Source organism: Pseudomonas frederiksbergensis (genome assembly GCF_003732705.1).
Classification (GTDB): Bacteria; Pseudomonadota; Gammaproteobacteria; order Pseudomonadales; family Pseudomonadaceae; genus Aquipseudomonas; species Aquipseudomonas frederiksbergensis_F.
Genome location: NZ_MOBR01000020.1, coordinates 1 through 57,671, shown reverse-complemented (window position 1 = coordinate 57,671; position 57,671 = coordinate 1). Strand labels below are relative to the sequence as shown.

Here is a 57,671-nt window from a genome sequence, read left to right as displayed (position 1 = left end):
CTCCGCCCATTCGCGAAGCTGAGCCTGAATACCGGCCGGGGTTTCGACCCGCGCCTGCACGGTCAGCGGGAAGCGCTCGGCGCCCCCGACGAACTGCCGAAGGCCATGCAAACCCGCCGCTTTACCCAGCCGCGCGACCAACATCGGTTGCTGTGCCAGCAAGGCATCGAGCGCCCGTTGCACACGCTGCGGATCGAGAGCGCCGTTGATCCCGACCTCCAGGAAACGCAGCGCATCACCGCAGGCCGGGGCCTTGGGCAACTGTTCCAGCAACAATTGCTGTTCAGGCGTCAAGGCGTAACCCAAGTCCTGCTGGTCCATCGATACCTCGTTCATGCTCCGGTTTCCTCGGTGTTCATTACGCGTTCAAGGGCGCTGCGGTCGAACATGTCGCCCATGGCCACGACAATCTTGCGCGGGCCTTCGAACGGGTCACGGGCGTGGGCCACCAGCATGTTGTCGAGCAGGATGGCGTCGCCTTTTTGCCAGTCGAAACGCACCGCGCATGCTTCGTACAAGTCGCCGATGCGTTGCATCACTTCGTCTTCGATCGGTGTGCCGTCGCCGTAAAACACATGGCGCGGCATGCGCTCGAGGCCGAACATCGACAGCAGGTCCTCGCGCACATCCGGTTCCAGCCAGTAGATGTGATGCAGTTGCACCTGGTTGAAGAACGATTTGGCGCCGGTCACCGGGTGACGAATGATCGCCGGGGCCGGGGTGCGGGTTTGCAGTTCGTTGTTGTCGAGCCAGCGCCATTCGATGCCGCCGGCCCGGCAACGGGCCTCGACTTCGGCGCGGTCTTCAGTCTTGAAAAAGTGCTGCCAGGACACGTCGAGGTTGTCGGTGAAGGTGCGCACGTAGAGCAGGCCTTTTTCCTCGAACTTGTCGCGCAGGTCCGCCGGCAGTTTTTCGTACATCAAGCGGCAATCCACCACCGGCGTAGCGCCACCGATAAGCGCGGCTTGCTCGCAATAGAACATCTGCTTGCGCGGCCAGCGGTCCTGGTGGGAGCTCTCGTTGTGGAACAGGATCATCTTGCGTTCCGGGTACGGCGTGGAGCGGTAGGTGTTCTTGCCGCCCTCTTTCTTCGGCAGATCACCGTACTGGCCGTAAAGCCCCGGCTGGATCGCTTCGGCAAACGCCTCGAAACCCTGGATGCCATCGAGCTCGAAACCACGGAACAGAATCCCGGCGTGTTTGGCGAGTTTTTCTTCGATCAGCGGCCGGTTGTGGTTGATCCACTCGATCAAGTCCAGCTGCGGCTCGTTCGGTTCCAGCAGCAGCGGGAACGGCTGTGGCGCGGCCATCAGCGATTCTCGGATCGGTGCAGGCCGAGGCTTGGCCGCCGGGGCGGCACCGCGCTTGAGGAACTTGCCGAGTTTGTCGGCCTTGGGTCCGGGGACGGCAGGCTTGGCGGCCACCGCTAAATTGTCGACTGGCATGCTGATAGCTCCCAATTGAATGTCCTGATCAGCGACGATCTGTTCCAACAGGGCTATCCAGGCCTTCACCAGGTACTGAATGCGCTCGTGTCCGAACAAGGTTGTGGCGAATTGCCAATTACCCAGCAATTGCCCTTCTTCATCGTCAACGAACAACGCCATGTCGAATTTAGAATGGGTCTCCAGCGCCGGCAGCGATTCCACGCTCAAACCGCCCATGGCCTGGGTGCGTCCCGGCAGGTTATTCATCACGAACAACACCTGCACCAGCGGGTTCATGCCCTTGTGGCGCGGCACGTCCGAGGCGTCGACGATCATGTCGAACGGCAGGTCCTGATGCTCCATGGCGCTGAGCAGGTTTTCCTGGGTCTGGGCCAGGAACGTCGCGAACGGCGTGGCGGTTTCGAACTGCGAACGCAGGGGCAAGACGTTGACGAAGAAGCCGATCAGCCGCTCCAGTTCCGGCTGTTCACGCCCGGCCACGTCGGCGCCGACCAGCACATCCGCAGCGCCGCTGACCTGGTGCAACAACACCTGGAACGACGCCAGCAACGTGCTGTACAGCGTGACGCCCGCGTCCATGGACACCTTGCGCAACGCCGCGCTGAGTGACGGGGTGAGCTGGAACTGCACCGCGTCGCCCTCATAGGACGGTGTCAAACCACGAGGGTTGTCCGACGGCAATTTCAGCTGCCCGTTGTAGCCGGCCAGTCGCGTTTTCCAATAGTCGGCCTGACGCGCCAGCACACCATGCTGCTCTAGCTCCTGCTGCCAGATCGCGAAGTCGGAATACTGCACCTCCAGCGCCGGCAGCGGGTTCAGGTCACCGGCCTTGGTGCGCTCGTAAATCTGCACCAACTCGTTGACCAGCAGGCCCATCGACCAACCGTCGGAAATGATGTGATGCATCGCATACAGCATCACGTGCTCGGTCGGCCCCAGGTGCAGGATCCGCCCGCGCAACAGCGGCGCGTGCTCCATATCAATCGGCGTGCGCGCGTTTTCCAGTGCCGCTTGTGCCACCCATTCTTCCTGGGCGCTGCGGGATAGACCGGACAAGTCGATCACCGGGAAATCCAGTTCGACCTGCTCGGCAATCACCGCAATCGGGTCGCCTTCATCGTCCTGGGTGTACGCGGTGCGCAGCACTTCGTGACGACGCACCACCTCGGCGAAGCTGCCGATCAGCCGTTCCACCGACAACTCGCCGCGCAAGCGCAGGGCCATCGGCATGCCATAGGCCGCGGTGCCGCCGGACAATTGCTCGGCGATCCACAAGCGACGCTGCACCAGTGACAACGGTGCACTGTGCCGCGTGCCGTGGGCCTTGAGCAGCACACCGTGGGCGTTCGGCTCAGGCGTGCCCTGCTGCTGCGCGAGCCACGCCGCCAAGTCCTTGAGGCGCGGATGGCTGAACAGGTCACGCAGGCTCAACGTGCAATCCGTGAGTTTGCGCAGGCGCGAAACCACCTGAGTGGCAAGCAGGGAATGCCCGCCCAATTCGAAGAAGTGATCGTCGCGGCCGACCTGATCCAGTTCCAGCACGTCTCGCCAGACAGCGGCGATCTGCCGTTCGAGTTCGCCTTCTGGCGCGACAAAGTCCAACGCCAGCAGACTGGCATCGACGCCCGGTAAAGCCTTGCGATCGATCTTGCCATTCGGGCTCAGGGGCAGGCGTTCGAGGAACAGCACATGGGCCGGCACCATGTAATCCGGCAGGCTGGCCTTGAGCCGCGCCTTGATGTCATCGCGCAGCGCCGCCAGCGCGGACGCATCGCCACTGAGGTGCGTCGGATCGTCGAACACCACGTAAGCGACCAATTGCTGACCGATGGCGCCCGGTTGGGCGACCACCAGTGCCTGACGCACCGCAGGAACCTGCAGCAGATGGGTTTCGATTTCACCGAGTTCGATGCGGAAACCGCGAATCTTCACTTGATGATCCAGACGCCCGACGTACTCGATCACCCCGTCGGCGCGATAACGCGCCAGATCGCCGGTGCGGTACACCCGGCCACCGCCCAGTGGATCGAACGGATCGGGAATGAAGCGCTCGGCGGTCAATTCCGGGCGCTGGAAGTAGCCGCGCGCCAGCAACTCACCGCCAATCACCAACTCACCGACCACCCCGACCGGCGCCGGTTGGCCTTGGGTATCAAGCACATGAATCGCCCGACCGCCCAACGCCTGACCAATCGGCATGCTCACCGGCAACGGGCTGCGACCGGACACGTAGTCGCTGCAATCGAGCACCGTGGCGCTGACCGTGGTTTCGGTCGGGCCGTAGGTGTTGAGCAGGCGCACGTGAGCCAGACCAGCCTTGCCCCAAGCCGCAACGCCTTCCGGCGGCATGGCTTCGCCACCGACGATCACTTGGCGCAGCACGCCGTAATCGCGCTGACCGGCTGCTGCGAAGTCCTTGGCCAGCATGTTCCAGTAAGCGGTGGTCAGGTCGCTGACGCTGAACTGCTTGTCGAGCAATTCGCGGTACCAGGTTTCACTGTCCCAGATGTCCGGCCCGCGCAGCACCACCGAGGCGCCGCAAATCAGCGCCGGGTAAAGCTGCTCGACGAAGGCATCGAAGTTGAACGTGGCAAATTGCAGCGAACGGTCCTGCGGCGTGAGGCCGAGGAAGTCCAGCGCCACCTGGGCGTGACGGGTCAGCGCCGAGTGGGTGATGCCGACACCTTTCGGACGCCCGGTGGAGCCAGAAGTGAACATCACATACGCGAGGTTTTGCGGGGCGCTGCGCTCAGGCAGGTTGTCGGTCTGGGCCGGATAAACCAGTTGATCCAGGCTCAGGACGGTCACGCCCGGCGCTGTTGGCAACGTCGCCGCGAGGTGGCTTTGGGTCAATAGCACGCGCAGGCCACTGTCCTCGATCATCGCGCCGAGGCGCTCGGCCGGGTAATCCGGATCCAGCGGCACGTAGGCGCCCCCGGCCTTGAGCACCGCCAACAGGCTGATGATCATCTGGGTCGAACGCTCGACCGCGATGCCCACCAACACTTCCGGGCCGACACCGTGTTGCAGCAGCACCTGGGCCAATTGGTTGGCCTGGGCATTCAGCTGCATGTAGCTCAAGCGTTGCTCGTCGAAAATCAGCGCCAGTGCGTGCGGCGTGCGCTCGGCTTGCCGTTCAAACAAACGCTGAACACACACGTCATCGGTCGGCAGTGCCAACGGCTCGCGAACAACCGATACCAGGGCCAGATCGCCCACGGCACTGGCGGCAGGTGCCTCGACCATTTGCAACAACAGGCGCGCGAGGTGCGCGGCCAGTTGTTCAATCGACGCGTCATCGAACTGCTGGCGGTCGTAGCTCAATTGAAACGACAACTCGGCGCCGAGGTTGACCGCCAGGGTCAGCGGGTAATTGGTCTGTTCGAAGTTACCCACTTCACCGAAGCGCAGGTCTTGCGGCGCGCCTTGTTGCAGGGCTTCGGAGATCGGGTAGTTCTCGAACACCAGAATGTTGTCGAACAGGGCTTCGCCACCCTGCCCGGCCCAACGCTGGATGTCGAACAGCGCGGTATGTTCCTGCTCACGCAACGCCAGGTTCTGCGCTTGCACCTGTTGCAACCACTGCGCCAATGGCTGTTCGGCCCGTGGGCTGGCGATGACCGGCAAGGTGTTGATGAACAGACCGATCTGTTGCTCGACCCCGACCAGTTGCGCCGGACGCCCGGACACCGTGGCGCCGAAGCTGACCGTGTCGAGGCCGGTGTAGCGTTGCAACAGCAGCAGCCAGGCGGCTTGCACCATCGTGTTGAGAGTGACTTTCTGTTCCCGCGCAAATGCATTGAGCCCGGCGGTCTGCGCCAGGTCCAGGGTCAGGAAGTGTTCGCCTTGGGCGGTATTGCCCGCTTCGCTGCCGGTCCACACCAGCGCCTTGGCCAACCGGGTCGGTTCCTCGAACGCGGCCAATTGGCCTTTCCAGAACCCTTCAGTGACCTGGGCGTCTTGCCGGGTCAGCCATTCGATGTAGTCGCGATAACGCCCCGCCGTGTTCGCCGGGGCCTGGCCGCTGTAGCGTTGCAGCACTTCGCCCAACAGCTGCGAATTGCTCCAGCCGTCCATCAGGATGTGATGGCTGGTGTAGATCAGGTGATAGCGCTCGGTGTCGAGACGCACCACCGTCAGGCTCAGCAACGGTGCGTTCGCCAGGTCAAAACCCTGCTGACGCTGCACAGCCGCCAGTTCGGTGAGCGCCAGGGCCACATCGCTGTGGGCGCGCCAGTCATGGAAGGTGAACGGCACGGCCAATTGCTTGTGAATCACCTGCAACGGGCGCTTGAACTCACCGTCCCAGACAAAACTGCTGCGCAGCACATCGTGCGCATCCACCGCCGCTTGCCAGGCCTCGTGGAAACGCTCGACGTTCAGGCCTTCGACATCCACGCACATCTGATTGATGTAGTCGCCGGCCTGTTGTTCGTAGAGGGTGTGGAACAGCATGCCCTGCTGCATCGGCGACAGCGGATAGATATCGGCGATCTGCTGCGGCGCGACCGGCACGCTGTCGAGTTGTGCCTGAGTCAGGCCGGCCAACGGGAAGTCCGACGGCGTCAGGCCCTGGACGCCCGGGGTCACGCAATGGGCGATCAGCGCCGCCAGTTCCTCGGCGTAGTCCTCGGCCAGACGTTCAATGGTGGCCGTGTCGAAACGTTCGCGGCTGAAACTCCAGCCGACGCTCAGTTCGCCGCCATACACCTGGCCATTGAGGGTCAGCCAGTTACCCATCGGCGCCTCAAGGCTTTGATCCAGCCCGGCGTTGTCTTGCGCCGGGGTGAACAGCGCCGCGTCATCGCCCTCGAAACTGCCGTCGAACTGGCCGAGGTAGTTGAAGGTGATCCGTGGGCTCGGCAGTGCACGCAGGGATTGCTGCGCCTGCTCGTCACCGAGGTGACGCAGGGCGCCGAAACCGATGCCCTTGTTCGGGATCGAGCGCAGTTGCTCCTTGATCTGCTTGATCGCTGCGCCGGGCTCACTGGCCGGGGTCAGGCGCACCGGGAACAGGCTGGTGAACCAACCGACGGTGCGGGTCAGATCAACCCCATCGAACAGCTCTTCGCGACCATGGCCTTCGAGCTGGATCAGCGTCGATGCCTGCCCGGTCCAGCGCCCGATCACCCGCGCCAACGCGGTCAGCAACAGGTCGTTGACCTGAGTGCGATACGCCGCCGGGGCTTCCTGCAGCAATTGCCGGGTCAGGCTCTGGTTGAGACGGGTCTGCACGTTGATCCGCAGATGATTCTGCTGGCCGGCATCGGCGCGCAGGCACGGCAAATCAGTGTTCACATCACTCAGGCAGGCTTGCCAGTAACTCAGTTCCTGTTGCAGCGCCGGGCTGTTGGCGTAGCGCTGCAACTGCTCGCTCCAGTCCTTGAAGGCACTGGTCTTGGCCGGCAGCTTCGGGGCCTGGCCGTCGAGCACTTGCTGGTAACCGTTTTGCAGGTCTTCCAGCAGGATCCGCCACGACACGCCATCCACCGCCAGGTGATGGATCACCAGCAACAGACGCTGACTGCCATCGGCCAACGTCGCCAACACGGCGCGCAGCAGTTGACCTTGTTGCAGGTCGAGACTGCGCTGGGCGCGGTTGCCCAAGGCTTCGAGCGCAGCCGCATCGGCGACCGATTCCTGCCACAGCAACGGCTGCTGCTGTTCAATCGACTGATGTTCCGCCACCCAACCATCGTTGTGCTGAGTGAAGCTCAGGCGCAAGGCATCGTGATGGGCCACCAATGCCTGCAATACCTGCTCGACTATCTCCGCATCCAGCGCCATCCGGGGCTTGAGCAGCACCGACTGGTTCCAGTGATGACGCTCGGGGATTTCATCGTCGAAGAACTGCTGCTGGATCGGCAACAGCAACGCCGCGCCGCTCACCGCGTTTTGATCGATGCCGGACTCGCTGTCACCAACCTGGGCCACCAGCGCCAGACGTTGCACGGTCTGGTGCTGGAACAGGTCTTTGGGGCTCAGGCGAATCCCCAGTTGACGGGCACGGCTGACCACTTGGATCGAGATGATCGAATCGCCACCGAGTTCGAAGAAGTTGTCGTTGAGCCCCACTTGCGGCAGCTTCAAAACGTCCTGCCAAATCGCTGCAATGCGTTGTTCCAGCACGCTTTGCGGGGCCTGATAAGTCTGCTGCGCCTGGCTCGCGTCCGGGGATGGCAAGGCGTTGCGGTTGAGTTTGCCGTTGCCGGTCAGCGGCAATTGCGCCAGCAGCAACAGGTGCGCCGGGATCATGTGATCCGGCAGGTTTTCCTTGAGCGTGGCCCGCACGCTGTCGCGCCACTGGCCTTGTTCGGTAGGGTCGGCGTCGAGCAACCCAGCGTCGGCCGGCACCAGCCAGGCGACCAATTGCTGACCACTGAGGCCCGGTTGCGCCAGCACCACCGCTTGGCGGATGGCGCCTTGTTCCAGCAGTTGCGCTTCGATTTCGCCGAGTTCAATGCGGAAACCGCGAATCTTCACTTGATGGTCGATGCGTCCGACGTACTCGATCACGCCGTCAGCGCGATACCGCGCCAGGTCGCCGGTGCGGTACAAGCGGCCGCCGTCAGCGGCGAACGGGTCCGGGATAAAGCGCAGGCAGGTCAGGTCGGTGCGGTTCAGATAACCCCGGGCCAGACCGGCGCGACCGACGTACAACTCGCCGATGCAACCTTTGGCCACCGGGTTCAGATCACCGTCGAGCAAGTACCAGGACAAGTCCGGGATCGGCTCGCCAATCGGGCTGCTCGCGTCACGTTGCAGGTCGGCCATAGTCAACGGACGGTAGGTCACGTGGACCGTGGTTTCGGTGATGCCATACATGTTGATCAGTTGCGGAGCCTGATCGCCAAAACGCTCGAACCAGGGGCGCAGGCTCTTGACCTCCAGCGCCTCGCCACCGAACACCACGTAACGCAGGGACGGTTGCAGCGCGGCGTGTTCCGGTGCGCACGCCACTTGCATCAACTGCTTGAACGCCGACGGCGTCTGGTTGAGTACGCTGACGCCTTCGCGGCAGAGCAAGGCGTAGAAGTCGTCCGGTGAACGGCTGACTTCATAAGGAACCACCACCAGTTTGCCGCCGTACAGCAGCGCGCCGAAAATTTCCCAGACCGAGAAATCGAAAGCGTAGGAGTGGAACAAACTCCACACATCTTGTGGGCCGAAACTGAACCAGTCCTGGGTCGCTTCGAACAGGCGCAACACGTTGTGATGGGCGAGCAAGGTGCCCTTCGGCTGACCGGTGGAACCGGAGGTGTAGATCACGTAAGCCAGGTTATCCGGGCTCATGACCACCTGCGGATTGGCATCGCTGTAGCCTTCGAGGCCGTCGCGATCCTGATCCAGCATCAGGCTGCGCACCGAATCCGGCACCGGCAAACGACCGAGCAGATGGCTTTGGGTCAACAGCAGGCCAATGCCGCTGTCGCTGATCATGTAGGCCAGGCGTTCTTCGGGATAGGTCGGGTCCAGCGGTACATAGGCGCCGCCGGCCTTGAGGATCGCCAGCAGACCGACCAGCATGTCCAGGCTGCGCTCGACCGCGAGGCCGACGCGCACGTCCGGCCCGACACCGTTTTCAATCAGTTTGTGCGCCAGTGGGTTGGCTCGGGCATTGAGTTCGGCATAGCTCAAACTTTGCTCGCCACAGGTCACGGCAATCGCTTCGGGGGCGCGCAGGGCCTGGGCTTCGATCAGCTCGTGCAGGCAATGCTGGCTCGGGAAATCAGCCACGGCCGGGTTCCACTGCAATAGCGTGGCCGCGCGTTCGGCGCTGTCTTGCAACGGCAACTCGGCGACGCGCTGACCGCAATCGGCGACGATGGCGTTCAGCAGATTCGTCCAATGTTGCGCCATCCGCGCCATGGTCGCGGCGTCGAACAGGTCGGTGGCATAGGTCAGCTCGGCCCAGACATTGTCGACGGATTCAAAAGTGTCGAGGGTCAGGTCGAACTTGGCCGTGTGCGAAGCCCAGGTCAGCCCTTCGATCTCGATCTGCGGCAGACGCGCCGCGCCCCGCGCTTCACGGGCCTGGCTCTGGTGGTTGTGCATCACCTGGAACAACGGACTGTGGCTGAGGCTGCGTTCCGGTTGCAGGGCATCCACCAGTTGCTCGAACGGCAGGTCCTGATGGGCCTGGGCACCGAGCACGGTGTTTTTGACCTGTTGCAGCAAACCACGGAAAGTCTGCTGGCTGTCGATCTCGGCCTTCAGCACTTGAGTGTTAACGAAGAAGCCGATCAAGCCTTCGGTTTCGAGGCGGTTGCGGTTGGCCACCGGCACGCCGACGCGGATGTCGGCCTGACCGCTGTAGCGATGCAGCAAGGTCTGGAACGACGCCAGCAACAGCGCAAACAGGGTGACGTTTTCCCGTTGTGCCACGTGCTTCAGGGCAGCGGCCAGTTCCGCATTCAGCGGGATGTCCTGGCGCGCGCCGCGATAGCTTTGCTCGGCCGGACGTGGACGGTCCGCCGGCAATTCCAGCAACGGTTGATCACCGCCCAGTTGCGCGGTCCAGTAACCCAGTTGCCGCTCCCGTTCACCGGCCTCCATCCACTGCCGTTGCCACACCGCGTAGTCAGCGTATTGCACCGCCAGGGCCGGCAGTTGACGCGGCTGCCCGGCGCTGTAACCGGCGTAGAGTTCGATCAGTTCATCGACCATGACCTGCATCGACCAACCATCGGAAACGATGTGGTGCAGGGTCAGCACCAGGACGTGATCGTCGGCGGCCAGTTTCAGTAACTTGACCCGCAGCAACGGACCTTGTTGCAGGTCGAACAGCGCCAGGGTTTCCTCGGCCACCAGTGCCTTGAGACGATCATCATCAATCTCGCCATCCAGTTCTTGCACCGTAAGGGCCAGGGGCGATGGCGCGTCGATCTGCTGCCAGATTTGTTCGTGCTGCTGAATGAAGCGCGTGCGCAGGGATTCGTGGCGGGTGATCAGCGTATCGAAGCTGTTCTGCAACGCCTTCAGGTCCAGGCTGCCGCGCAGGCGCAATGCCGCTGGCACGTGATAGGCGCTGCTGGTCGGTTCCAATTGCCAGAGGAACCACTGGCGTTCCTGGGCGTAGGACAGCGCCATCGGTTGCTGACGTGGCAGCGCAACCATGGCAGGCTCGGCGTGGGCCGGCTCGACGCCAAGCGCCGCGACGAAGTCCTGCAAGGTGCTGTGCTCGAACAACGTGCGCAACGGCACCTGGACATTCAAGGCCTGGCGCACGCGGGAAATCACTTGGGTGACCAGCAATGAGTGGCCGCCGAGTTCGAAGAAATTGTCGCTCAGACCGACTTGCTCAAGCTTGAGCACCGCTTGCCAGATCTCGGCCACTTTGTGCTGGGTGGCGGTCTGCGGCGCGAGGTAAGTCGATTGCAGCAGACTGGCATCCGGCGATGGCAACGCCTTGCGGTCCACCTTGCCGTTGGGGGTCAGGGGCAGTTGCGCGAGGAATAACAGGTGCGCGGGCACCATGTATTCCGGTAATTCGGCCTTGAGAGTGGCCTTGAGTTCGGCGCGCAACATGGCTTCGTCTTCGTAAGCCGTCGCCGCCACCACGTAGCCCACCAGTTGCGGACCGGTCGGGCCGTCCTGCGCCACCACCACGGTTTCACGCACGCTATCGAGGGCCAGCAAACGGGCTTCGATCTCACCGAGTTCGATGCGAAAGCCACGGATTTTCACTTGATGGTCGATCCGGCCGATGTACTCGATCACGCCCTCGGCGCGATAACGGGTCAGGTCGCCGGTGCGGTACAAACGCTCGCCGCTGAACGAAAACGGGTCCGGCACAAAGCGTTCGGCAGTCAACGACGGACGCTGGAAATAACCGCGAGCCAGGCCATCGCCGCCGATCAGCAATTCACCCGGTGCGCCAATCGGGTTGAGTTCCAGATCACTGCCAAGGATGTACAGCGCGGTGTTGTCGATCGGCTTGCCGAGGTACGGCTGAGTGTTCTCGCGGGTCAGCGGATGCAGCGCCGACCAGATCGTGGTCTCGGTCGGGCCGTAGAGGTTCCAGACTTTTGGCGATAGCGCGAGCATGCGCTGAGCCAGTTCTTGCGGAAGTGCTTCACCGCCACACAGGAACGTGCGGCCCGCCAGGATCGACGCCTGTTCGTTGTCGAGCAGCATGCGCCAGGTCGATGGCGTGGCTTGCAACACGGTCACGCCGTGGCGTTCGATCAGTTCGAGCACCGCTTGCGGGTCTTGATGCACGTCCTTGCCGGTTAGCACCACACGCGCACCGGCCAACAATGGACCGTAGATTTCCAGGCCGAAAATATCGAACGAGAAGGTGGTCAGCGACAGCATGCGGTCCTGGGCATTCAGACCCGGCTGATGGACCATGCTTTCAACGAAATTGCACAGGGCAGCGTGGCGCACCATCACGCCTTTCGGTTTTCCGGTGGAGCCCGACGTGTAAATCACGTAGGCCAGATGTTCGCCATTCAGCGCTACCGTCGGACAGGTCTGCGGATACGCTGCCAGCCACTCTTGCGGCTGATCGAGCAGCAAGGTGTTGAGCCCGGCCGGAATCGGCAACTGCGCTTGCAGATGGGATTGGGTCAGCAGCAACTTAAGGCCGCTGTCCTCAATCATGTAGGCCAGGCGATCCTCGGGATACGCCGGGTCCAGCGGCACATAAGCACCACCAGCCTTGAGAATCGCCAACAGGCCAACGATCATTTCCACGCTGCGCTCGACGGCAATGCCCACCAGTCGATCCGGGCCGACGCCGGCTTCGATCAGTTTGTGCGCGAGCCGGTTGGCGCGGGCGTCCAGTTGCGCATAGGTCAAACAATCGCCGCCGACAATCAACGCCACCGCATCCGGCGTCTGTTCCGCCTGAGCAGCAATGCGCTGCTGCACGCACGGTGCTTGCGCGGCGTGCTCGACCACACGGTGCCAATCCTGCAACAGCACGGTTTGCTCGCCGTCGTCGAGCAACGGCAATTCGCCGATGCGCTGCGAACAATCGTCGACAATGCCTTGCAGCAAATTTTGCCAATGCCGCGCCAGACGTTCGATGGTCGCCGGTTTGAACAAATCCGTGGCGTAGGTCAGCTCAGCCGACACGCCGTCGCTGGATTCGTAGGTCCCCAGGGTCAGGTCGAATTGCGCGGTGCGCCCTTCCCAAACGATGCTTTCGACGCTCAGTTGCGGCAGTTGCACCCGGCTCTGTTGCTGGGTCTGGTCATTCAGCGCCTGGTGGTTGTACATCACCTGGAACACCGGGCTGTGGCTCAGGCTGCGTTCCGGTTGCAGCGCTTCGATCAGTTGTTCGAACGGCAAGTCCTGATGCGCCTGGGCCGCCATCGCCGATTGCTTGACCTGGGCCAGCAATTGATTGAACGGCAACTGCCCGTGCACCTGGGCATTGAGTACCTGGGTGTTGACGAAGAAGCCGATCAGGCCTTCGGTTTCCACCCGGTTGCGGTTGGCCACGGGCACGCCGACGCGGATGTCAGCCTGGCCGCTGTAGCGATGCAACAAAGCCTGGAACGAGGCCAGCAACACCATGAACAGGCTGGCGCCTTCGCGCTGGGCCAGTTGCTTGAGCGAGGTGGCCAGGGCGGTGGGCAGGTTCAGGTCCAGGCGCGCACCGCGAAAGCTTTGCAGGGCCGGGCGCGGATGATCGACGGGCAGCTCCAGCACGGTTTGCTCACCGCCCAGGGTGGCGGTCCAGTAAGCCAGTTGCCGCTCACGTTCCCCGGCTTCGAGCCAATGCCGCTGCCAGATCGCGTAGTCGGCGTATTGCACGGTCAGCTCAGGCAAGGTCAAGGGCTGGCCGGACGTCTGGGCGACATAGTGCTGAATCAATTCCTTGACCATCACTTGCATCGACCAGCCATCGGAGATGATGTGGTGCTGAATCAATGCCAGGACGTGATCGTCATCAGCGACCTTGAGCAGCGACACCCGCAGCAGCGGCCCGTGCTGTAAATCGAAGGGCCGGTGAGTTTCCTGCTCGACAAACCCCTTGATGCGCTCGTCCAGCAGCGCCGGGGCCAGGTCGCCGTCGAGGGCTTGAACGTCGATGCTGATCGGCATCTGTCCGTGGATCACCTGGACGGTTTTTTCGTCCTGCTCAATGAACGTCGTGCGCAGGCTGTCATGGCGCTGCACCAGCGCATTGAAGCTGCGCTCCAGCGCCGGCACATCCAGTGCACCCTTGAGGCGCAAGGCGTTGGGGATGTGATAGGCGGTGCTGTGGGGGTCCATCTGCCAGAGGAACCACTGGCGTTCCTGGGCGTAGGACAACGGGATCGATTCAAACCCGGACTTGACCTCCGGAATCGGCAAGTTCGCCGGGGAGACGCCCTCTTCGAGCATCTTCTCCAGGTACAACTTACGCTTGTCCAGCGGCAGAGTGATAAAGCGCTTGGCAATCCTCAAAGCAACACTCTTGTCCATTAGACTTCCTCCATTTCGTCAAGCAGGCTTTCCAGCTTGTTCAGTTTCTGTTCGTTGATAGCCCCGCCGTCGGTGTCGAGTTGCGCGACGAAATCCCTGAGGACGGGGTACTGGAATAGCAATTGCGGGGTCAGGGTCAGGCCCAGTTCGAGGGCGACCCGCGAGACCACGTTGACGGCCAGCAGCGAGTGGCCGCCGAGCTCGAAGAAGTGGTCGTTCAAACCGATGCGCTCAACGGTCAACACGTGCTGCCAAATGGCGGCGACTTGCTGCTCAAGCTCGCTGCCCGGCGCGACATAACTGGCCTGCAACTGGCTCGCGTCCACCGTCGGCAACGCCTTGCGGTCGAGCTTGCCGTTAGGGGTCAGTGGCAGCTGTTCGATGAACAGCAGATGCGCCGGGACCATGTAGTCCGGCAGGCTGGCCTTGAGCCCGGCCTTGAGTTCATCGCGCAATTGACGCTGAGCGTCAGCCGCATTCAGGTCCAGTGACGACGCGACCACATAAGCCACCAGTTGTTGACCACCCTGGGCTTCCTGGGCCAGTACCGCCACCTCACGCACCTGGGGTTGTTGCAGCAAGCGCGCTTCGATTTCACTCAGCTCGATGCGGAAACCACGGATCTTCACTTGATGGTCGATACGGCCGCGGTATTCGAGCACGCCGTCGGCCTGATAGCGGCACAAGTCGCCGGTGCGGTACAGGCGTTCGCCCGTGCTGGAGAACGGGTTCGGCACGTACTTCTCGGCGGTCATGCCGGGACGCGCCAGGTAACCGCGAGTGATGCCGGCGCCGGCCAGGTACAGCTCGGCCGACACACCGACCGGCACCGGTTGCAGATCGGCATCCAGCACGTAACTGGCGGTGTGTTTCAGCGCTCGGCCGATGTTCGCTTTGCCGCCCGCCTCGCGCCGGGTCCAGGTGGAATAGGTGGTGTCTTCCGACGGGCCGTACAGGTCGAAAACATGCTCGACCGTCGCTAGCCCGTAGAGCGCCTCCACCAATGCTTGCTTGAGGGGTTCACCGGCGAGGTTGATGATGCGCACGCTCGGCGGAATCTGATCGGCGCCCAGCAGTGCATTGATCGCCGACGGCACCGTGTTGATCAAGCGCACCTGATCCCGGGCCGGCAATTGCGCCAGCTCCAAGGCGTTACGAGCGATGATCAGCGAGCCGCCATTGGCCAGGGTGACAAACAGCTCCCACACCGACAGGTCGAAACACACCGATGTCGAGGCCAGCACCCCTTGGATGTCGTCGCGGCTGTAGACCGACTGCGACCAGTCGATCAGCGCCAGCACGTTGCGATGGGCAATGGACACGCCTTTGGGTTTGCCGGTGGAACCGGAGGTGTAGATCACGTAGGCCAGGTTGTCCGGCGTGACGCGGGTGACCGGCGCCGTGTGCGGATAAGCCGCCAGTTGCGCTTCGACCTGATCCATCCACAGCACTGGGGTGCCGGCATTCACCGACAGCGTGGCGGCAATGGCTTGTTCGGTCAGCAGCACGAGGGCACGACTGTCTTCAAGCATGTAGGCCACGCGCTCGGCCGGGTAATCCGGGTCCAGCGGCACGTAGGCGCCACCGGCCTTGAGCACCGCCAGCAATGCGACCAACAGACTGTCGGAGCGCTGCATCGCCACGCCGACCCGCACTTCCGGGCCGACGCCCAATTCGATCAGCTTGTGAGCCAGGCGATTGGCTCGGACGTCGAGTTCGGTGTAGGTCAGTTGCTGGTTGGCGAAGGTCACCGCCAATGCGTGGGGTTGCGCCGCCACGTGTTGATCGATCAACTGGTGAATGCACAGGTCCTGGGCGAACGCTTCGTCAACCGGGTTCCAGTCCACCAGCACTTGCTGTTGTTCAGTTTCGTCCAGCAACACCAGATCACCGAGGCAACGTTCTGGCGCGGTCATCTGGCTCAGCAGATGTTGCAAATGCGCCGCCAATTGCTCGATGGTCGCCTGGGCAAAACTGCCGCGCTGATAGCTCATGTGCACCGACAATTGACGGTCCAGGCTCACCAGCAGCGTCAACGGGTAGTTGGTCTGTTCGTGGTTGGCCACCGCGCCAAAGCGCAGTCCCTGCGGTGCGCCCTGTTCCAATGCCTGGGAAATCGGGTAGTTCTCGAACACCATGATGCTGTCGAACAGGGCTTCGCCGCCCTGCCCAGCCCAACGCTGGATATCGAACAACGCGGTGTGTTCAAACTCGCGCAGCGCCAGGTTCTGCGCCTGCACCGCTTGCAACCAACTGCCAAGGGATTGCTGCGCCTGTGGGCTGGCGATCACCGGCAAGGTGTTGATGAACAGACCGATCTGTTGCTCGACACCCGGCAGATCGGCAGGACGCCCGGCCACAGTCGCGCCAAACGCCACGGTGGCTTTGCCGGTATAGCGTTGCAGCAACAGCAGCCACGCCGCTTGCACCAGGGTGTTAACCGTGACTTTCGAGGCCCGGGCAAACTCGCTCAGACGCGAGGTCTGTTCGGCGTCCAGCACCTGGAAGTGATCGGCATAACCCTGCGCGTCGGCGTCCGCTGGCCGGGCCATGGCTTGGGCCAGGCGAGTCGGCTCGTCGAGGTTGCGCAGCGCCGGCAGCCAGAAGGCTTCGCTGGCGGCGGCGTCCTGGCGTTGCAGCCAGTCGATGTAATCGCGATAACGCCCGCCGTGTGTGGCCTGGAATTGACCGCTGTAGCGTTGCAGCACTTCGCCGAGCAACTGCGAGTTGCTCCAGCCGTCCATCAGGATGTGATGGTTGGTGTAGATCAGGTGATGACGGTTATCGTCGACCCGCGCAATCACCAGGCGCAACAAGGTCGATGCGCTCAGGTCCAGGCGCTGGCGCTCGATATCGGCGAGGGCCTGCAATGCGTGTTCAAGCTGCGGCTCGGCGCGCAGGTCATGCAGGCTGTAAGGCATCTGCACGTGCTTGCTGACCACTTGCACCGGCGCGTCCAGTTCACCCTGCCAGACGAAACGGGTGCGCAGAATGTCATGGGCCTCCACCGCCGCTTGCCAGGCCTGATGGAAACGCTCGGGGTCCAGCCCTTCAACGTCCAGGCGCATCTGGTTGATGTAATCGCCGGTGGCTGCTTCGTACACCGCGTGGAACAGCATGCCCTGCTGCATCGGCGACAACGGATAAAGGTCTTCGATCAACTGCGGCGCCAATGGCAAAGCGTCCAGTTGCGCCTGGCTCAAGCGCGCCAGCGGGAAGTCCGACGGCGTGACGCCGTGTTGCCCGGCCTCGCAGCAATGGGCGATCAGCGCTTGCAGTTCCAGCGCGTAATCGTCAGCCAGTTGTTGGATGGTGGCCTCGTTGAACATCTCGCGGCTGAAGGTCCAGCCCAGGTTCAGTTCACCGCCGTAGACCTGACCGTTGAGGGCCAAGTGGTTGGCCAGTGGCGCCCCGGCGTCCAGTTCATCGCCGGCCGCTTCACTGGACGGCACGAACAGCGCGCCGTCGGCTTCGGTGAAGCTGCCGTCGAACTGCCCCAGGTAGTTGAACGTCAGGCGCGGGGCCGGCAATTGGCCCAGCGCAGCACGTGCGGCGTCGTCGCCCAAATGCGCCAACGCACCAAAACCGATGCCTTTGTTCGGGATGCCGCGCAGTTGTTCCTTGATCTGTTTCAGCGAGCCACCGAGGTCGGCAGTCGGCGTCAGTTTGGCCGGATACAGGCTGGTGAACCAGCCCACGGTGCGGGTCAGGTCAACGCCGTCGAACAGCTCTTCGCGGCCATGGCCTTCGAGTTGGATCAACGTGCTGTCGGCCCCGGTCCAGCGCACCATGACGCGGGCCAGTGCGGTCAGCAGCAGGTCGTTGACCTGAGTGCGGTAGGCCGCCGGGGCGTCTTGCAGCAGTTGACGGGTCAGCGCCTTGTTCAGTTGCGTGCGCACGGTCAGCGCATGGCGGTTTTGCTGCCCGCCTTCAGGGTTATCCCACGGCAACGCCACGTCGGCGCCTTGCAACTGGTGTTGCCAATACGCCAGTTCCTGTTGCAACGCAGCACTGCGGGCATAGGTTTGCAAGTGTTCGGCCCAAGCCTTGGCGGCACTGGTCTTGGCCGGCAATTGCAGCGGTTCGCCCGCCGACAATTGGCGATACGCGGTTTGCAGATCGTCAAACAGAATCCGCCACGACACCCCGTCCACCACCAGGTGATGGATCGCCAGCAACAAGCGCTGGCTGCCGTCGTCGAGGTTGGCCAGCACCGCGCGCACCAGCGGCCCGTCTTGCAGGTTCAGGCTGCGTTGCGCTTTGTTGGCCACGGCTTCCAGGCCTTTGGCGTCGGCGACATCCACGGCCCAGACAATCCCTTCGGCCTGTTCATTGATGGCGCGGTACTGCGCCTGCCAGCCATCGGCTTGCTCAATAAAACTCAAGCGCAAGCCATCGTGATGAGCAATCAACGCGCCCAACGCCTGCTCAAGCACAGCGGCGTCGAGGGCTTGCGTTGGTTTGAGCATCACCGCCTGATTCCAGTGCTGACGCTCAGGGATGGCCTGGGCGAAGAACACTTGCTGCACCGGCAACAACGCCAGTTTGCCGGTGACCGGGCCCTGATCGATGAGTTGGATCTGCTCACCCAAGCGCGCCACCGAGGCCAAGGCCTGGATGGTCTGGTGTTGGAACAAGTCTTTGGGCGTGAAGCGAATCCCGGCCTGACGAGCGCGGCTGACCACCTGGATCGAGATGATCGAATCACCGCCCAGCTCGAAGAAGTTATCGCTGAGGCCAACCTGATCGAGCTTGAGCACGTCCTGCCAGATCGTCGCCAGTTGCTGCTCCAGCGCGCTTTGCGGCGCCACGTAGGCTTGCTGCAATTGACTGACATCGGGCTTGGGCAGGTTCTTGCGATCGAGTTTGCCGTTCGGCGTCAGTGGCAGACGCTCAAGCAGCAACAGATAAGCTGGCACCATGTGCGCCGGCAAGGCGACTTTCAGTTGCTCGCGCAAGCTCTCGGCAAAATCAACCCGCGCCGCATTCAGTGCATCGGCCACCACGTAGGCCACCAGACGCTTGCCGCTGCCGGCGGTGCCTTCCTGGGCGACCACCACGGCTTCGCGCACGCCCTCGAGGGCTTGCAGGCGGGCTTCGATTTCGCCGAGTTCGATACGGAAACCGCGGATCTTCACCTGGTTATCGATGCGATCCAGGTAATCGAACGTGCCGTCGGCGCGCTGGCGCACCAGGTCGCCGGTGCGGTACAGCAAGCCACCGATATTGCTGAACAGATCCGCGACAAAGCGCTCGGCGGTCAGGCCCGGACGGTTCAGGTAACCCCGGGCCAGACCGGTGCCACCCAGGTACAACTCACCGGCCATGCCTTGGGGCAGCAGGTTCAGGTCGGCGTCGAGCACGTAGGCGCTGCGGTCACCGATGCGGCTGCCGATGGGCGCGTAGGCAGCGCCGCACGGCACTTCGCGCCCGGCCTTCCAGATCAGCGGCGTGACCACGGTTTCGGTGGGGCCGTAGCCGTTGATGATGTAGTCCGGATCGAGGGCGCGCTTGACCCGTTCGAAACTCGCGGCCGGCACCGCATCGCCACCAAAGCAGTAGATGCGCACCTTCGGCGGATGACCTTCGCGCTCGGCGTGTTCGGCCAGTTGTTGCAGGTACACCGGCGGGAACGCGACGACGGAGACGCCGTGGTCGCGCATGGCGTTGTAGGTCTGTTCCGGGGTCCACAGGCTGTCATCGCGGATCAGCAGCGACGCGCCGTGGGTTAGGCTGGTCAGCCAGCGCTCATGGGCACCGTCGAAGGCAAACGACATGAAGTGGAATTCGCAGTCGCTGTCGCGCATTTCATAGCGCTCGCCAATCGCCTGGCAATGCATCGCCAACGGGCCGTGGGCCACGCTCACCCCTTTGGGGTTACCGGTGGAGCCGGAGGTGTAGATCACGTACGCGAGGTTCTGCGGATCGAGTTGCACCTGCGGCGCATCGAGTGGCTGGCCACTGAGGTCGAGGCGGTCGAGTTCCAGCACCTGAGTCGCTTCGTCGAGGGGCAATTGTGCCGAGACACGAGAGTCGGTCAGCAACAACGCCAGCCCGGAATCCTGGATCAGATACGCCAGGCGTTCCCGTGGATAGCTGGTGTCCAGCGGCACATAGGTGCCACCGGCCTTGAGCACCGCCAGCAGAGCGACGATCACCCCTTCACTGCGCGGCAACGCCACGCCGACCCGGGTTTCCGGGCCGACACCGCGAGCGATCAGTGCATGGGCCAGTTGATTGGCGCGGCGGTCGATGTCGCCATAGCTGAAACGCTGGCCGGCAAAAATCACCGCCGTGCGCTCCGGGCCCTGGGCCGCCCATTGAGCGATGCGCCGATGCACGGCGACATCCACCGGGTACGGTTGCGGCTGGTTGTTGGCCAGTTGCAGCGCCAGTTCCTGCGGACTGGCCAGGGCGATTTCGCCGAGGTTGCGTTCGGCGGACTCGGCAAACTGCTCGAGCAATTGCAGCAACTGCGTACTGATGCGTTCGATCACATCGGCGGCGAAATGCGCGCGCTCGAAGCTGTAATGCAACGCCAGCGTCTCGCCGAGGGTCACGGCAACGCTCAACGCATAGTGGGTTTGTTCAAGGCTGGTGACTTCACCGAACACCACGCCTTGTTCCGCGCCTTGTTGCAGCGCCTGGGCAATCGGGTAGTTCTCGAACACCAGAATGTTGTCGAACAACGCCTCGCCGCCCTGCCCGGCCCAACGCTGAATATCCGCCAGTGGCGTGTGTTCGAATTCCCGCAGGCTGAGGTTTTGCGCCTGCACGGTTTGCAGCCAGGCACCGACGCTCTGGTCCGGGCGCGGTGTGCCGATGACGGGCAAGGTATTGATGAACAGGCCGACTTGTTGCTCGATGCCCGGCAAGTCCGCCGGACGCCCGGCGACCGTGGCGCCGAAGGCCACCGTTTCGTGACCGGTATAGCGCTGCAGCAACAGCAGCCACGCCGCTTGCACCAGGGTGTTGAGCGTCACTTTCTGCTGACGGGCAAACGCCTCCAGCCCTTGAGTGCGAGTGGCTTGCACGGTCTGGAAATGATCGCCGTGTCCGCTCTGGGCTTCATTGCCCGACACCACACGCGCCAACCGGGTCGGCTCTTGCAGAGACGCCAATTGCTCGCCCCAGAAGTCCTCGCTCAGTTGCCCGTCCTGACGTTGCAGCCAGCCGATGTAATCGCGATAACGCCCGGCAGCCGCCAGCGGCGCCCGACCACGATAACGCTGCAAGACTTCGCCCAGCAGCTGCGAGTTGCTCCAGCCATCCATCAGAATGTGGTGATGGGTGTAAATCAGGTGCCATTGATCGGCGGCGGTGTGCACCAGCACCAGACGCAGCAACGGCGCCTGGGTCAAGTCGAAACCTTGTTGGCGCTCGGCGTCGGCCAGGCCGTCGAGGGCGGCGGCGTCATCGCCACGGGCGCGCCAGTCCAGCACGCTGAACGGCAACTGCACCTGTTTGTGGACGATTTGCAGCGGCTGCTCAAGCTCACCCTGCCAGACAAAACCGCTGCGCAGAATGTCCTGGGCATCGACGGTGGCTTGCCACGCGGCGCGGAAACGCTCGGGATCAATGCCCCGGACGTCGACCCGCAACTGATTGATGTACTCGCCGGCCGCTTGCTCGTAGAGGGTGTGGAACAACAAGCCCTGCTGCATCGGCGACAGTGGATACAGGTCGTCGAGTAGCCCGACGGCCACGGGCAATGCATCCAGTTGCGCCTGGGTGATGTGTGCCAGCGGGAAGTCTGACGGCGTGGCCTGTGGTGTTTCCAGTGCAGCGCAATGCTCGATCAGCGTTCGGAGTTCGGCGCCGTAGCTGTCGACCAATTGCTGGATGGTCGCCGCGTCAAACATCTCGTGGCTGAAGCCCCAGCTCATGGACAACTCGCCGCCGTAGACCTGCCCTTCGACGGTCAGCCAGTTGGCCAACGGTGCCGAAGGATCCTGAGCCACGCCACTGCGTTCGGTGGACGGTACAAACAGCGCCGATTCGTCGAACTGACGATCGAACTGCCCCAGGTAGTTAAAGGTGATCCGTGGCGGCGCCAGGGCCGCGAGCTGCTCGCGCTGCGCCGGTTCGCCGAGGTAGCGCAACACGCCATAACCCAGGCCCTTGCCCGGGACCGCGCGCAGTTGTTCCTTGACCGTTTTGATCGAGTCCGCCAGCGTTGCCGCCGGTTGCAGGCTGACCGGGAACAGGCTGGTGAACCAACCCACGGTGCGGGTCAGGTCGAGTTCATCGAACAGGTCTTCGCGACCGTGGCCTTCGAGCTGAATCAACGCCGCTGGCTGGCCGCTCCAACGGCAGATGACCCGCGCCAGAGCAGTGAGCAGCAAATCGTTGACCTGGGTGCGGTAAGCCGCCGGAGCGCGTTGCAGCAACTGGCGGGTCAATTCGCTGTCGAGACGCCATTCGATTTTTTGCCCGAAGCGATTGTCCAGGCGACCGTCGGGACGATCACACGGCAATGCCTGTGCGCTGGTTTGCTGCTGCCAGTAAGCCAGTTCTTCGCTCAGCACTGGCGCATGTTGCTGAAGACCCTCGGCCCAGGCTTGATAAGCGCTGGTCTTGCTCGGCAGGACAATCGCACCGCCGCTTTCCAGTTGCGTGTAAGCCTGCTGCAAATCCTCCAGCAACACCCGCCACGACACGCCATCCACTGCCAGGTGATGGATCACCAGCAACAGACGCTGGGTGCCATCGGCCAAGGTCACCAACATCGCCCGCAACAGCGGACCGTCCTGCAAATCAAGGCTGCGCTGGGCCTCATCGCACAGGGTGGCCAGGGCTTCAGCGCTGTCGGCCTGGCGTTGCCACAACCCGGACTCGCTGACTTCGCCGGCATAACGTTGCTGCCAGCCTTGCGCACCGTCGACAAAGCGCAAACGCAAGGCATCGTGATGATTAATCAACCGCACCAGCGCACTTTCAAGCCATTGGGCTTGCAGTGTCTCCCGGGGCGCCAGCAGCAATGACTGGTTCCAGTGCCCGCGCTCGGCCATCGGTTGTTCGAAGAAATAATGCTGCACCGGCGTCAGCAGCACGGCACCGCTGGCCGGGCCTTGATCGACGCGGGTCAGGTGATCGACCGTCGCCACCAGCGCCAGGCTGCGCACGGTTTGATACTGGAACAGATCTCGCGGACTGAGGCGGATCCCGGCCTGTCGGGCACGACTGACCACCTGGATCGAAATGATCGAATCACCGCCCAGTTCGAAGAAGTTGTCTTCCAGGCCAATGCGCTCGACACCGAGCACGTCCTGCCAGATCGCCGCGAGGGCTTTTTGCAATTTGTCCTGGGGTTCGACGAAGGCTTGCTGCACGGCAGCTTCCGGCTCGGGCAAGGCTTTGCGGTCGAGTTTGCCGTTGGCGGTCACCGGCAATTTGGCCAGTGGCATCAGGTACGTCGGCACCATGTATTCCGGCAAACTGCCGAGCAACCAGGCCTTGAGGGTTTGTTGCCATTGCGCGTCAGGCTCGGCGCTTTCCAGTACCAGATAGCCAACCAGATGTTTGCCGCCCGGCACCAGCACCACCGCTTCACGCACCAGCGGGTGTTGCATCAGACGGGTTTCGATCTCGCCCAACTCGATGCGCAAGCCGCGCAGTTTGACTTGATGATCGAGACGTCCCAGGTATTCGATGACCCCGTCCGCACGCTGGCGAACCCGGTCACCGGTGCGGTACAGGCGCGCGCCGTCATGGAACGGGCACGGCACGAAACGCTCGGCGGTCAGCCCCGGACGACGGTGGTAGCTGCGCGCCAGACCGGCGCCACCGAGGTACAACTCACCCGCGACGCCCGCCGGCACCGGCAGCAATTGTGCGTCGAGCACATGGGTGCGCAGGTTGGCAATCGGCTGGCCAATCGGCACGCTGTCGGCGCCTTCATCGACACAGGTCCAGTGGGTGACGTCGATGGCAGCTTCGGTCGGGCCGTACAAGTTGTACAAACCGGCCTTCGGCAATTTGCTGAACACTTGCAACTGCCCATCCAGCGGCAGCGCTTCACCACTGCAGACAATGCGCTTGAGGCTGGTGCAGACCTCGACGCCCGGCTCATGAATGAACGCCTGGAGCATCGACGGTACAAAATGCAACGTGCTGATCTGATGACGGCCGATGGTCTCGATCAAGCGCGCCGGCTCGCGGTGCTCACCCGGTGCGGCCACCACCAGACGGGCGCCGGTCATCAGCGGCCAGAAAAATTCCCAGACCGACACGTCAAAGCTGAACGGGGTTTTCTGCAACACCCCGTCGCTGCCATCGAGGCCGTACGCCCGCTGCATCCAGCACAAACGGTTGACCAGCGCGGCATGGCTGTTGCCGGCACCTTTGGGTTTACCGGTGGAACCGGAGGTGTAGATCACGTAGGCCAGGTTCAGGCTGTGCATCACCACGGGCACGCGGGCAGCGCTGTAGCTATCCAGCCAATCGGTCGGCTGGTCGAGGGTGATCACGGTCACACCCTCGGTCGGCAGGCGCTGCACCAGGGCGCTTTGGGTCAACAACAGCGCAATCGCGCTGTCTTCGATCATGTAGGCCAGGCGTTCCTGCGGGTATTCCGGGTCCAGCGGCACATAGGCGCCACCGGCCTTGAGAATCGCCAGCAGCCCGACGACCATTTCAATCGACCGCTCAACAGCGATCCCCACCAGCACATCCGGGCCAACGCCGTGTTCGCGCAGCAGTTGAGCCAGTTGATTGGCCCGGGCGTCCAGCTGCCCGTAGCTCAGCGTCACATCGCCGAACACCAGCGCGACGTTGTCTGGCGTGCGCGAAGCCTGGGCTTCGATCAACTGATGGATGCACTGTTCGGTCGGATAGGTTTGCGCGGTGCGGTTCCAGTCGTGCACCAGCGTCTGGTGTTCGCTGGCGTCCAGCAGCGGCAGCTCACCGATACGCTGGGTGACATCGCCGACCATGGCTTGCAACAGACGCGTCCAGTGTCGGGCCATGCGTTCGATGGTCGCGGCGTCGAACAGGTCGCTGGCGTAGGTCAACGCGGCGTGCAGCTTGCCGGCTTTTTCATAGGTATCCAGGGTCAGGTCGAATTGGGTGGTGCGCCCTTCCCAGTCGATCATGCCCAGTTCCAGGCCCGAGGCCGTGGTCACCGTGGTGATATCAGCGACGTGGGGCTGGTGGTTGTACATCACCTGGAACAACGGCGTGTGGCTGAGGCTGCGTTCCAGCTTCAAGGCTTCCACCAAGCGCTCGAACGGCAGGTCCTGATGGGCCTGGGCACCGAGGGCGGTTTCCTTGATGCCGGCGAGCAGATCGACCACCCGGGTCTGGCCATCGAGCTGGGTGCGCAGCACTTGGGTGTTGACGAAGAAACCGATCAGGCCTTCGATTTCGCCACGGTTGCGGTTGGCGATCGGCACACCGACGCGGATGTCGGTCTGCCCGGTATAGCGATGCAGCAACGCGTTGAAGGCTCCCAGCAGCAACATGAATAACGTGATGTTGTGCTTCTGCGCCGTCGCGCGCAGTTGCTCGGCCAATTGCCCGTCCACCGCGAATTCATGGCGCGTGCCACGATAGCTCGGCATCGCCGGGCGAGGGTGATCGATGGGCAGCTCCAGCACCGGATGCTCGTCGCCCAACTGCGCTTGCCAGTATTCCAGCTGACGCGCCTGCTCCCCCGCTTCCAGCCAGCGGCGCTGCCACAAGGCGTAGTCGCTGTACTGGATCGGCAACGGCGCGAGTTGCGGTTGAGCGCCCGCATCATGGGCGTCATAGCAACGGATGAACTCGTCGATCAACACGTTCATCGACCAGCCATCGGAGACGATGTGGTGCAGGGTCAGCAGCAACACGTGTTCCTGCTCCGCAAGCTTGAGCAACTTGACCCGCAGCAGCGGACCGACCGCCAGGTCGAACGGCAGCAACGATTGTTGCTCGGCAGCCTGGGCGACCGCGTGCTCACGCTCGGCCACCGACAACGCGCTGAAGTCGACCTGCTCGATCACCAGCGGCGCACTGGCCGGCACTTGTTGCAGGCGGTCGTCCGGCTGACGCTGGAACACCGTGCGCAGGGTTTCATGACGCGCCACCAGACTGGCAAACGCCTGATCCAGCGCCGCCAGGTTCAACTGGCCGGTCAGGCGCACCGCACCGGGCAAGTTGTAGGCGCCGCTGTGCGGGTCCAGTTGCCACAGGAACCACATGCGTTGCTGGGCGTAGGACAGTGCTTGCCGGTCTTGGGCCTCAACCCCTTGCGGGATCGGGAAACGGGCGAAATCCACGCCCTCCTTGTGCAAGGCCGCGAGGAACATCTGGCGCTTTTCCAGGGGCAACCCGATAAACCGGCGAGCAAGTTTCAAGGAGTCTTCAGCATTCATTTCTTAGCATCCGGATCAGTAGGCAGGAAGCACAAAGGCACGTCGTCCCTATAAAACGAATGCAGACCGGAAAAATTAGCGATTGAGAACAAGTATCAGAAAGGAGGTATTGCGGGGGCTTGAGACGGTCACCAGTCAATGTGGGAGCGAGCCTGCTCGCGAATGCGGTGTGTCATTAGCGTTGATGTTGAATGACACACCGCTTTCGCGAGCAGGCTCGCTCCCACAATGGGAATCGAGGCGAATGGTCAGGCGCTGACAGCCATCGCATGCCGCCGATGATGCACGTCCAGTTGATCCTTGATCACCCTCAGCACCTTGGCTTCGTGCTCATGGATGAAGAAGTGCCCGCCCGCCAGCATGTCCACCGAGAAACTGCCGTGGGTTTCCTTGCTCCAGCCGATCAATTGCTCGGTGGTGGCCTTATCGGTCGTGCCGCCGAGCACGTGCACCGGGCATTTGAGCAAAGGGCGCTGCACCGGCTGGAACCGCCCGCACAACAGAAAATCGGCGCGCAAAATCGGCAGGGTCAGGCTCATCAGTTCTTCATTGGCCAGCACTTCTTCGCTGGTGCCATTGAGGGTGCGCAACTGGTCGATCAGCTCGGCATCGGTCTTGGGCTCGGCGAAACCGCGGTCGTAGTCGGCGCGCATGGTCGGCGCCGCTGTTCCTGAGGCGAACAGTGCAACCGGTTCAGGGCAGCCGAGCGCGCGAAAAGCGTGGGCCAACTCACAGGCCATCAAGGCGCCCAGGCTGTGGCCGAACAAGGCATACGGCGCCTTGAGCGTCGGACGCAGTTCCTTGGCCAATTGCATGGCCAGTGCGCGCATATCGGTGTGCAGAGGCTCGTCAAAACGGGCGCCACGGCCCGGCAATTCCACCGGTTGCAGGTGCAGCCACTGCGGCAACTTGCGCCGCCAGCGGCTGTAGACCATGGCGCTGGCGCCGGAATACGGCAGGCACAGCAGAGTCAACTTGGTCACCGCAGGTTCCTCAAAAAGATGTCTGTACTAAGGAACGGCCCGGCGCCCGCGCAAATTAGTCACGGCGGGTTAAATTTCACGCGCATGTGCTCGTTCCCTCTTCAGACCAAAACCAACAAGACCAACAAGAGTGAACGTCGTGGACCTGCAGACCATCCTGGGCAAACTGTTCGCCAATGCCGGCGCCGTCGGCATCGAAGGGGTTTTTCAATTCGTCTTCGGCCCGCACCAGGCGTACTGGTCCGAGGTCAAGGCCAGCAGCCGCACCGAAGCCGGGCGACACGCCAGCCCCGACGTGACCATTGAAGTCGCGGAACAAGATTTTCTCGGGATCATGGGTGGCGTGGCCAACGTCGAGGAACTGTTCGCCAGCGGCCGCTTGAAGATCGGCGGCAACATGGGCCTGGCGACGATGTTGCCGCAGATCATCGACCACGCCCGGCATGGCGCTGCGGTGGTGGAAAAGGTCGACATGAACAAGCGCTACCCGACCCCGCCGCGTTTCAGCGAACGCCTCACCGCCGGCCTGCCGACCCAGCGCACAGTAGAACGGCGGCCACGCAGCGACCTGTCCAAGCACGAGTTCGATACCTGCTATCTGCCCCACGGCATCCCGCTGATCATCAGCGACGCGTTGCAGGATTGGCCGTTGTTCAAGCTCAGTCGTGAAGAGTCGCTGGTGCATTTCGCCGAACTGCAGGGCATCACCCGCCATGGCGATTACGTGAAGAAAACCTTCTCCACCGAGCGGGATTTCCGCTCCACCTCCATGGCCGATTTCATCGCCTCGCTGGACAGCCCGGCGGTCAAAGGCGCGAACGGCGAACCGCCGGCGTACATGGGCAATAACATCCTGCCGGCGCAGTTGATGCAGCAGATCAAGTACCCGCCGTACTTCGATCAGTCGCTGTTTATACCGCCACGGATCTGGATCGGCCCCAAAGGCACCCTGACGCCGCTGCACCGCGACGACACCGATAACCTGTTCGCTCAGGTCTGGGGCCAGAAAACCTTCACCCTCGCCGCGCCGCATCACCGTGAAGCGCTCGGCACCTGGTCCACCGCGCCCAAGGGTGGGCTGGACGGCTGCGACTTCAACCCGGATGCGCCGGATTATCAGCGCTTCCCGCTGGCACGGGACGTAACGTTTTTGCGCGTGACCCTGGAGTCTGGGGATCTGCTGTTTTTGCCGGAGGGATGGTTCCATCAGGTGGAATCGGTGTCGACCTCGTTGTCGGTGAATTTCTGGGTCAACTCAGGCCGGGGCTGGTGACCCAGAGATCCCCCTGTGGGAGCGAGCCTGCTCGCGAATGCGGTGTATCAGCCAATAAAAATGCTGACTGACACACCGCATTCGCGAGCAGGCTCGCTCCCACATTTGGATCTTCATCTTTATTTCAAATGGCGGAAGCTTTGGATGGCCGACCCCAACACCACAGCCCCCGCCGCAATCGCCACCCAAAACCCGCTGCGCGCGCCGAACGCGTCCACCAGCCACCCGGAACTCGCCGCGCCAATCGCCACGCCGATGCTCAACCCGGTGATCAGCCAGGTCAGGCCTTCGGTCAACTTGCCCGGGGTCACGATGCGCTCCACCAACGCCATCGCCACAATCAGCGTGGGTGCGAAGAACAACCCCGCGACAAACATCGCCAGCGCCAAGCTGAAAATATTCGTCGCCAACAGCAACGGCAATGTAGTCACGGCGGTCATCACACCGCCATACAGGAACAGTCGTGGCAGCGGAGCTTTCGAGCGCAACGCGCCAAACGCCAATCCGGCCAGGCACGAGCCGATGGCGTACACCGACAACACAATACTCGCCGCCGCCGGTTGGCCCTGCTGCTGGGCGAACGCAACGCTGACCACGTCCACTACGCCGACAATCACGCCCATGGCGGTCATCAACAGCATCAGCAACTGGATTTCCCCGGAACGGATGATCGAGCCTTGATGGTGAATTTCATGGGGATGCACAGGGGGTTCGGTGGCGCGCTGTAACACGAATGCCGGAACCCCGATGGCCAGCGCCAGCAGCGCCACCAACGGCCCCGCCTCGGGAAACGCCACCACGCACAACCCTACCGACAATGGCGGCCCGACAATAAAGCAGACCTCATCCAGCACTGATTCCAGGGCATAGGCAGTTTGCAGTTGCGGCTGGCCGCGATAGAGCTCGGTCCAGCGCGCCCGGACCATCGCCGACATGCTCGGCATGCACCCGGCCAGGGCGGCGAACACGAACAGCGTCCAGTGCGGCGCCTGCAACCGGGTGCAGAGCAACAGCAGCAACAGCGCTCCACCGCCCAGCAGCGCCGACACCGGCAGGATCCGGCCCTGGCCGTAACGATCCACCAGCCGCGACACTTGCGGCGCGCAGAATGCCGTGGCCAGGGCGAAGGTCGCCGCCACCGCGCCGGCCAATCCGTAGCCGCCCTTTATCTGCGAGAGCATGGTGATCAGGCCGATGCCGGTCATGGAAATCGGCATGCGCGCAATCATCCCGGCCAGCACGAAGGCCCGCGCGCCAGGAGCTTTGAACAATTCGCGGTAGGGGTTTGCCATGGGTTGCAGGTCTCGATTCGGGTGTGCAAGTTGCCATAAAGGCTGGTTGAGGGGAAAGCGGGGAATTGTTGGTTGAGTGTGAAGGCCTCTTCGCGAGCAGGCTCGCTCCCACAGGGGACTTGCATCAGGCACAAACAGGTGAACACCTCCGATCAATTGTGGGAGCGAGCCTGCTCGCGAAGAGGCCCGCCCAGGCCCCCACAAATGAACTCTCTGCCCCGTAAGCAAGTCAGCTAATTAGGCCCTCCCTTCAAGGCGCTAACGTTCATGCAGATTTCCCTCGATCAACAAGTGGCGCTGGTCACCGGCGCCAGTTCCGGCATCGGTGCCGGTGCCGCCAAAGCCCTGGCCGCTGCCGGTGCAGCGGTGGTCATCAACTACAACTCCCAGCCCGAACCCGCCGAAGCCTTGGCCCGGCAGATCAACGACGACGGTGGTCGCGCGATCGCCATCGGTGCCGATGTCTCGAAAGAAGCCGATGTCGAACGCCTGTTCGCCCAGACCCTCGAAGCCTTCGGTTTCCTCGATATCCTGGTGGCCAATTCCGGGATGCAAAAAGACGCGAACGCCGTGGACATGAGCCTCGCCGACTGGAACCAGGTGATCGGCGTCAACCTCACCGGCCAGTTCCTCTGCGCCCGCGCCGCCCTGCGGATTTTCAATCAACAAGGCGTTCGCGAAGGCGTGTCCAAGGCTGCCGGCAAGATCATCCACATGAGCTCGGTGCACCAGCGCATTCCGTGGGCCGGTCATGTCAATTACGCCGCGTCCAAGGGCGGCGTCGATATGCTGATGCAGACTCTGGCCCAGGAAGTCAGTCAGCAGAAAATCCGCATCAACGGCATCGCGCCGGGGGCAATTCGCACGGCGATCAACCGCGCCGAAACCGAGGGCGATGCCGCGCAAGAACTGCTCAAACTCATCCCTTACGGCCGTATCGGTGATGTCGACGACATTGCCAGCGCCGTGGTGTTTCTCGCTTCCGATGCGTCGGACTACATCGTTGGCACTACCCTGTTTATCGACGGCGGCATGAGCCTCTATCCGGAGTTCCGTGGCAATGGCTGATCAACATCCCGAACGACAAAGCGCCATCGACGCCCACGGCATCATTGGCGACATGCGCAGCGCGGCGCTGGTTAACGACAAGGGCAGCGTGGATTTCTTCTGCTGGCCGGAGTTCGACAGCCCGTCGATCTTCTGCTCGCTGCTCGACACGCCCGAGGCCGGGATTTTCCAACTTTCCCCGGACTTGCCCGACGCCCGCCGCGAGCAAATCTACCTGCCTGACACCAACGTGCTGCAAACCCGTTGGCTGAGCGAGCGTGCCGTGGTCGAAGTCACCGACCTGCTGCCCATCGGCGACAGCGAAGATGACCTGCCGATGCTGATGCGCCGGGTGCGGGTGGTCAGCGGCACCGCGACGATGCGCATGCGTTGCGCGGTGCGGCATGACTACGCCCGCGCCAAGACCCGCGCGCGCATGAATGAAAAGGACGTGGCCTTCGAGGCGGCGGATCAACCGTCCCTGCGCCTGTCTTCGGATCAGGTGCTGAGCCTCGATGGCAATGCCGCCATCGCCGAATTCACCCTCAAACAAGGTGACAGCGCGGCGTTTCTGCTGGGTGCCATCGACGACCCACGCTTCAAGGAAGGCGCCGCCGAATTGTGCATGGAACGCACCCTGAAGTTCTGGCGCGACTGGATTGGCCAGTCCAACTATCGCGGGCGCTGGCGGGAAATGGTCAACCGCTCGGCGCTGGCCTTGAAGCTGCTGACTTCGCGTAAACACGGCGCCATTCTCGCCGCCGCGACCTTCGGCCTGCCGGAAACCCCGGGCGGCGAGCGCAACTGGGATTATCGCTACACCTGGATCCGCGACGCCTCGTTCACCGTGTATGCCTTCATGCGCCTGGGCTTCGTCGAAGAAGCCAACGCCTACATGAAGTGGATGCGCCATCGGGTCAGTGATTGCCATGGCCAGTCGATGAAAATCAACATCCTCTATGCCATCGACGGCCGCCAGGAACTGCCGGAAACCGAACTCACCCACCTGAGCGGCCACGGCGGCGCGCAACCGGTACGCATTGGCAACCAGGCTTACGATCAGATCCAGCTCGATATCTTTGGCGAGCTGATGGATGCGGTGTACCTGGTCAACAAGTACGGCGAAGCGATTTCCCATGAAGGCTGGAAGCACGTCGTGGAAGTGGTGGATCAGGTCTGCGAAACCTGGCAGAGCGAAGACGTCGGCATCTGGGAAATGCGCGGCGAGCAGCATCACTTCCTGCACTCGCGACTGATGTGCTGGGTCGCCGTGGATCGCGCCATTCGCCTGGCCTCGAAACGCTCGTTGCCCGCTCCGTTCGCCCGTTGGGACCAGACCCGTCAGGCGATCTACGCCGACATCTGGGAAAACTTCTGGAACGAAGAGCGCGGGCATTTCGTGCAACACATCGGCGGCACTGCCCTCGACGGCTCGATGCTGCTGATGCCGCTGGTGCGTTTCGTCAGCGCCAAGGACCCGCGCTGGCTCTCGACCCTGGAAGCCATCCAGAAAACCCTGGTGCGTGACGGCATGGTCTACCGCTACCGCAACGACGACAGCCAGATCGACGGTTTGTCCGGCACCGAAGGCGCCTTCGCCGCGTGCTCGTTCTGGTACGTCGAATGTTTGGCCAGGGCCGGTCAGGTTGAGAAGGCGCATTTGGAGTTTGAACAGTTGTTGCGGTATGCCAATCCGTTAGGGTTATACGCCGAAGAGTTCGACAGTCATGCGCGGCATTTGGGCAATACACCGCAAGCGCTGACGCATCTGGCGTTAATTAGTGCCGCCAGTTTCCTTGATCGAAAGTTGAGTGGGGAAAAGAATTACTGGCAGCCTTGAGCAAAGTCGCCGGCATGACCTTGCGCATTGTCGGCGACTCACAAGTTAAACTTACAAACAATACTGCCTAGCGCTAATCGCCCTATCTCCGTTGTATTTTATTGCCACACTTTCCAACTTTAATTTAAACCACCTGCTCGACTATAAAGTGGCCATACCCGGCACAACCCACCCGCCGGCCGCGCAACTAACTACTAGAATATTTATCATGAGCAATTCAGCCACACGCAACAACTACGCTAATTGGATGAGCACCACCCCGCACATTGACAGTCTGACGATCGGCCAATTTGTCTGGCCCGGCTGCCACAACGCGGGTATGGATTGGGACATCGGCCATCCGTTCCCGGAATCCACATCGGCCCATTGGTCACTTTGTCAAAATCACGACTTACTGTGGCAGATGAGAAACGGCGCCCGGTCGTTTGATCTGCGCATGATGACCCGTAACAATGAATTCATGACTTTTCACTCGCTGATCCGCGGTCGACGGCTCAAGGAAATCATCGCCTCAGTCAATACCTTCCTCGATGAAAATCCAGATGAGTTCATTATTCTGGACTTCAACAAACTGCTTGACGAAAAAAATAACCGTTTTGATCACCAGGCGTTCAAAGCCCAGATACTTGGTGGATTGGAAGAGCGTCTGATCCCACATCGCGACAGACACCTGGACTTCGCACAATTGAAAAAAATCAGCCCGAAACGACGGGTCATTCTTTCGATTGAATACTATGAGAAGTTTTACTCCGAACTGTTCTGGCCCGCCTTTGACAACCGCTGGCAGGGAGATACATTCATTACAGCTGCAGAGCTTGCAGAATACATCACGGAGGTGATGCAGAACCCACCTACTTCAATCTATCCGTGGCGGCTATCGATGACGCAATATACCTTTGCGCTTGGCCCCACTAAATTAACCAAGGAAATTAACGCCTGGTTTGATATGGACAGCTATTTCCTTTATCGCTCGAGCATTATCAGCGTCGACTTTTTTGAAGAAAGTAATCTCGTAGAATATTGCATCGGCGCCAACAGTCGCCTGGTCCGGGAGCCCGAGTTGAAACGACCTTACCGATGATGCGTTTAAATCGATATTGAGAGTCATACATAACCCACAGAGCTTGTCGGAAATGTCTCTTCTTCTGGTCAATTAAACCAACAAGATGCGGTTCATCTGACCGCCGGGCACCCCCTGTGGCGAGGGGGCTTGCCCCCGTTGAGGTGCGTAGCGCCCCCCAAACCTGCCAACTCATTTCTCCAAAAGCAGCGCATTTGCTGGTCTGCGACTGCTTTGCAGCCGAACGGGGGCAAGCCCCCTCGCCACAAAGTCGCGTAGGAAATGATCCTACAGCGACAAAACATACCAAGCGTTTCACCCTCTACGCATGTTTCCTACACCCGCAAATACCCTGTTGCCAGCTGTTTCATCCGCCCCTACCATCCACCGTCAACGGGCACAGCGGAGCTGTCCAATAAAACCCGAATTCAAGGAACAAGAATGACCCAGCGTATCCACCGCACCATCGACAACCCACTGCGCACCGGCCTCAACCGGGATGCACTGTGGGAAGACCACGACAAGGGCCTGATCAAATGCTGGGAAATCGGCCGCCAACGCGCCACGCGATTTCCCGACGTCGCCCAACAGTGCCTCGCCGGCGAACTGCCGGTGCTGGGCTGGAAAGGTGGCGTGAGCCGCAGCCTGAAAAAACTCGAAAAATACGGTTCGCTTAAGTACCTGGCGCAATGGCAGGGGTTGCGCGGGGAAGATCTGGATATTGATTTGGCGACGGAGCGGGCGTTGACCTGTTCCCGGACGAAAATGGTGGTGACGTTTACGCCGGATCGGACGAAGTACTTTAATCAGGTGGCGGAAGTGGAAGCCTGAGATGACACAATTCATCAGCTAATGTGCTCGGATGCCCATGCTCAGGAGTTCGGTCGTGACCCAGTCGCCAGTCATTCAGCACATTGAAACGCCTCAACTGAATATCGCCTACGAACACCACGGCCCCACCACCGGCGACCCGATCATCCTGCTCCACGGCTTCCCCTACTCGCCCAGGGGCTACGACGAAATCGCCCCGGCCCTCGCCGCGCTGGGCTATCGCGTCATCGTCCCGTACCTGCGCGGCTACGGCCCGACCCGTTTCAACAGCCCCGACACCCTGCGCTCCGGTCAACAAGCCGCGCTCGCCCAGGACTTGCTGGAGCTGATGGACGCCCTCGCCCTCCCCCAAGCCGCGCTCTGTGGCTATGACTGGGGCGGTCGGGCGGCGTGTATCGTGGCGGCGTTGTGGCCGGAGCGGGTTCGCTGCCTGGTCACCGGCGATGGCTACAACTTGCAGAATATTCCCGGCTCGATCCGGCCACGGGACCCGGTAACCGAACACCGCCTCTGGTATCAGTTCTACTTTCACACCCAGCGTGGTGTTGACGGCTTGACCGAAAATCGCCGGGCCTTTTGCGAATTGCTCTGGCGCCTGTGGTCGCCGACCTGGGCCAGGAACGACGAGCGTTATCCCTTGAGTGCGCCGGCGTTCGATAACCCGGATTTCGTCGAGGTGGTGATCCACTCTTACCGGCATCGCTTCATGTACGTTGCGGGCGACCCGGCGCTGGAATGGATGGAGGAAGCGCTGGCCAAGCAGCCACCGATCAACGTGCCAACGATTTCCCTGTGCGGGGCTGATGACGGTGTAGGACCGGCACCGGAGGCAGACGATGACATCGAGCATTTCACCGGCCCCTACGAGCGCCGCGTGTTGGCAGGCGTTGGGCACAACATTCCCGAAGAAGCGCCCGAAGCGACGATCAAGGCGTTACTGGATCTACTGAAAGGCTGACGCTGAAGCGCTCGCGATACGCCTGGGGCGTCACGCCCATGGCTCGCAAGAAACTGCGGCGCAGGGTTTCTTCACTGCCGAACCCGCATTGCACCGCGACCCGCTTGATCGGTACGCCGGTATCGCTGAGCAATCGGCGCGCGGTCTCGACCCGAATCAGTTCGATGGCCCGGGCCGGGGTCTGCCCAGTGTCGGTGCGGTAGTGACGGATGAAGCTGCGTTCGCTCATACCGGCTTGCAGGGCCAGAGTCGGCACACCGAGATCCTTGGTGAGATTTTCGCTTATCCAGGCATGAAGTTCGTCGAAACGGCTGCCTTCCTGTTGCAAGGACAGGGTCACACTGAACTGCGACTGCCCGCCCGGACGCTTCAGAAACACCACCAAATGCCGCGCAACATCGAGGGCCATGGCACGGCCAAGGTCTTCTTCGACCATGGCCAGCGCCAGGTCGATGCCGGCGGTGACCCCAGCCGAGGTCCACACCGGGCCGTCGTTGATAAAGATCGGGTTGGGCTCGACTTGCAGGCGCGGGTGCTTTTGCGCCAACTCCTCGCAACGGGTCCAGTGGGTCACCACCCGCCGACCGTCAAGCCAGCCACTGGCGGCCAGTAAAAAAGCGCCGGTGCACACCGAGGAAACCCGACGACAACCCGCCGCGTGTTCGCGTACCCACGCCACCAGTCGGGCGTCTTCCGACGCCGAGTAAACGCCCCAACCGCCGGCGATGATCAACGTGTCGCTGTCACCCGAGGGCAACGGTTCAGCCAACAGCGCCAACCCCGCCGAAGACATCACCGCCCCGCCACCGCTGGCAATCACCGACGGCGCATAGGGCGCCGGCAAACCCAGTTGCCGGGCAATGTCGTTGGCCGAGGCGAATACCTGCAACGGCCCGGTGACGTCGAGCAGTTGCACGTTGGTAAACGCGAGCACATGAATGGCTTTGGGCATGATTGGCGTAATTCGTGGGGTGATTGGCGGATACGCCAGATGCTACGAGCCTACAGTGAAGCCGTCCACCCCAATCAGGAGATAAGCGCCATGACGTTGCAGATCGGTTTTCTGTTGTTTCCACAGGTTCAACAACTGGACCTGACCGGCCCTTATGACGTGCTGGCCTCGCTGCCGGACGTGAAGGTGCATTTGATCTGGAAGGACCTGGTGCCAGTCACCGCCAGCACTGGGCTGGTGCTGAAACCGACCACCACGTTCGACGATTGCCCGGCGCTGGACGTGATCTGCATTCCCGGCGGCAGCGGTGTCGGGCCGTTAATGGAAGACGAAGGCACCCTGGCTTTCATCAAGGCCCAGGCAGCCAATGCCCGTTACGTGACATCGGTGTGCACCGGTTCGCTGGTGCTGGGTGCGGCGGGCCTGCTGCAAGGCAAGCGCGCCACCACGCACTGGGCTTATCACGATTTTCTCGCGCCCCTGGGCGCGATCCCGGTGAAGGATCGGGTGGTGCGCGACGGTAATCTGTTTACCGGTGGCGGGATCACGGCGGGCATCGACTTTGCCCTGACCCTGGCCGCGGAGCTGTTAGATAAGGACATTGCGCAAGTGATTCAGCTGCAACTGGAATACGCCCCGTCGCCACCGTTCCAGTCCGGTAGCCCGGACACCGCGCCAAACGCCATCGTCGAAGAGGCGCAACGACGTGCGGCGCCGTCTTACCAGCAGCGCAAGTTGATCGTCGAGCGGGCGGCGGCCAGGCTCAATCTGCGGTAAATGAAAGCAGCGAGCCCATGAAGGGCTCGCCGTTTGGTCATCACGTCGGCTGCCGGTAAAGCACCATGCCGGCGTGATACAGCACGTCATCGCGAAAATCGCCGTCGGCGGTGAAGCCGGTGTCGTCGACATACTCGATGTGGTCACCCTCCAGCCAGTAACGCCCCAGATAGGCGCTCTCCCGTTTACCCCGTGCCTCGTCGTAACGCCCGCCGGGCAACAGTTGGTGGCGGATCACGCCGTCGGCAGTGACCCACAGGCCGACGTATTTGTCTTGATTGCCGAATGCCTTGCTCATGTTGCGCGCTCCTCTCAAAACGGACTGGCGGTCGGGCGCACAATCAGTTCGCTGACATCCACCTCTGCCGGTTGATCGATGGCGTAGGCAATCGCCCGCGCAATCGCGGCGGCAGGAATGGCGATTTTGCGGAATTCACGCATTTGCGCGCGGCCACCGGCATCGGAAATACTTTCGGCCAGGTCGGATTCGGTGACTCCGGGGGAGATCAGCGTGACCCGAATGTCACCCCCGACTTCCTGGCGCAACCCCTCGGAAATCGCCCGCACCGCGAATTTTGTGGCGCAATACACCGCCGCTGTCGGGCTGACGCTATAGGCACCAATCGATGCAATATTGATGAACTGACCCGAGCGCTGGGCCTGCATCAGCGGCAACCCGGCGGCGATACCGTGGAGCACGCCGCGGATGTTGACGTCGATCATGCGGTCCCACTCCTCGAACTTCAAACGTTCAAGTTTCGACAGTGGCATGACACCGGCGTTGTTGACGATCACATCGACCCGGCCGAAGCGTTCGACGGCGAAATCGATGAAGGCTTGCACATCATCGCGGCGGGTGACGTCTACTGCTTGAAACTCTGCGCTGTACCCGCTTTGCTTGAGCTCGGCGACCAGCGTTTCCAGGCGTTCGACCCGCCGGGCGCCGAGGACGACGCGAGCGCCCAGGCTGGCCAGCAACCGTGCGGTGGCTTCGCCGATGCCGCTGCTGGCGCCGGTAATGACAACCACTTTGCCTTGTAGATGGGACATGATGACTCTCCTGCTTCCGGTTTCGACAGGTCCAGATTAGGGAGGCCGCGCGGGGTCGGGTTAGCCGGTTTCTCCTGCCTTCTTGCACGATTCTGTACGGGCGATACGGCACTGGCCGGCATCGGCGCAATCGGTTTTACTAACGCGATCACAGCAGCGGCCAGGGAGATGGATCAGCATGACGGCTTCAACTTCTGCGGACGGCATCGACCTGCGGCGCGCCGAACTGGCCAGCCTGATGAAGCGTTTCGCCCCGGAATACGGGGTCCATCCGACGGCGATCAAGGATGTGCACCTGATCCGCAGCGATCACCCGACCGAGGATTTGCATAGCATCCACAAGCCGGGATTGTGTGTGATTGTCGACGGGCGCAAGGAGGTGCGGCTGGGGGCGGAACGTTATTTCTACGACGCGCTGAATTATCTGGTGGTGTCGGTCACCCTGCCCCTGGCCGGCAAGGTCATCGAGGCCAGCCCTGAACGCCCCTACCTGTGCCTGCGCCTGGACATCGACCCGGCGCAGATTTGCCGGTTGATTGCCGATGTTGGCTCGACCGCTGCGCCCACGACAACCCCTTCCGGGCGTGGTCTGTTTCTGGACCGCATCGACGCGCCGTTGCTGGATGCGGTGCTGCGCTTGCTGCGGTTGCTCGACACGCCGGACGACATTGCCGCCCTGGCACCGCTGGCCCAGCAGGAGATTTTCTATCGGTTATTGTGCGGTGAGCAGGGCCAGCGCTTGCATGAAATCGCCATTCCTGACTCCCAGACCCACCGCATCAGCCGCGCCATCGAATGGTTGAACAGGCATTACGCCGAACCGCTGAGCATCGAACGCCTGGCGCAGTTGATCAACCTCAGCACCTCGGCACTGCATCACCGCTTCAAATCCGTCACGGCCATGAGCCCGTTGCAGTACCAGAAACAGTTGCGCCTGCAAGAGGCGCGGCGGTTGTTGCTGGCCCAGGACAGCGACGTTTCGTCCGTCGGCTACAAAATGGGTTACGAAAGCCCGTCGCAATTCAGCCGTGAATACAGCCGTCTGTTTGGCGCTTCGCCGAGTAAAGACATGGCGCGTTTGCGGGAAGAAGCGACCTAGCGAGCCTTCCCGGCTTTTCCATCGCCCATAAAAAAACCCGCCGAAGCGGGTTTCTCAAGACCATTGCGACATCCTGTCGGCAGCCTTCCTGGCTAATGGTCGATCATCCGTGATCTGTAGGAGCAAGGCTTGCCCGCGATGAACGATGACACGGTTCTATCTGGACACCGCGTCAGCTTCTTCGCGGGCAAGCCTTGCTCCTACAAAAGCAAAAGCGTGGTGTTGCCGATGCTTTTTGGCAGACGAAAAAAAACCCGCCGAAGCGGGTTTCTCAAGACCATTGCGACATCCTGTCGGCAGCCATCCTGGCTAATGGTCGATCATCCGTGATCCTGAGCACTCCCTGTGCTTCAGTTGATGGATCCAGAATAGGCGCATCGCCGAAGCTTAAACAGACGACATACCCGCGAGTGCGTGTAAGCGATTGACCATTGGTGCCTGATTTTTTCCTGTGGGATCTGTGTTCTACGCGGTATTTGGGGATGGCAGCGATTTACTGTGGGAGCGGGCTTGCTCGCGAAAGCGGTGGGTCAGTCAGCATTGATGTTGGATGTGATGGCCTCTTCGCGGGCAAGCCTTGCTCCTACAGGGGATCTGGGTTGGCGCGGGATTTGTGTCTGGCGATGATCAAGGGTGGGAGCGAGCCTGCTCGCGAAAGCGGTGGATCAGCCAGCATTGATGTTGGATGTGATGGCCTCTTCGCGGGCAAGCCTTGCTCCTACAGGGGATCTGGGTTGGCGCGATATTGGGGGATGGCAGCGATTTACTGTGGGAGCGAGCCTGCTCGCGAAAGCGGTGGGTCAGTCAGGATTGATGTTGGATGCGATGGCCTCTTCGCGGGCAAGCCTCGCTCCCACAGGGAATTTGGGTTGGGCGCGGTCATTGGATTTTCGACAGACGAAAAAAAACCCGCCGAAGCGGGTTTTTCCCAAGACCATGTCGACTCCCTGTCGGCAGCGAATCCTTGCTTATGGTCGATCATCCGTGATCCTGAGCACTCCCTGTGCTTCAGTTGATGAGGCTAGATTACGCTTCGGATCCAATGTGCAATAGACGACATAGCTACCACCGCGTGTAAGACATTCGCTATACCCCGCTTCCGAAAACCCTTAGTCGACTCAGGTATCCAGGCTGGAAGCCGCGAGTTTAGCGATCTGCAGCTGACCTTCGGCCGCCAGGGTGTCGCCATCCTCAAGAAACCACGCCGCCGACAATCCGGCAAAGGCCAGCACCCATTGCAGCAAGCGCCGGCGCTCAAGCCCTGCCGCTTTCGCCACGATCTTGATTTGTCGCGCAAAACGCAGTGGATCCGTCGCCGTGGGCAGTTCCGGGTTGCAAATCAGGTTGGCGTAATCGAAACCGCGCTCGCCGATCACCCGTTTGGGGTCGATGGCCAGCCAGCCTCGCGGGCCGAAATCCAGAATGTTTTCGTGATGGATGTCGCCGTGCAGCACAACCACGTCTTGTGGCTCGGCCAGCAAGGCTTCAGCGGTGCTCAGACTCAGGGAATAGAGGCCGCCGTGCTGCGCGGCTGCCAGGCGTAATGATGTGAACCATTGCGCCAACGGCACCAGCGGCGGCAAGGGCGACGAGCGCGGCGCATGCAACCGCGCCACCGCTGCACAGAGGATCTGGCTGGCTTCGTCGTCCTGGCCGTTGAGTGCCATGTTCATCAACGAACGCCGGCCAATGGCACGTTCAAGCAACAACCCGTCACTGTGATAGGCGAACACTTGGGCTGCACCCTCACCGTCCCACCAGGTCATCAGCAGATTGCCGAACTTCTCCTCGGCTTCCACCGCCACCTTCAACATCGCCGGTACTTCCCCCATCCGCACCGGCAGCAAACGACTGCCGGGCGTGATGATCGGCTCGCCGTCCGGCACCAGCGCCCAGCGCTTCAACCAGGGTTCAAACATTTACTCTCCATGATGCTCACGGGCCTTGGCGCTGGTTTTCAGAAACTCTTCGATATTGCTCATCTGCTCATCCCAGCCCCGACTGTCCATGCGGAATGCCTTGAGCCGTCGGGTTTGGGGAATGTGATCGAAACCGGACTCGACAACCGTCAACAACGTGCCTTCGTCCATGTCCTGAAGTTCGAATTTCACCAGGGTGGTGGGCTCCTGGGAGTAATCGACCTCCGGTTCCACGGCATACGGATGCCAGCGAAACGAAAACACCCGCTCCGGCTCGACCCGCTCCACCAGGACATTCCACAGCAAGTGCTCATAACCCGGATAGGTAATCTGCCCCTGGGTCCATTCACCGGCGACAAAGCGCTTGCCCTCGAGCGACACGCCAAACCACTGGCCGAACGCTTCGGCATTGGCCACCACGCGCCAGACATGCGAGCGCGGCGCCTTGAGCAAAATCTTCCTTTCGATGCGATCTGATGCTGGATTCATAAGTCACCTCCTGTACTGAACAGTAGGCCTGTAAGACCACAAGACCAACCCTAAAGTTGTATCAAGCCAGTGCAATCGTCGCTCTCGGGATCTTGCTTGCGCCCTGAAAGGCCCGGAAAAGTGAATGTTAAAGTGCACATCGTTTGAATTTCAGGTCAAGGACGCCCCATGCCACATCCCACCCTACACGGCAGCTGCCTGTGCAAATCCATCGAATACCAACTCGACGGCCTCGACATGCCGATCGTTCATTGCCATTGCCAGACTTGCCGCAAGGCTCACGCCGCAGCATTCGCCTCGACCGCCGGGGTCATGCGTGAGCATTTTCGCTGGACCAAGGGGCAGGATCGGTTGAGCAGTTTTGAGTCGTCTCCCGGCAAGCTTCGGTATTTCTGCTCGGTGTGTGGTTCGCATTTGATGGCGGAACGTTTGGCTCAGCCGCATGTGATCGTGCGGGTGGCGACGCTGGATGCTGATCCGGGTATGACGCCGCAGGCGCATATCTGGACGTCTCATGATGTGCCTTGGCTTGAATATGAAGCCGTTGAACAATGCCCTGAGTGGCAGACCTGGATTCATCAGACGACACAATCCCCTGTGGGAGCGGGCTTGCTCGCGAAGAGGGCGTGTCAGTCGACAGTAATGCAGCCTGACACACCGCTTTCGCGAGCAAGCCCGCTCCCACAGGGTGAGCGGTGAATCGCAGATTCGCTACACTGCCCTCCACTTCCAATCCCACCACGAGAATCCCCCATGCACCCACGCTTTCTCCTGGCGCTGACGCCGCTGCTGTTCATCACCGCCGCTCACGCCATGGACTGTGACAATGCCACGACCCAGGGCGATATGAATCAGTGCGCCGGCCAGCAATACAAGGCTGCGGATAAAGAGTTGAATACGTTGTATCAGCAGATCACCCAACGGCTGAAAGACAGTCCCGATGCCAAGAAGCTGCTGGTCAGCGCCCAACGGAGCTGGGTGGCGTTTCGGGATGCGGAGTGCAAGTTCTCGGCTTCCGGGGTTGAGGGGGGCAGCGTGTATCCGCTGATCTACAGCAATTGCACGACCGGCCTGACCAAGGCGCGGGTCGAGGCGCTCAAGACTTATTTGAAGTGTGAAGAAGGTGATTTGAGTTGCCCGGTGCCTGGGGCTTGATGATTTTGTGTCTGTGAGGGCCTCTTCGCGGGCAAGCCTCGCTCCTACAGGGGAATGTGATCACCTGTAGGAACGAGGCTCGCCCGCGAAGGCGGCCTTCTGGACACCACACATCTCAGCGTTGCCACACCTCGGCATTCACAAAAAACGCCCGCGCATTGTCCTCCAGGCTTTCCAGGTGATACCCACCCTCCTGCACAATCAGACACGGCAACCCAAGGCTGCGAATCCGCTCGCCCAATACCGCAAACCCGTCCCGGGTCACCGCCACTTTGCTCTGCGGGTCCAGCACGAAAATATCGAAACCCAGGGACAGCACCAACACCTCGGCGCCGAAGTCCTTCACCGCCGCCAACGCCACCTCAAGTTGCCCAAGGAAATCCGCCTCACTGGCGCCGTGGGCCATCGGCAGATTCAGGTTGAAACCCTCCCCCGCTCCGACGCCACGCTCATCGGCAAACCCGGCAACCCCTGGATAGAAATTGGTCGGATCGCCATGCACCGAGACGTACAGCACATCGTCGCGGTCGTAGAAAATCTCTTGAATGCCCTGACCGTGATGCATGTCGGTGTCGAGCACCGCCACTCGCTCGAACCCTGCGCGCAAGACCTGCGCCGCCACTGCCGCGTTGTTGAGGTAGCAGAAACCACCGGCCGCTTCTGCCCGCGCATGGTGACCTGGCGGACGGCACAAGGCATACGCCGCCGGCTCGCCATCGAGCAACGCCTGGGCCCCGGCAATCGCGCTTTGCGCCGACCAATAGGCCGAGCGCCAGGTCTGCTCGCCCACCGGGCAACTGCCATCCGCCAGATAACGAGCGGCCTGGGCAAGAATCCCGCGCAAGGCATTGGGCTCGCGGACGAAGATGTTCGACATGACTTCATCGCCCCAATCTTCGGGGATTTCCTTCCAGCGCTGATGGGCTTCCTGGAGAAACGTCAGGTATGGCGCGCCGTGGACCGCCAGTAAAGGAACGAGTCCGGCATCGGTGGGTTGCTCGACCTTGAAGCCCAGGGAATGCGAAGCCTGTACCAATCGTTGCGCGCGTTCAGGCACTTCCTGCGGCGTGCGCATCTGCCCGCGGGAGTAGTAGCTGCGTGGGTGATGGAGCAATTGTTCGGGGTGGAAAAAACTGCGCATGGGATAAATTCCTGTTCTGAAACGGAGCACGCGCCCCTGTAGGAGCGAGGCTTGCCCGCGAAGGCGTCAGCACATTCAACATCTATGTTGACTGACACACCGTCTTCGCGGGCAAGCCTCGCTCCTACAGGGATTGTGGTTATTCAGTTCTTTCGGCGCGGGCCAGCACGGCGTTGAGCAACACGTCAGTGCCCTGGCGCACGTCCTCGGGCAACACGTCCTCGGCTTCGTTATGACTCAACCCACCCACACACGGGATAAACACCATCGCCGTCGGGCAGTACCGCGCCAGGTGAATCGCGTCATGCCCGGCGCCGCTGACAATCGATTGCTGAGCGTAGCCCAGGGCATCCACCGCGTGCTGCACCGCCGCCACGCACTCGCCGTCGAACGGTGTCGCCGGGCTGATCCAGTGCGGCGTGATCGTCAGCTTCAAGTCGCGACCGTCAGCAATCGCCTGAAGTCGTGCGCGGACTTGCTGCTCCATCGCCTCGATGGCTTCGTCGCGGTGATGGCGCAGATCGACCGTGAAATTCACCAACCCCGGAATGGTGTTGCGCGAGGATTTGTTGATGCTCAACTCGCCCACCGTGGTCAGGCCTTCGGGAGCGAAATCCGTGGCCAGAACCTCGATGGCCTGGATCATCCGCGCCACGCCGTACAGGGCGTCCTTGCGCAATGGCATCGGCGTAGTACCGGCGTGAGCCGCCATACCTTCAACCCGCACGTCGAGCCAGCGAATCGCCTGGCCGCCGCTGACCACGCCGATGCTTTTGGCGTTGTCTTCGAGGATCGGCCCTTGCTCGATATGCGCTTCAAAGTAGGCATCCACCGCACCGCCCAACGGACGCTCGCCGGCATAACCGGTGCGTTGCAACGCCTCGGCGACGCTGATGCCGTCGATGTCACGCACCGCCAGCGCCGTGTCCAGTTGCATGATGCCGGTGAACACCGCCGAGCCGAACATCGCCGGGGTGAAGCGTGCACCTTCTTCGTTGGTCCACACCGCCACTTCCAGCGGTTTGCGGGTCTGAATCCCCAGATCGTTCAGGCAACGCACCACTTCCAGACCGGCCAGCACACCGTAAACGCCATCGAAGCGGCCGCCCTCAGGCTGGGTGTCGAGGTGGCTGCCCATCATCACCGGCGCAGCGTCCGGGTCGGTGCCTTCGCGGCGGGCGAACAGGTTGCCGATGGCGTCCACGCTCAGGGTCATCCCGGCTTCGTGGCACCAGTGGGCGAAGAGTTCGCGGCCAGCCTTGTCTTCATCGCTCAGGGCCAGCCGACAACTGCCACCACGGGCCGTCGCGCCGATTTCAGCCATGGCCATCAGGCTCGCCCACAGGCGTTCACCGTTAATTTTCAACATACGTTACTCCTTAAAAACCGCGGTTAAGCGTTGGCCAATTCAACGCGTTCAGCGCTGGCATGACGACGGGCAAGGGATAAGACGCAGATCAGCGAAGTGGCGGCGATCAGGCTGTAGAACACCGCCAGCGGCCACCATTGGCCGGCGAATTTATGCGCCAGCATCGTGCCGATCAGCGGCGTCAGGCCACCGGCCAGCGCACCGCAAATCTGATAAGCCAGGGAGATCGCGGTGTAGCGCACGCGGGTCTCGAACATACCGCTGACGTAACCGGCGATCACCGCGTAGAACGAGGCCATGCACACCACCGCCAGGGCGATGCCGAGGATGATCAGCGACGGCTGTGCCGAGCTGACCAGCACAAACATCGGATACGGTGAGGCCATCGCCAGCAGCGACATCAGGCACAGGAAACGCGTCGCACCGATTTTCTCCGCGACCCACGCCGCCAATGGCTGAATGCAGAACTGAATAATCGCCACCACAAACAGGCACTCGAGGATCAGTGAGCGCGGCAACTCAAGTTGCTGGGTGGTGTAGGCGATCATGAAAGTGTTGGTGAAATACACCCCGGCGATCCCAAGGGTGTTGGCGCCGATACACAGCAGCAGCGGACGCCATGCGGTACGCAGCACTTCCATCACCGGCGCCTGCTCCTTGCGTGTGCTTTTGCTGGCCAGTTCGCGGCTGGCGAGGAACTCCGGGGATTCATTCACACCCAGACGAATCGCCAACCCCACCAGCAGCAACAGCGAACTGGCAAGGAACGGCAGGCGCCAGCCCCAACTCATCAAGTCTTCTTCCGGCAAGCGAGTGACTGCACTGAAGGCCAGCAACGACAGGATCAAACCCGCCGGGCTGCCCAGTTGTGCAAAGGACGCGAAGAAGTTGCGACGGCCCTTCGGCGCATGCTCACCGGCCATCAACACCGCCCCGCCCCACTCGCCGCCGACGGCGATGCCCTGGACGATGCGCAACAGGATCAACAGCACCGGCGCCGCAACGCCGATTTGCGCGTAAGTCGGCAGCAAACCGATGCACACCGTGACCACACCCATCATCAGCAAGGTGATGATCAGCGACTTCTTGCGCCCGATACGGTCGCCGATATGGCCAAAGATAATCCCGCCCAACGGTCGCGCGAAGAAACCCACAGCGAAGGTGCCGAACGCGGCCATGGTGCTGAACAGCTTGTCGTCGGAGGGGAAGAACAGCGCACCGAACACCAGCGCGGCGGCGGTGGCGTAGATGTAAAAGTCGTACCACTCGATCATGGTGCCGATGAAGGCAGCCGCTGCGGCACGGCGCGGTTGAGACGAAGCAACAGGCTTCATGGGGTCGGGCTCCTTTGATTGTTTTTTTGGCAGGAGAGAAACGCTAAATCCAAGGCACTCTGGCGGCGCCTGTCTGGGGGTGATTTATCGTCCCGGGGCTATGATTAGTCAATTTTCTATTTATTATGCGGATTATTACGCCTGCTTATAATCGAGAACCGCCATGGCCGAACGCGAAGTGCAACGCCTGCTCAATGACCGCCTCGACTGGAACCTGCTGCGCACCTTTCGGGTCATCGGCCAGGAACTGAGCATCAGCCGTGCCGCCGCCCGTCTGCACCTGACGCAACCGGCAGTGAGTCAGGCGTTGAAGCGGCTGGAAGAACAACTCGGCCGGCAACTGATCGCCCGGCGCGGACCGCGATTTGCCCTGACCGAAGTCGGCGAGCAGATCTTCGAACTGGCCGGGGAAATCTACGGGCAGATGTCGCAAGTCAGCAGCGTGCTGGAGCAACCGGCCGACGAAGTGATCGGCAAGGTGCGGTTGCTGATCATCAGTCGGATCTTCTCTGAACGCTTCGATGACTTCCTCGCCGACTTTCACCGTCAGCACCCACGGGTGGATCTGGAAGTGGACGTGATGCGCAGTTCCGACATCGTCAGTGCCCTTCAGGAAAAGACTGCGACCCTGGGACTGAGCCTCAACCGCCGGCCACAGCCGCGCCTGGAACAGCGGCTGTTCCTGCGTCAGCGCTATGCGTTTTTCTGCGGCAAGCACCATGCATTATTCGGCCAGCAGAACGTCGCTGAGGGGGATTTGCAGCGGGAGAATTTCGTCAGTTTCACCAGCGACCAGATTGGCGGCATGCTGTCGCCGCTAACGATTTTTCGTGATCAGCAGGGTTTCAGCGGACGCATTGTGGCGTCGTCACCGAGCCTGGAGGAAGTCCGGCGATTGGTGATCGCCGGGTTTGGTATCGGCTGTCTGCCCGAGCATGTGGTGGCGGCGGATGTCGACGCCGGATTGCTCTGGCGCCTGCCGCCCCACGAAGGGATTGCCGATGTGGACATTCATTTGTTGTGGAACCGCGAGCAGCGCATGAGCCGCGCGGAGACACTGTTTATCGAGAGCTTGCAGGCGTGCTTGACGGCTTAGGTTTTTAAAACCTGCGCAACCGGTTCGCCGGATTTTAAGCGTTCCAGCAAACGCGGCTCGGCGTGATCGGAAGCCAGGGCTTGATCGATGACCACCGCAGCGGTCGGCCAGTCGAGAAACAGCACGCCGTTGTCGTCCGCCAACACCAGATCCCCGGGATTGACCGTGACGCCAGCGCAGTGGATCGGCTGATTGATCTGGCTATCGCCGCGCCCATGCAACTTGGTGGTCAGCAGGCTGGTGCCGCGAGCGAAGATCGGCAGCCCGGCTTCACGCAGTTCCAGCAAGTCAGTCACCGCGCCATCCACCACGATGCCCACGGCACCGGCGCAACGTGCGGCGCAACTGGTCACCGCGCCGACCGGAGCGTGTTGGTGATCGCCCCCGGTGTCGATCACCAGCACATCACCGGGTTTGATCAGCGCCAACGCCTGGTTGACCGCGATGGCATCGGCGCCGACCAGTTTCAGGGTCAATGCGCGACCGACCACTTTCACATTAGGCACCATGGCCCGCAATTGGGAGTCGGCGAAGCCCTCCTCCAGGAAATGCCCGAGGGTTGGAAAGCTCACTGCTTTGAGTTGTTCGATCAATCGTGATTCATCCATGTTGCGGCTCCTTGGTTATCAACTCCGCGACACATTCGATTTCCAGCGACACACCCCACAACGTCACGCACACCGTGGTGCGTGCCGGCGGCGCATGGCCGAGGAATTCGCGATACACGGCGTTGAACGGCTCCAGTTGCGCCGGATCGGTGAGGTAGGCGTTGACCTTGATCACATGGCTGAAATCGGAGCCGGCTTCAATCAGGATCGCCTCCAGATTGCGCAAGGTTTGTCGCACTTGTTCGGGGAATTCGGCGGGTTGATCGTCGAGCCCACTCTGAGCCGGAATCTGCCCGGCGGTGAATACCAGATGACCGCTGACCACCGCTTGGGAGTAAGGCCCGACCGGGCCGATGAAACCTGGGGCGGATTGGATTCTGCGCATGCTTTGGAACTCCTGGGCTTAGGCCGCAGCCGATTTAAAGGGTTTGTGCTGCGGGTCGGCCGGAGCCTCGACCGGGACTTCGCTGATGTCGCGCTTGAAGGTCTCGGTCAGCAGCAACAATGCCAGCAATGAAATCGCTGCCGCGCCGATCATGTACCAGGCCACCGAAGACCCTTTGCCAGTCGCCGCCAGTAATGCGGTGGTGACAATTGGCGTCGCCGCACTGCCCAGCAAACCGGACAACATGTAGCTGATCGACAACCCCGAATAGCGCACCCGCGTGCCGAACAATTCGGCGAGGAACGTCGCAATCGGGCCGTAATTGGCAGCGAACGCGGTCATCAACATCAGGTAACCGAAGATCACCAACGGCAGCTCTTTGGTGTCCATCAACCAGAACATCGGGAACGCCACCAGGGCTTCAGCGATGATGCCGGCGACAATGATCGGCTTGCGTCCGTAGCGGTCCGACAGCGCGCCGAACACCGGCAACATGACGATGCACCAGGCGCAGGACAGCAACACCACGCCGAGCATCGTGCTGCGACTGAAGCCGAGATTTTGCGTGCCGTAGGTCAGGCCAAACGCGACGATGATGTTGAATGACGCACCGGTCGACATGGTGGCGATGCCGCCGAGCACCACTTGCTTCCAGTACTTGCGAAACACTTCGGCCAGGGGCATTTTCACCTGCACTTCGGCTTCCTTGACCTTGTTGAAGGCCGGGGTTTCGGCGATGTTCAGGCGGATGTACAAACCCACGGCGATCAGCAACACGCTGGCGAGGAACGGGATCCGCCAGCCCCAGGCCAACAGGTCTTCCGGGGACAGGTAGGCCGCGATCAACAGGAAGGCCAGGTTGGCGATCATGGTTCCGGCCGGGACGCCGATCTGCACCCACGAACCGTACAAGCCGCGCTTGTTGGCCGGCGCATGCTCCACCGCCATCAACACCGCCCCGCCCCACTCGCCGCCCAGCGCCAAACCTTGAATCACCCTGAGCAATAAAAGCAGGATCGGCGCCCAGATGCCGATGGCCGCGTAGTTGGGCAACAAGCCGATGGCGAACGTGGCGGCGCCCATGGTCAGCAGCGAAATCAGCAACATTGACTTGCGTCCCAGTTTGTCACCGAAGTGCCCGAATAACGCTGCGCCGACGATCCGTGCCAGATAGGCCGAGGCGAAGGTGCCGAAGGCCAGTAACGTGCCGATCAACGGCACAAAGTCCGGGAAGAACACTTTGTTGAACACCAGCGCCGACGCCGTGGCGAAAACAAACAGGTCGTACCATTCCACGGTGGTGCCGATGACACTGGCCACCGCGACTTTTTTCATGCTGATCGGCGGGTCGCCGGACTTTTCTGCGGACGATAGATCGCTCATCACTGACTCCAGGAATTTGATTAATTGTTTTTTACTGGCAGTAAATCGTTTGAGAGTGAGGGATTGTTGTTATGCCTCGCCCAACTTCGTGGGCGAGTTTGTTGTTAGTAACCGAGTGTTCGGTCGGCGCAATTCAAAAGCGGTTCATCGGCGTTTAAACGGCGGAAGTTCTCCGCTATTTGTTCGGCAATACAATCGTGGGACGCGGCCGAAGCCATGTGCGGCGTGATCGTGACGCCGGGCATGTTCCAGAGAGGATGATCGGCGGGTAGCGGTTCTTGTTCGAAAACATCCAGTAAAGCGCCGCGCAATCTTCCTCGTTTCAGGGCGTGTTCGAGGTCATCGATATTCAGGTGACCACCGCGGCCGCAATTGACCAGCGCGGCGCCATTGGCCAAGTGTTCGAATGTTTTGTTGCCAAGAATGCCGCGGGTTTCGCTGGTCAGCGGCAACAAGTTGATCAGCAGTTCCAGGCCATCGAGAAACGGGTTCAGTTGTTCCGCACCAGCAAAGGTCTGGACACCGTTTAAATCTTTGCCACGACGAGCCCAACCACGAACGTCGTAACCCGCGCTGGCCAGATCCTGGGCAATCGCGCTGCCCAGCGAACCCAGCCCCATCACCCCGACCTTGAATTGCCCCGCGGCCCGTTGCAGCGGGCGCTCCCAGTGTTGCTGCCGCTGTTGCTCCAGTACTTGGTCGAAGCCCCGGTGATAGTGAATCACCGCCCAGCGCACGTACTCGGTCATGCCCTGGCGGTGGCCGGGATCGACCACCCGGCACACCGGCAAATCCGGACACGACGGGTCGTGTTCCAGGTGATCGATACCGGCGGCGACCGAGTGAATCACTTGCAGGTTCGGCAATGCCGCGAGGCTGCCGGGCAAGGGAAACCAGCACGCGGCGATCTGCGCATTCTTGGCCAACGGATCGTCGGCCAGCACCGTGGTGAGTTGCGGCGCGCTGCGGGCGAACGCGGCTTGCAGTTGCTTAAGTAACAGGCTGTCGCGGGACAGCAGGACGACGGTGTTCATGAAAGGTAGGACTCGCGCTGGGATTCGATCAGGGTCAGGGCGGCCTCCCAGGCCAGGTCGATGATGTTGTCCTGTTCATCACGGTCAAACTGTTCGGCGGTGTGGGCGCAAACTTCCGGCGATGGATAATGCAGCGCCGAACCACCGGCCAGCGCCGCCACTTGCGCCTGACAGGCACGCTCCAGAAAGTGGATTTCCTGGAACGCCTGGGCCACGCCGGAGCCACCGACCAACAAGCCGTGATTGCGCAGGATCATTGCCCGGTGCGGGCCAAGGTCGGCGATCAAACGCTCGCGCTCATCCAGCGACAGGGCGATGCCTTCATAGGTGTGATAAGCCAGTTTTCCGTAAAACTTCAGCGCGTGCTGGGTGATCGGCAGCAGACCTTGTTTCTGCGCAGCGACGGCCATGCCGGCGGCGGTGTGCGTGTGGATTACGCAGTTCAGGTCCGGGCGCGCCATGTGGATCGCCGAGTGAATGACAAACCCTGCGGCGTTGACCCGGTGACCGGCGTATTCGGGATCGACGATGCGCCCGTCCTGATCGATGCGCACCAGGTCCGAGGCGCGCATGCGGTCGAAAATCACCCCGTAGCGGTTGATCAGGAAATGATGCTCAGGTCCTGGAATGCGCAGGGTGATGTGGGTGTCGATCAGGTCGGTCATGCGAAAGTGCGCGACCAAGCGATACAGCGCCGCCAGTTCGCAACGGGCTTGCCATTCAATCGGGTCGATGTGTGCGGGTTTACTCACGAATACACCTCTTTAGCAGCGTGGGTGACGACCGGGTTGGCGCGCAAGCGAGCCAGGCCGCAAACACCGATCAGGGACAGGGCCGAGAGCAAGGTGAAGAACACCGCCAGCGGCCACCATTGTCCGGAAAATTTACTGGCCAGCAGCGTGCCGATCAGCGGCGTAGTGCCGCCGGCCAGGGCGCAGCTCAACTGGTAAGCGATGGAAATGCCCGAGTAGCGCAGGTGCACCGGGAACGCCTGGGTCATGTACCCGGCAATCACCGCGTACAGCGCCGAGAGGATCACCACCGCCAACGCGATGCCGGCGGTCATCAACACGATGTTTTGCGTGCCGACCAGCAGGAACATCGGGTACGGCGTGACCATGCACAACAGCGCGACGAGTTTCAGGAAGCGACCTTCGCCAATCCGCTCGGCAAGCAATGCGGAGAGTGGTTGCGAGAGCAATTGAATGACCGTCACCAGGAACAGGCAATCGAGAATCGTCGAGCGCGGGATGCCCTGGTATTGGGTGACGTAAGTGATCATGAAGGTGTTGGTGAAGAAGAACCCGGCGGAACCGATGGTCACGGCAGCAGCGGCGAACAGGATTTGCCGCCAGCAGGTGCGGATCACGTCCTTCACCGGGTATTGGGCGGTTTCGTTGTTGTCCCGGACCTTGGCGAATTCCGGTGATTCGTGGACCCCGGAACGGATCATCAGGCCCACCATCATCAGCACGCCGCTGGCCAGGAACGGCAGACGCCAGCCCCAGGCGAGGAAGTCCGCTGGCTCAAGCGATGTCACCAAGCGAAAAGCGATCAACGCCAGCAGCAAACCTGCCGGGCTGCCGAGTTGGGCGAACGAGGCGTAGAAGGTCTTGCGTTTGGCCGGTGCGTGCTCGCTGGCCATCAGCACCGCCCCGCCCCACTCGCCGCCGACGGAAATCCCCTGGATCAATCGCAGCACGATCAGACCGACCGGCGCCCAGATGCCAACGCTGGCGTAGCTCGGCAGCAAACCGATTCCGGCGGTGGCCAGGCCCATCAATGCCATGGTCACCAGCAGCATTTTCTTGCGGCCCAAACGATCTCCCAAGTGACCGAAAACCATACCGGCCATTGGTCGGGCGATGAAGCCAACGGCGAAACTGCCGAAGGCTGCCAGGGTGCTCATTACCGGGTCACTGCTGGGAAAGAACACTTGCCCGAGCACCAGCGCCGCCGCGGTGGCGTAGATGTAAAAGTCGTAGAACTCGATGGTCGTGCCAATGAAGGCAGCGGCCGCGGCTCGTCGCGGTTGAGGGGTAGTGTGCATGCAAGGACCCTGTGTATTTATAGTTTTGGGCAGGTACTGAAGGCTGGATACGGTTGCACTCTGCGGCGCTTGTGGGCTTTATCGCTTCCATGCCAGGATTAGTCAATTTTCAAATTCTTATCTTTACTATTAGCCGTGCTACTACATGGATTATTTATGTCCTCCACTTCGAACCCGTGGGTCGGTCGTCGTTTTCTGAATGACCGGCTCGATTGGAACCTGCTTCGCACTTATCTGGTGATTGGCCAGGAAGGCAGCATGAGCCGCGCTGCCGCGCGTTTGCACATCACCCAGTCGGCGGTGAGCCAGGCGCTGAAACGTCTGGAAGAACAATTGGAATGTGTGTTGATCGCCCGCAGCGGCCGGCGCTTTGATCTGACGGAAACCGGGGAAGAAGTCCTGCGCATTGCGGCGGATATCTACGGTGATATTTCCCGTTTGGGCACGGTGGTGGAAAGTCGGCATGACGATGTGGTGGGCAAGATCCGCATCCTCACCGTCAGTGGCGTGCAGGCGCGGCACTACGATGAGTTTCTTGCAGACTTCCATGAAACCCACCCGAAAATCGAGCTGGAAGTCGAGGTGATGGGCAGCTCGAACATCATCAGTTCGTTGCTGCAAAAGACCGCAACCATTGGCGTCGGCCTGTGCCGTTTACCGCAGCCACGGCTGGAGCAGCGGGTGTTGTTTCGTGAGCGTTATGCGTACTTTTGCGGCCAGCGGCATCGACTGTTCGGGCAAGAGAACCTGACCTTGGAACAGTTGGCGGCGGAGAACTTTGTGAGTTTTACCAGCGATCAACTGGGCGGCAATCTTTCGCCGTTGACGCTGTTTCGGGATGAACAGGGCTTTACCGGCAAGATCGTCGCCTCCTCCACCAGTTTCGAAGAAATTTACCGCTTGATCTGCGCAGGGTTCGGGATTGGTTGTTTGCCGGTGCACTTGGTGCGACGGGATGTGGAGCAGGGTCTGCTCTGGCGTTTGCCGCCGGAAGACGGCGTGGTGGATTTCGATATCCAGCTGTTGTGGAATCGCGAGCAGAAGATGACTCAGGCAGAAACGGTGTTCCTGGAGAGCTTCCAGCACATGCTCAGCATCCGTGAGCCTGTGCTGTGAAGCTCTGAGCGCTTAGACGTGTGGATCGCCCGGCGGTTTGGCGGGCGTGGCGTATTGAGGCTTGAGATGGCCGTCCTGATCGAGTAGCCAGGCGTCCATGATCTGCCGCACCACCGGACCAGCGACGCGACCACCGGCCTCGCCGTTTTCGATCATCACCGAGATCACAATCTTCGGGTGTTCGGCCGGGGCGAAACCGACGAACAAGGCGTTGTCGCGGTTACGTTCCAGGGTCTTCGCCCGGTTGTAACGCTCACCCTGCTTGATCGCCACCACTTGCGCGGTACCACTCTTGCCGGCGATTCGGTACTGGGCCCCCACCGCTGCAGCCCGGGCGATGCCGCGCGCGTCGTGCATCACCATTTGCATGCCGTGGTTGACCTGTTCCCAGTCACGCGGATCCTTGAGCAGGATGTTCGGCATCGGATTCTCGTCTACCGGCGCCACGCCGTCGACGGTCTTGGCCAGGTGCGGTCGGTTCCATACGCCTTTGTTGGCAATCAACGCGGTGGCCTGGGCCAGTTGCAGCGGCGTGACCTGCATGTAGCCCTGGCCGATACCGAGGATCACGGTTTCCCCCGGGAACCATGGCTGACGCCGGGTCGCGCGCTTCCAGGCCTGGGACGGCATCAGACCGGGCGACTCTTCGAACATGTCCAGGGAGACTTTCTCACCCAACCCGAACATCGCCATGTAGTCGTGCAATCGGTCGATGCCCAACTTGTGCGCCAGGTCGTAGAAGTAGGTGTCGTTGGAACGCATGATCGCTGCGTCCATGTCCACCCAGCCATCGCCGCTGTGGTTCCAGTTGCGGTATTTGTGATCGAAGTCCGGCAGTTGGTAGTAACCAGGATCGAAGACGCGGGTTTGCGGGGTGACCACACCGGCATCGAGACCGGCAATCGCCATTTCCGGCTTGATGGTCGAGCCCGGCGCATAGAGGCCACGCAAGACACGGTTGAACAGCGGCCGGTCGATAGAGTCATGCAGCGCCGCGTATTCCTTGAAGCTGATACCGGTCACGAACATGTTCGGATCGAAGCTTGGCTTGCTGACCATGGCCAGCACTTCGCCGGTCGATGGATCGAGGGCAACTACCGAACCACGACGATCCCCCAGGGCATCTTCGGCGGCTTCCTGAAGGTGAACATCGAGGCTCAGAACGATGTTTTTGCCCGGTGTCGGATCGGTGTGCTTGAGCACGCGCAGTACGCGGCCCTGGGCGTTGGTCTCGACTTCTTCGTAACCGACGTGGCCGTGCAGTTCAGACTCATAGAACTTCTCGATGCCGGTCTTGCCGATGGATTGGGTGCCGCGGTACTCCACCCCATCCAGCGCCTTGGATTCTTTCTCGTTGATACGACCGACGTAACCGATCGAGTGGGCGAAGTGTGCGCCCATCGGGTAGTGACGGACGAATTGCGGCTCGACATCAAGCCCCGGCAGGCGGAACTCGTTGACCGCTAGGACGGCGATCTGCTCTTCGGTGAGTTCGTAGAACAAGGTCACCGGAACGAACGGGTGCCGCGCCTGCTTCATCGCTTTATCGAACAACGTGCGGTCTTCAGCCGGCAAGTGCAGGAGATTGACCACCTCATCCAGTTCTTCTTTGACGTCGGAGGTGCGTTCGCGGGTGATGGTCAGGTTAAAGCTGGGCCGGTTGTCTGCCAGGACTACGCCATTGCGGTCAAAGATCAGCCCTCGTGTCGGGGTGATCGGCAAAACGTGGACGCGGTTATTTTCGGAGATGGTCGAGTGGTAGTCGAACTCGACCACTTGCAGTACGTACATGCGCACGACCAGCGCGCAGGTGATGGCGACCACAAACAAGGCGCAGGCCATCAGTCTTTTATTGACCAGGCGCGTCTCTTTTTCGTGATCTTTGATCGGTATCGGTTCGGGCATTTCTGCAGCAGCTCTTTGACTATGAAGGGGGTGCCGATCCTCAGGCTTGAAATCAGTCCGTTAAAAAACGAGCTGCACCATACCAAAAATGACGCCGGCACTTTAGCGCGATTTCCTCGAACGGTTGTCCTTGAGGGCCAAAACGACGGTCGGCCGTGTGGGAGGTCGGGATGTACTCGTGCGTTTTACTCAAGATTGATATTCCCATTCATGCATTTTTCTTGCTGATAGGCCTGTAGATACTGGGTGCATGTGATTCCCTTTTTGGAGCTTTTTATGCACTCACGATTTCAACGATTACTGGGCTCGAATGGGTTTTCCATTGGCCTGGAACTGCCGCTGGATAACGATTGGTCCACGGCTGGACAGCGGCTTCGGACGGTCGAGGACAGGCCTTTCGGTGTTCCCGATCTGAAGCAGCATGCGGCGATGGCACGCTTGGCCGATAAGGCCGGGTTTGCTGCGCTTTGGGTGCGCGACGTGCCCGTGTATGACCCCAATTTCGGCGATGCGGCCCAAGTATTTGAAGCCTTTTCGTACCTTGGCTACCTGGCGGGGATTACCGACAACATTATGTTGGGCACGGCAGCGGTTGTTCTGCCATTGCGGCAGCCGTGGCTGACACTGAAAGCTGCCAACAGTGTCGACGAGCTGAGTGACGGACGCCTGCTGCTGGGCGTTGCCAGTGGTGATCGGCCGATGGAGTATCCGTTGTTCGGTGTCGACTACGCCCAGCGAGGCGAGATCTTTCGAGATACGGTCGAGTTGTTGCGCAGCCAAGGTGACGGTCGCTTGCCTGTGGGTGCGCGCCTGCTACCGGAGCGTGATCAGCCGGTGCCGTTGCTGGTGGCGGGACTGGGGCAGCAGTCTCCGGCCTGGATTGGCCAGCATATGGACGGTTGGCTCGCCTACCCTGGCACCCCGGATGAGCATCGTCGTCGCGTGGGGTTATGGCGTGAGGTCGGCGGCGATAAGCCTTACCTCAGCTTTGTTCATCTGGATCTGGAAGCAAATCCTTATGCGCCAATGCGGCGCGTGCGCTTCGGCGGTAGTTGCGGGCGACTGGCATTGATTGATGAGCTTCAAGCGTTGCGTGATGCAGGTGTGCAGCATGTGGGCCTGCATATGCGTCGTAGCGAACGCCCCGTGGCAGAGGTGATTGAAGAGATCGCTGAACATGTCCTGCCAATGTTTCACTGACGGTGCGGTTGGCTGTACCCAGGGATAGCCATTGAGCTGTCCCTTTTCTTTGCGCACTTTCCTGCGGGCAAAACAAAACCCCTACCTGCATACGCAGATAGGGG

Annotated in this window: 32 protein-coding genes and 1 pseudogene (1 of these 33 running past the window's edge); 13 read left to right on the top strand and 20 right to left on the bottom strand. The window is 61.4% G+C overall.

Annotation, left to right across the window (positions count from 1 at the left end; genetic code table 11):
- The 4 genes from BK667_RS21615 to BK667_RS21600 form a co-directional block, all read right to left on the bottom strand.
- A protein-coding gene (locus tag BK667_RS21615; protein WP_123598831.1) for a non-ribosomal peptide synthetase crosses the window boundary here: on the bottom strand, positions 1-336 show its 5' end (the start). The gene continues 2,958 nt to the left of window position 1, outside the view; the window shows 336 of its 3,294 coding nt (coding positions 1-336); it begins with the start codon at positions 334-336; its stop codon lies off the left edge, out of view.
- A complete protein-coding gene (locus BK667_RS21610; RefSeq protein WP_123598830.1) occupies positions 333-13,868 on the bottom strand; it encodes a non-ribosomal peptide synthase/polyketide synthase in 13,536 nt (4,511 codons plus the stop codon). The genes BK667_RS21615 and BK667_RS21610 overlap by 4 nt, the downstream gene beginning before the upstream one ends.
- On the bottom strand, positions 13,868-26,221 hold the full coding sequence (locus BK667_RS21605; RefSeq protein WP_123598829.1) for a non-ribosomal peptide synthase/polyketide synthase: 12,354 nt from the start codon (positions 26,219-26,221) through the stop codon (positions 13,868-13,870). Before BK667_RS21605 ends, BK667_RS21610 begins: the two co-directional genes overlap by 1 nt.
- Before the next feature lie 248 nt (positions 26,222-26,469).
- Positions 26,470-27,204 (bottom strand): thioesterase II family protein, encoded by a 735-nt coding sequence (locus BK667_RS21600; RefSeq protein WP_123598828.1) that lies wholly within the window; start codon positions 27,202-27,204, stop codon positions 26,470-26,472.
- Between the two features lie 139 nt (positions 27,205-27,343).
- Here BK667_RS21600 and BK667_RS21595 point away from each other — a divergent pair, with 139 nt between their 5' ends.
- Positions 27,344-28,477 (top strand): cupin-like domain-containing protein, encoded by a 1,134-nt coding sequence (locus BK667_RS21595; protein ID WP_123598827.1) that lies wholly within the window; start codon positions 27,344-27,346, stop codon positions 28,475-28,477.
- Between the two features lie 119 nt (positions 28,478-28,596).
- Here the strand turns inward: BK667_RS21595 and BK667_RS21590 are convergent, their stop codons facing one another.
- Positions 28,597-29,769, bottom strand: coding sequence for an MFS transporter (locus BK667_RS21590; RefSeq protein WP_123598826.1), 1,173 nt, complete (start codon positions 29,767-29,769; stop codon positions 28,597-28,599).
- A 267-nt stretch (positions 29,770-30,036) separates the two neighbouring features.
- On the opposite strand from BK667_RS21590, the gene BK667_RS21585 reads away from it, so the two are divergent.
- The 5 genes from BK667_RS21585 (at position 30,037) to BK667_RS21565 (ending at position 35,505) form a co-directional block, all read left to right on the top strand.
- The gene (locus tag BK667_RS21585) at positions 30,037-30,837 is read left to right on the top strand and encodes a glucose 1-dehydrogenase (RefSeq protein ID WP_123598825.1); all 801 of its coding nucleotides are present in this window, start codon (positions 30,037-30,039) and stop codon (positions 30,835-30,837) included.
- Positions 30,830-32,656, top strand: coding sequence for a glycoside hydrolase family 15 protein (locus BK667_RS21580; protein WP_123598824.1), 1,827 nt, complete (start codon positions 30,830-30,832; stop codon positions 32,654-32,656). Before BK667_RS21585 ends, BK667_RS21580 begins: the two co-directional genes overlap by 8 nt.
- 208 nt (positions 32,657-32,864) lie before the next feature.
- Entirely contained in the window at positions 32,865-33,737 is an 873-nt protein-coding gene (locus tag BK667_RS21575; RefSeq protein ID WP_123598823.1) for a PI-PLC domain-containing protein, read from the top strand.
- Between the two features lie 420 nt (positions 33,738-34,157).
- Positions 34,158-34,547 carry a hypothetical protein gene (locus tag BK667_RS21570; protein ID WP_123516142.1) on the top strand — a complete coding sequence of 130 codons (390 nt, stop codon included), beginning with the start codon at positions 34,158-34,160 and terminating at the stop codon, positions 34,545-34,547.
- Between the two features lie 55 nt (positions 34,548-34,602).
- Positions 34,603-35,505, top strand: coding sequence for an alpha/beta fold hydrolase (locus tag BK667_RS21565; protein ID WP_259698145.1), 903 nt, complete (start codon positions 34,603-34,605; stop codon positions 35,503-35,505).
- Here the strand turns inward: BK667_RS21565 and BK667_RS21560 are convergent.
- Positions 35,474-36,457 (bottom strand): GlxA family transcriptional regulator, encoded by a 984-nt coding sequence (locus BK667_RS21560; protein WP_123598822.1) that lies wholly within the window; start codon positions 36,455-36,457, stop codon positions 35,474-35,476. The genes BK667_RS21565 and BK667_RS21560 overlap by 32 nt on opposite strands.
- 90 nt (positions 36,458-36,547) lie before the next feature.
- Here BK667_RS21560 and inhA point away from each other — a divergent pair, with 90 nt between their 5' ends.
- A complete protein-coding gene (gene inhA / locus BK667_RS21555) occupies positions 36,548-37,234 on the top strand; it encodes an isonitrile hydratase (protein WP_123598821.1) in 687 nt (228 codons plus the stop codon).
- Between the two features lie 40 nt (positions 37,235-37,274).
- Here the strand turns inward: inhA and BK667_RS21550 are convergent, their stop codons facing one another.
- Both BK667_RS21550 and BK667_RS21545 read right to left on the bottom strand, forming a co-directional pair.
- Positions 37,275-37,532 carry an Atu4866 domain-containing protein gene (locus BK667_RS21550; RefSeq protein ID WP_123516136.1) on the bottom strand — a complete coding sequence of 86 codons (258 nt, stop codon included), beginning with the start codon at positions 37,530-37,532 and terminating at the stop codon, positions 37,275-37,277.
- Between the two features lie 14 nt (positions 37,533-37,546).
- Positions 37,547-38,284 (bottom strand): SDR family oxidoreductase, encoded by a 738-nt coding sequence (locus BK667_RS21545; protein WP_123598820.1) that lies wholly within the window; start codon positions 38,282-38,284, stop codon positions 37,547-37,549.
- 178 nt (positions 38,285-38,462) lie between these two features.
- On the opposite strand from BK667_RS21545, the gene BK667_RS21540 reads away from it, so the two are divergent.
- The gene (locus BK667_RS21540; RefSeq protein ID WP_123598819.1) at positions 38,463-39,383 is read left to right on the top strand and encodes an AraC family transcriptional regulator; all 921 of its coding nucleotides are present in this window, start codon (positions 38,463-38,465) and stop codon (positions 39,381-39,383) included.
- A 1,118-nt stretch (positions 39,384-40,501) separates the two neighbouring features.
- Here the strand turns inward: BK667_RS21540 and BK667_RS21520 are convergent.
- A complete protein-coding gene (locus BK667_RS21520; protein WP_123598818.1) occupies positions 40,502-41,302 on the bottom strand; it encodes an aminoglycoside phosphotransferase family protein in 801 nt (266 codons plus the stop codon).
- Entirely contained in the window at positions 41,303-41,791 is a 489-nt protein-coding gene (locus BK667_RS21515; RefSeq protein ID WP_123598817.1) for an SRPBCC family protein, read from the bottom strand. It lies immediately after the preceding gene.
- Between the two features lie 168 nt (positions 41,792-41,959).
- Here BK667_RS21515 and BK667_RS21510 point away from each other — a divergent pair.
- Together BK667_RS21510 and BK667_RS21500 are read left to right on the top strand one after the other, a co-directional pair.
- Positions 41,960-42,358 (top strand): annotated as a pseudogene (locus tag BK667_RS21510) (GFA family protein); the annotation flags it as partial.
- A 186-nt stretch (positions 42,359-42,544) separates the two neighbouring features.
- The gene (locus tag BK667_RS21500) at positions 42,545-42,946 is read left to right on the top strand and encodes a lysozyme inhibitor LprI family protein (protein WP_123598816.1); all 402 of its coding nucleotides are present in this window, start codon (positions 42,545-42,547) and stop codon (positions 42,944-42,946) included.
- 115 nt (positions 42,947-43,061) lie between these two features.
- Here the strand turns inward: BK667_RS21500 and BK667_RS21495 are convergent, their stop codons facing one another.
- The 3 genes from BK667_RS21495 to BK667_RS21485 form a co-directional block, all read right to left on the bottom strand.
- The gene (locus tag BK667_RS21495) at positions 43,062-44,087 is read right to left on the bottom strand and encodes a histone deacetylase family protein (protein ID WP_123516124.1); all 1,026 of its coding nucleotides are present in this window, start codon (positions 44,085-44,087) and stop codon (positions 43,062-43,064) included.
- A gap of 139 nt (positions 44,088-44,226) precedes the next feature.
- Complete coding sequence (locus tag BK667_RS21490) at positions 44,227-45,456, bottom strand: Zn-dependent hydrolase (RefSeq protein ID WP_123598815.1); 1,230 nt, start codon at positions 45,454-45,456, stop codon at positions 44,227-44,229.
- Between the two features lie 23 nt (positions 45,457-45,479).
- On the bottom strand, positions 45,480-46,790 hold the full coding sequence (locus tag BK667_RS21485) for an MFS transporter (protein WP_123516120.1): 1,311 nt from the start codon (positions 46,788-46,790) through the stop codon (positions 45,480-45,482).
- Positions 46,791-46,953: 163 nt separating this feature from the next.
- Here BK667_RS21485 and BK667_RS21480 point away from each other — a divergent pair, with 163 nt between their 5' ends.
- Complete coding sequence (locus BK667_RS21480; protein WP_054053465.1) at positions 46,954-47,886, top strand: LysR family transcriptional regulator; 933 nt, start codon at positions 46,954-46,956, stop codon at positions 47,884-47,886.
- On the opposite strand, the gene BK667_RS21475 is transcribed toward BK667_RS21480, so the two are convergent.
- The 6 genes from BK667_RS21475 to BK667_RS21450 form a co-directional block, all read right to left on the bottom strand.
- A complete protein-coding gene (locus BK667_RS21475) occupies positions 47,883-48,494 on the bottom strand; it encodes an RraA family protein (protein WP_123598814.1) in 612 nt (203 codons plus the stop codon). The two genes, BK667_RS21480 and BK667_RS21475, sit on opposite strands and share 4 nt — an antisense overlap.
- A complete protein-coding gene (locus BK667_RS21470; protein WP_123598813.1) occupies positions 48,487-48,879 on the bottom strand; it encodes a RidA family protein in 393 nt (130 codons plus the stop codon). The genes BK667_RS21475 and BK667_RS21470 overlap by 8 nt, the downstream gene beginning before the upstream one ends.
- Positions 48,880-48,897: 18 nt before the next feature.
- On the bottom strand, positions 48,898-50,262 hold the full coding sequence (locus BK667_RS21465; protein ID WP_123516112.1) for an MFS transporter: 1,365 nt from the start codon (positions 50,260-50,262) through the stop codon (positions 48,898-48,900).
- 104 nt (positions 50,263-50,366) lie between these two features.
- Entirely contained in the window at positions 50,367-51,296 is a 930-nt protein-coding gene (locus BK667_RS21460; protein WP_123598812.1) for a 2-hydroxyacid dehydrogenase, read from the bottom strand.
- Complete coding sequence (locus tag BK667_RS21455; protein ID WP_123409846.1) at positions 51,293-52,048, bottom strand: class II aldolase/adducin family protein; 756 nt, start codon at positions 52,046-52,048, stop codon at positions 51,293-51,295. The genes BK667_RS21460 and BK667_RS21455 overlap by 4 nt, the downstream gene beginning before the upstream one ends.
- The gene (locus BK667_RS21450) at positions 52,045-53,346 is read right to left on the bottom strand and encodes an MFS transporter (RefSeq protein ID WP_123598811.1); all 1,302 of its coding nucleotides are present in this window, start codon (positions 53,344-53,346) and stop codon (positions 52,045-52,047) included. The genes BK667_RS21455 and BK667_RS21450 overlap by 4 nt, the downstream gene beginning before the upstream one ends.
- Positions 53,347-53,502: 156 nt before the next feature.
- Between BK667_RS21450 and BK667_RS21445 the strand changes: the two genes are divergently transcribed.
- The gene (locus BK667_RS21445; RefSeq protein ID WP_123409844.1) at positions 53,503-54,462 is read left to right on the top strand and encodes a LysR family transcriptional regulator; all 960 of its coding nucleotides are present in this window, start codon (positions 53,503-53,505) and stop codon (positions 54,460-54,462) included.
- Positions 54,463-54,474: 12 nt separating this feature from the next.
- Here BK667_RS21445 and mrdA read toward each other — a convergent pair whose 3' ends face one another.
- Positions 54,475-56,367 (bottom strand): penicillin-binding protein 2, encoded by a 1,893-nt coding sequence (gene mrdA, locus BK667_RS21440; RefSeq protein ID WP_123598810.1) that lies wholly within the window; start codon positions 56,365-56,367, stop codon positions 54,475-54,477.
- Positions 56,368-56,643: 276 nt separating this feature from the next.
- On the opposite strand from mrdA, the gene BK667_RS21435 reads away from it, so the two are divergent.
- The gene (locus tag BK667_RS21435; RefSeq protein ID WP_123598809.1) at positions 56,644-57,567 is read left to right on the top strand and encodes a TIGR03571 family LLM class oxidoreductase; all 924 of its coding nucleotides are present in this window, start codon (positions 56,644-56,646) and stop codon (positions 57,565-57,567) included.
- Positions 57,568-57,671: the final 104 nt, after the last annotated feature.

What these genes read in the sequence shown, in the direction of transcription:
- BK667_RS21610 (WP_123598830.1), bottom strand. Translation starts at nt 13,868, where the DNA reads ATGGACAAGAGTGTTGCTTTGAGGATTGCCAAGCGCTTTATCACTCTG.
- BK667_RS21605 (WP_123598829.1), bottom strand. Translation starts at nt 26,221, where the DNA reads ATGAATGCTGAAGACTCCTTGAAACTTGCTCGCCGGTTTATCGGGTTG.
- BK667_RS21590 (WP_123598826.1), bottom strand. Translation starts at nt 29,769, where the DNA reads ATGGCAAACCCCTACCGCGAATTGTTCAAAGCTCCTGGCGCGCGGGCC.
- BK667_RS21585 (WP_123598825.1), top strand. Translation starts at nt 30,037, where the DNA reads ATGCAGATTTCCCTCGATCAACAAGTGGCGCTGGTCACCGGCGCCAGT.
- BK667_RS21580 (WP_123598824.1), top strand. Translation starts at nt 30,830, where the DNA reads ATGGCTGATCAACATCCCGAACGACAAAGCGCCATCGACGCCCACGGC.
- BK667_RS21575 (WP_123598823.1), top strand. Translation starts at nt 32,865, where the DNA reads ATGAGCAATTCAGCCACACGCAACAACTACGCTAATTGGATGAGCACC.
- BK667_RS21570 (WP_123516142.1), top strand. Translation starts at nt 34,158, where the DNA reads ATGACCCAGCGTATCCACCGCACCATCGACAACCCACTGCGCACCGGC.
- BK667_RS21560 (WP_123598822.1), bottom strand. Translation starts at nt 36,457, where the DNA reads ATGCCCAAAGCCATTCATGTGCTCGCGTTTACCAACGTGCAACTGCTC.
- inhA (WP_123598821.1), top strand. Translation starts at nt 36,548, where the DNA reads ATGACGTTGCAGATCGGTTTTCTGTTGTTTCCACAGGTTCAACAACTG.
- BK667_RS21550 (WP_123516136.1), bottom strand. Translation starts at nt 37,532, where the DNA reads ATGAGCAAGGCATTCGGCAATCAAGACAAATACGTCGGCCTGTGGGTC.
- BK667_RS21545 (WP_123598820.1), bottom strand. Translation starts at nt 38,284, where the DNA reads ATGTCCCATCTACAAGGCAAAGTGGTTGTCATTACCGGCGCCAGCAGC.
- BK667_RS21540 (WP_123598819.1), top strand. Translation starts at nt 38,463, where the DNA reads ATGACGGCTTCAACTTCTGCGGACGGCATCGACCTGCGGCGCGCCGAA.
- BK667_RS21520 (WP_123598818.1), bottom strand. Translation starts at nt 41,302, where the DNA reads ATGTTTGAACCCTGGTTGAAGCGCTGGGCGCTGGTGCCGGACGGCGAG.
- BK667_RS21515 (WP_123598817.1), bottom strand. Translation starts at nt 41,791, where the DNA reads ATGAATCCAGCATCAGATCGCATCGAAAGGAAGATTTTGCTCAAGGCG.
- BK667_RS21500 (WP_123598816.1), top strand. Translation starts at nt 42,545, where the DNA reads ATGCACCCACGCTTTCTCCTGGCGCTGACGCCGCTGCTGTTCATCACC.
- BK667_RS21495 (WP_123516124.1), bottom strand. Translation starts at nt 44,087, where the DNA reads ATGCGCAGTTTTTTCCACCCCGAACAATTGCTCCATCACCCACGCAGC.
- BK667_RS21490 (WP_123598815.1), bottom strand. Translation starts at nt 45,456, where the DNA reads ATGTTGAAAATTAACGGTGAACGCCTGTGGGCGAGCCTGATGGCCATG.
- BK667_RS21485 (WP_123516120.1), bottom strand. Translation starts at nt 46,790, where the DNA reads ATGAAGCCTGTTGCTTCGTCTCAACCGCGCCGTGCCGCAGCGGCTGCC.
- BK667_RS21480 (WP_054053465.1), top strand. Translation starts at nt 46,954, where the DNA reads ATGGCCGAACGCGAAGTGCAACGCCTGCTCAATGACCGCCTCGACTGG.
- BK667_RS21475 (WP_123598814.1), bottom strand. Translation starts at nt 48,494, where the DNA reads ATGGATGAATCACGATTGATCGAACAACTCAAAGCAGTGAGCTTTCCA.
- BK667_RS21470 (WP_123598813.1), bottom strand. Translation starts at nt 48,879, where the DNA reads ATGCGCAGAATCCAATCCGCCCCAGGTTTCATCGGCCCGGTCGGGCCT.
- BK667_RS21465 (WP_123516112.1), bottom strand. Translation starts at nt 50,262, where the DNA reads ATGAGCGATCTATCGTCCGCAGAAAAGTCCGGCGACCCGCCGATCAGC.
- BK667_RS21460 (WP_123598812.1), bottom strand. Translation starts at nt 51,296, where the DNA reads ATGAACACCGTCGTCCTGCTGTCCCGCGACAGCCTGTTACTTAAGCAA.
- BK667_RS21450 (WP_123598811.1), bottom strand. Translation starts at nt 53,346, where the DNA reads ATGCACACTACCCCTCAACCGCGACGAGCCGCGGCCGCTGCCTTCATT.
- BK667_RS21445 (WP_123409844.1), top strand. Translation starts at nt 53,503, where the DNA reads ATGTCCTCCACTTCGAACCCGTGGGTCGGTCGTCGTTTTCTGAATGAC.
- mrdA (WP_123598810.1), bottom strand. Translation starts at nt 56,367, where the DNA reads ATGCCCGAACCGATACCGATCAAAGATCACGAAAAAGAGACGCGCCTG.
- BK667_RS21435 (WP_123598809.1), top strand. Translation starts at nt 56,644, where the DNA reads ATGCACTCACGATTTCAACGATTACTGGGCTCGAATGGGTTTTCCATT.